The 45,932-nt window shown below is 52.4% G+C and carries 45 protein-coding genes, 1 tRNA gene, 1 rRNA gene, 1 other RNA gene and 2 riboswitches; of the genes, 34 read left to right on the top strand and 14 right to left on the bottom strand.

Annotation, left to right across the window (positions count from 1 at the left end):
• From rrf to J2Z70_RS31665, 10 genes are all read left to right on the top strand, one after another.
• Positions 1–75 (top strand): 5S ribosomal RNA (gene rrf / locus J2Z70_RS34050); the annotation flags it as partial.
• A gap of 358 nt (positions 76–433) precedes the next feature.
• A complete protein-coding gene (gene guaB, locus J2Z70_RS31705) occupies positions 434–1,891 on the top strand; it encodes an IMP dehydrogenase (protein ID WP_209879538.1) in 1,458 nt (485 codons plus the stop codon).
• Positions 1,892–2,016: 125 nt separating this feature from the next.
• Positions 2,017–3,411, top strand: coding sequence for a D-alanyl-D-alanine carboxypeptidase family protein (locus J2Z70_RS31700; RefSeq protein ID WP_245368678.1), 1,395 nt, complete (start codon positions 2,017–2,019; stop codon positions 3,409–3,411).
• 120 nt (positions 3,412–3,531) lie between these two features.
• Complete coding sequence (gene pdxS / locus J2Z70_RS31695) at positions 3,532–4,413, top strand: pyridoxal 5'-phosphate synthase lyase subunit PdxS (protein ID WP_036724406.1); 882 nt, start codon at positions 3,532–3,534, stop codon at positions 4,411–4,413.
• A gap of 18 nt (positions 4,414–4,431) precedes the next feature.
• Positions 4,432–5,016 carry a pyridoxal 5'-phosphate synthase glutaminase subunit PdxT gene (pdxT, locus tag J2Z70_RS31690; protein WP_209879532.1) on the top strand — a complete coding sequence of 195 codons (585 nt, stop codon included), beginning with the start codon at positions 4,432–4,434 and terminating at the stop codon, positions 5,014–5,016.
• Positions 5,017–5,106: 90 nt separating this feature from the next.
• Positions 5,107–6,396, top strand: coding sequence for a serine--tRNA ligase (gene serS, locus J2Z70_RS31685; RefSeq protein ID WP_209879529.1), 1,290 nt, complete (start codon positions 5,107–5,109; stop codon positions 6,394–6,396).
• A 65-nt stretch (positions 6,397–6,461) separates the two neighbouring features.
• A tRNA-Ser gene (locus J2Z70_RS31680) sits at positions 6,462–6,550 on the top strand.
• A gap of 252 nt (positions 6,551–6,802) precedes the next feature.
• Positions 6,803–7,144: a hypothetical protein gene (locus tag J2Z70_RS31675; protein ID WP_036724411.1), complete on the top strand. Its 342-nt coding sequence runs from the start codon at positions 6,803–6,805 to the stop codon at positions 7,142–7,144.
• 12 nt (positions 7,145–7,156) lie between these two features.
• Positions 7,157–7,309: a small acid-soluble spore protein P gene (locus J2Z70_RS31670; protein ID WP_209879526.1), complete on the top strand. Its 153-nt coding sequence runs from the start codon at positions 7,157–7,159 to the stop codon at positions 7,307–7,309.
• 104 nt (positions 7,310–7,413) lie between these two features.
• Positions 7,414–8,508 (top strand): DUF6612 family protein, encoded by a 1,095-nt coding sequence (locus J2Z70_RS31665; RefSeq protein ID WP_036724413.1) that lies wholly within the window; start codon positions 7,414–7,416, stop codon positions 8,506–8,508.
• Between the two features lie 75 nt (positions 8,509–8,583).
• Here J2Z70_RS31665 and J2Z70_RS31660 read toward each other — a convergent pair whose 3' ends face one another.
• Both J2Z70_RS31660 and tadA read right to left on the bottom strand, forming a co-directional pair.
• Positions 8,584–9,159, bottom strand: a complete 576-nt coding sequence (locus tag J2Z70_RS31660; RefSeq protein ID WP_036724414.1) for a GNAT family N-acetyltransferase — start codon at positions 9,157–9,159, stop codon at positions 8,584–8,586.
• Between the two features lie 44 nt (positions 9,160–9,203).
• Positions 9,204–9,707 carry a tRNA adenosine(34) deaminase TadA gene (gene tadA, locus J2Z70_RS31655; RefSeq protein WP_268748444.1) on the bottom strand — a complete coding sequence of 168 codons (504 nt, stop codon included), beginning with the start codon at positions 9,705–9,707 and terminating at the stop codon, positions 9,204–9,206.
• A gap of 363 nt (positions 9,708–10,070) precedes the next feature.
• On the opposite strand from tadA, the gene J2Z70_RS31650 reads away from it, so the two are divergent.
• The gene (locus J2Z70_RS31650; protein ID WP_245368690.1) at positions 10,071–12,344 is read left to right on the top strand and encodes an ATP-binding protein; all 2,274 of its coding nucleotides are present in this window, start codon (positions 10,071–10,073) and stop codon (positions 12,342–12,344) included.
• The gene (locus J2Z70_RS31645) at positions 12,331–13,032 is read left to right on the top strand and encodes a pseudouridine synthase (protein WP_209879523.1); all 702 of its coding nucleotides are present in this window, start codon (positions 12,331–12,333) and stop codon (positions 13,030–13,032) included. The genes J2Z70_RS31650 and J2Z70_RS31645 overlap by 14 nt, the downstream gene beginning before the upstream one ends.
• Positions 13,033–13,119: 87 nt before the next feature.
• On the opposite strand, the gene motB is transcribed toward J2Z70_RS31645, so the two are convergent.
• Both motB and motA read right to left on the bottom strand, forming a co-directional pair.
• Positions 13,120–13,941 (bottom strand): flagellar motor protein MotB, encoded by an 822-nt coding sequence (gene motB, locus J2Z70_RS31640; protein ID WP_036724421.1) that lies wholly within the window; start codon positions 13,939–13,941, stop codon positions 13,120–13,122.
• The gene (motA, locus tag J2Z70_RS31635) at positions 13,925–14,725 is read right to left on the bottom strand and encodes a flagellar motor stator protein MotA (protein ID WP_036724422.1); all 801 of its coding nucleotides are present in this window, start codon (positions 14,723–14,725) and stop codon (positions 13,925–13,927) included. Before motA ends, motB begins: the two co-directional genes overlap by 17 nt.
• 203 nt (positions 14,726–14,928) lie before the next feature.
• Here motA and J2Z70_RS31630 point away from each other — a divergent pair, with 203 nt between their 5' ends.
• Both J2Z70_RS31630 and J2Z70_RS31625 read left to right on the top strand, forming a co-directional pair.
• The gene (locus J2Z70_RS31630) at positions 14,929–15,222 is read left to right on the top strand and encodes a hypothetical protein (RefSeq protein ID WP_036698940.1); all 294 of its coding nucleotides are present in this window, start codon (positions 14,929–14,931) and stop codon (positions 15,220–15,222) included.
• Positions 15,223–15,433: 211 nt separating this feature from the next.
• Entirely contained in the window at positions 15,434–15,709 is a 276-nt protein-coding gene (locus J2Z70_RS31625; RefSeq protein ID WP_036724424.1) for a 4a-hydroxytetrahydrobiopterin dehydratase, read from the top strand.
• A gap of 131 nt (positions 15,710–15,840) precedes the next feature.
• On the opposite strand, the gene J2Z70_RS31620 is transcribed toward J2Z70_RS31625, so the two are convergent.
• The 6 genes from J2Z70_RS31620 to J2Z70_RS31595 form a co-directional block, all read right to left on the bottom strand.
• On the bottom strand, positions 15,841–16,197 hold the full coding sequence (locus tag J2Z70_RS31620; protein WP_209879520.1) for a c-type cytochrome: 357 nt from the start codon (positions 16,195–16,197) through the stop codon (positions 15,841–15,843).
• Between the two features lie 127 nt (positions 16,198–16,324).
• Positions 16,325–16,810: a GNAT family N-acetyltransferase gene (locus J2Z70_RS31615; protein ID WP_209879515.1), complete on the bottom strand. Its 486-nt coding sequence runs from the start codon at positions 16,808–16,810 to the stop codon at positions 16,325–16,327.
• A gap of 246 nt (positions 16,811–17,056) precedes the next feature.
• Positions 17,057–17,548 carry a C40 family peptidase gene (locus tag J2Z70_RS31610; RefSeq protein ID WP_209879512.1) on the bottom strand — a complete coding sequence of 164 codons (492 nt, stop codon included), beginning with the start codon at positions 17,546–17,548 and terminating at the stop codon, positions 17,057–17,059.
• A gap of 4 nt (positions 17,549–17,552) precedes the next feature.
• A riboswitch (cyclic di-AMP (ydaO/yuaA leader) is annotated at positions 17,553–17,695 on the bottom strand.
• Between the two features lie 388 nt (positions 17,696–18,083).
• Positions 18,084–18,512, bottom strand: a complete 429-nt coding sequence (locus tag J2Z70_RS31605; RefSeq protein ID WP_051477954.1) for a C40 family peptidase — start codon at positions 18,510–18,512, stop codon at positions 18,084–18,086.
• Between the two features lie 57 nt (positions 18,513–18,569).
• Positions 18,570–18,708, bottom strand: a riboswitch (cyclic di-AMP (ydaO/yuaA leader).
• A gap of 211 nt (positions 18,709–18,919) precedes the next feature.
• Positions 18,920–19,753, bottom strand: coding sequence for a hypothetical protein (locus J2Z70_RS31600; RefSeq protein ID WP_209879510.1), 834 nt, complete (start codon positions 19,751–19,753; stop codon positions 18,920–18,922).
• Between the two features lie 9 nt (positions 19,754–19,762).
• Positions 19,763–21,778, bottom strand: coding sequence for a M1 family aminopeptidase (locus tag J2Z70_RS31595; protein ID WP_209879507.1), 2,016 nt, complete (start codon positions 21,776–21,778; stop codon positions 19,763–19,765).
• A 104-nt stretch (positions 21,779–21,882) separates the two neighbouring features.
• On the opposite strand from J2Z70_RS31595, the gene J2Z70_RS31590 reads away from it, so the two are divergent.
• Positions 21,883–22,389 carry a YwhD family protein gene (locus J2Z70_RS31590; protein ID WP_036724431.1) on the top strand — a complete coding sequence of 169 codons (507 nt, stop codon included), beginning with the start codon at positions 21,883–21,885 and terminating at the stop codon, positions 22,387–22,389.
• A 94-nt stretch (positions 22,390–22,483) separates the two neighbouring features.
• On the opposite strand, the gene J2Z70_RS31585 is transcribed toward J2Z70_RS31590, so the two are convergent.
• The 3 genes from J2Z70_RS31585 to J2Z70_RS31575 form a co-directional block, all read right to left on the bottom strand.
• Positions 22,484–22,966: an AbrB/MazE/SpoVT family DNA-binding domain-containing protein gene (locus J2Z70_RS31585; RefSeq protein WP_036724433.1), complete on the bottom strand. Its 483-nt coding sequence runs from the start codon at positions 22,964–22,966 to the stop codon at positions 22,484–22,486.
• Between the two features lie 266 nt (positions 22,967–23,232).
• Positions 23,233–23,910 (bottom strand): DNA-3-methyladenine glycosylase, encoded by a 678-nt coding sequence (locus J2Z70_RS31580; RefSeq protein WP_209879504.1) that lies wholly within the window; start codon positions 23,908–23,910, stop codon positions 23,233–23,235.
• Positions 23,911–24,008: 98 nt separating this feature from the next.
• Complete coding sequence (locus J2Z70_RS31575; RefSeq protein WP_209879501.1) at positions 24,009–26,081, bottom strand: transglycosylase domain-containing protein; 2,073 nt, start codon at positions 26,079–26,081, stop codon at positions 24,009–24,011.
• Positions 26,082–26,342: 261 nt separating this feature from the next.
• On the opposite strand from J2Z70_RS31575, the gene J2Z70_RS31570 reads away from it, so the two are divergent.
• From J2Z70_RS31570 to argS, 5 genes are all read left to right on the top strand, one after another.
• Complete coding sequence (locus J2Z70_RS31570; protein ID WP_036724439.1) at positions 26,343–27,200, top strand: carbon-nitrogen hydrolase family protein; 858 nt, start codon at positions 26,343–26,345, stop codon at positions 27,198–27,200.
• Positions 27,201–27,215: 15 nt separating this feature from the next.
• Positions 27,216–27,884: a GNAT family N-acetyltransferase gene (locus J2Z70_RS31565; RefSeq protein WP_209879497.1), complete on the top strand. Its 669-nt coding sequence runs from the start codon at positions 27,216–27,218 to the stop codon at positions 27,882–27,884.
• A gap of 38 nt (positions 27,885–27,922) precedes the next feature.
• Positions 27,923–28,591, top strand: coding sequence for a hypothetical protein (locus J2Z70_RS31560; RefSeq protein ID WP_036724443.1), 669 nt, complete (start codon positions 27,923–27,925; stop codon positions 28,589–28,591).
• Between the two features lie 115 nt (positions 28,592–28,706).
• The gene (locus J2Z70_RS31555; protein WP_036724444.1) at positions 28,707–29,150 is read left to right on the top strand and encodes a YwiB family protein; all 444 of its coding nucleotides are present in this window, start codon (positions 28,707–28,709) and stop codon (positions 29,148–29,150) included.
• Positions 29,147–30,832, top strand: a complete 1,686-nt coding sequence (argS, locus tag J2Z70_RS31550; RefSeq protein ID WP_036724447.1) for an arginine--tRNA ligase — start codon at positions 29,147–29,149, stop codon at positions 30,830–30,832. Before J2Z70_RS31555 ends, argS begins: the two co-directional genes overlap by 4 nt.
• A gap of 69 nt (positions 30,833–30,901) precedes the next feature.
• On the opposite strand, the gene J2Z70_RS31545 is transcribed toward argS, so the two are convergent.
• Entirely contained in the window at positions 30,902–32,146 is a 1,245-nt protein-coding gene (locus J2Z70_RS31545) for a S8 family peptidase (RefSeq protein WP_209879494.1), read from the bottom strand.
• Positions 32,147–32,691: 545 nt separating this feature from the next.
• Here J2Z70_RS31545 and rpoE point away from each other — a divergent pair.
• The 14 genes from rpoE to J2Z70_RS31475 all read left to right on the top strand — a co-directional run bounded on the left by rpoE (position 32,692) and on the right by J2Z70_RS31475 (position 45,584).
• Entirely contained in the window at positions 32,692–33,255 is a 564-nt protein-coding gene (gene rpoE / locus J2Z70_RS31540) for a DNA-directed RNA polymerase subunit delta (protein WP_036724449.1), read from the top strand.
• Positions 33,256–33,597: 342 nt separating this feature from the next.
• Positions 33,598–35,205 (top strand): CTP synthase, encoded by a 1,608-nt coding sequence (locus J2Z70_RS31535; protein WP_209879490.1) that lies wholly within the window; start codon positions 33,598–33,600, stop codon positions 35,203–35,205.
• 293 nt (positions 35,206–35,498) lie between these two features.
• Positions 35,499–35,885 (top strand): response regulator, encoded by a 387-nt coding sequence (locus tag J2Z70_RS31530; RefSeq protein WP_036698896.1) that lies wholly within the window; start codon positions 35,499–35,501, stop codon positions 35,883–35,885.
• Positions 35,886–36,089: 204 nt separating this feature from the next.
• Positions 36,090–36,944, top strand: a complete 855-nt coding sequence (gene fba, locus J2Z70_RS31525; RefSeq protein WP_036724454.1) for a class II fructose-1,6-bisphosphate aldolase — start codon at positions 36,090–36,092, stop codon at positions 36,942–36,944.
• 194 nt (positions 36,945–37,138) lie between these two features.
• On the top strand, positions 37,139–38,392 hold the full coding sequence (locus tag J2Z70_RS31520; RefSeq protein ID WP_036724455.1) for a UDP-N-acetylglucosamine 1-carboxyvinyltransferase: 1,254 nt from the start codon (positions 37,139–37,141) through the stop codon (positions 38,390–38,392).
• Between the two features lie 146 nt (positions 38,393–38,538).
• Positions 38,539–39,897 carry a transcription termination factor Rho gene (gene rho / locus J2Z70_RS31515; protein ID WP_036724456.1) on the top strand — a complete coding sequence of 453 codons (1,359 nt, stop codon included), beginning with the start codon at positions 38,539–38,541 and terminating at the stop codon, positions 39,895–39,897.
• A 25-nt stretch (positions 39,898–39,922) separates the two neighbouring features.
• Complete coding sequence (locus J2Z70_RS31510; protein WP_036724458.1) at positions 39,923–41,200, top strand: radical SAM family protein; 1,278 nt, start codon at positions 39,923–39,925, stop codon at positions 41,198–41,200.
• A gap of 125 nt (positions 41,201–41,325) precedes the next feature.
• Positions 41,326–41,523: a 50S ribosomal protein L31 gene (gene rpmE / locus J2Z70_RS31505; RefSeq protein WP_209879487.1), complete on the top strand. Its 198-nt coding sequence runs from the start codon at positions 41,326–41,328 to the stop codon at positions 41,521–41,523.
• A 47-nt stretch (positions 41,524–41,570) separates the two neighbouring features.
• Positions 41,571–41,839: signal recognition particle sRNA large type (gene ffs / locus J2Z70_RS31500), an RNA gene on the top strand.
• 214 nt (positions 41,840–42,053) lie between these two features.
• Entirely contained in the window at positions 42,054–43,823 is a 1,770-nt protein-coding gene (dnaX, locus tag J2Z70_RS31495) for a DNA polymerase III subunit gamma/tau (RefSeq protein ID WP_209879484.1), read from the top strand.
• A 49-nt stretch (positions 43,824–43,872) separates the two neighbouring features.
• Entirely contained in the window at positions 43,873–44,184 is a 312-nt protein-coding gene (locus J2Z70_RS31490) for a YbaB/EbfC family nucleoid-associated protein (RefSeq protein ID WP_036698884.1), read from the top strand.
• A 36-nt stretch (positions 44,185–44,220) separates the two neighbouring features.
• The gene (gene recR / locus J2Z70_RS31485) at positions 44,221–44,820 is read left to right on the top strand and encodes a recombination mediator RecR (RefSeq protein WP_036698882.1); all 600 of its coding nucleotides are present in this window, start codon (positions 44,221–44,223) and stop codon (positions 44,818–44,820) included.
• Between the two features lie 202 nt (positions 44,821–45,022).
• Positions 45,023–45,289 (top strand): DUF2508 family protein, encoded by a 267-nt coding sequence (locus tag J2Z70_RS31480; protein WP_209879481.1) that lies wholly within the window; start codon positions 45,023–45,025, stop codon positions 45,287–45,289.
• A 28-nt stretch (positions 45,290–45,317) separates the two neighbouring features.
• The gene (locus tag J2Z70_RS31475; RefSeq protein ID WP_209879477.1) at positions 45,318–45,584 is read left to right on the top strand and encodes a pro-sigmaK processing inhibitor BofA family protein; all 267 of its coding nucleotides are present in this window, start codon (positions 45,318–45,320) and stop codon (positions 45,582–45,584) included.
• Positions 45,585–45,932 lie beyond the last annotated feature (348 nt).

The following is a 45,932-nucleotide window of genomic DNA, read 5'->3' as shown; positions in this document are numbered from 1 at the left end:
AACACGACCGTTAAGCCCTCCAGCGCCGATGGTACTTGGACCGAAGGGTCCTGGGAGAGTAGGACGTTGCCAAGCACACAAGACCACTGTTGATTTCTCAACAGTGGTCTTTTTGTATATCCGGTGATGCCGCCGAAATTTGTTCTATTGTCCACTGGAGACGGACTTTAGTCCAAGAATTCGCTTACCGGAGGGCGGATTGCCTAATCCCTTCACAGAGCGGTGTAATATTCTTGACAGGCCAAATGCCCTTTGCTAAGATGGACAATAATATATTTTTGGACAAGCCTCTCAAACCTTAACAGAAGACACAATTATGTATAACTCCCAGGCCTCTACTGCTGTCTATCGGGTATGGACTTGACGCAGGAGTTTCTTTATTCATAAGTTGGCGGGCGGGTAGAGAAAAGAATTTAGAGGAGGAATGACCCAGGTGTGGGAAGATAAGTTTGGTAAAGAGGGATTCACTTTTGATGATGTGCTGCTGGTTCCGCGTAAATCCGAGGTATTGCCTAAGGAAGTGGACTTAACCACTGTACTCAGCAAGAATGTGAAGCTGAATATCCCTTTGATGAGTGCAGGTATGGACACAGTCACAGAAGCCGCTATGGCGATTGCTATCGCCCGTGAGGGCGGGATCGGCATCATTCATAAGAATATGTCCGTGGAGCAGCAGGCAGAAGAGGTGGACCGTGTGAAGCGCTCAGAGAGCGGGGTTATTACCAATCCATTCTCACTTACGCCGGACCACTGGGTATCCGATGCTGAAGTTCTGATGGGCAAATACCGCATTTCGGGTGTGCCTATCGTAAATGAAGAGGGCAAGCTTGTCGGTATTCTGACGAACCGCGACTTGCGTTTCATCCATGATTTCAATATTCAGATCAAAGAAGTGATGACTCATGAGAATCTCGTTACAGCTGCTGTAGGAACCACTCTTCAGGAAGCGAAAGGCATTCTGCAGCGCCACAAGATTGAGAAGCTGCCACTGGTAGACGAGCATAATATTCTCAAAGGTCTCATTACTATTAAAGATATAGAGAAAGCTATCCAGTTCCCCAACGGTGCCAAGGATGCTCACGGACGTCTGCTGGTTGGAGCGGCAATCGGGATTTCCAAGGACACGCTGGAACGGACTGAAGCACTGGTAAAAGCCGGTGTGGACCTGATTACCGTGGATTCCGCACATGGCCATCACATCAATATTATCGATGCAGTGCGTAAGCTGCGCGAGACTTATCCTGACCTAACCATCGTAGCCGGTAATGTGGCTACAGGCGAAGCTACCCGGGAATTGATTGAAGCAGGAGCCTCCGTAATCAAGGTGGGTATTGGTCCAGGCTCTATCTGTACTACCCGCGTAATTGCCGGTATAGGTGTTCCGCAGGTTACCGCGATCTACGATTGTGCGACAGTAGCCCGTGAATACGGCATTCCGGTGATTGCAGACGGAGGAATTAAGTACTCTGGAGAGATTACCAAGGCCATCGCTGCAGGTGCTGCTGCAGTCATGATGGGAAGCCTGTTCGCCGGTACAGAAGAGAGCCCGGGAGAGTCGGAAATCTACCAGGGACGTAAATACAAGGTATACCGCGGCATGGGCAGCATGAGCGCCATGAAGCAGGGCAGTAAAGACCGTTACTTCCAGGATGATGATAAGAAGCTGGTACCGGAAGGCATTGAGGGCCGAGTCGCTTTTAAAGGGCCATTGTCTGACACGGTTCATCAATTGATTGGCGGACTGCGTTCCGGTATGGGCTATTGCGGAACGAAGACATTAGAAGAGCTGCGCAATGATACCTCGTTCATCCGTATCACTGGAGCAGGCCTGCGTGAGAGTCATCCTCATGATGTACAGATCACCAAGGAAGCTCCGAACTATTCTCTATAAGCCGGGAAGAATCGCCTATTTTGTTGACAGGCAGGACTAATTTAGTCCTGCCTGTCTTTTTTTGCAGATACCCCTGTGTTAGAATAGAACAAGCACTGATTTGAGGATTAAAGGAGAGTTAATCATTGAAGGCCAAGCGAAAACTAAGCAGTAAGCAAATTGTGATTAAGACAGCGACAGTAGGTCTGCTTTTAAATATGTTGGCATTTCCTGCGGCTTCTGCGATGGCAGAGGCAGTAACTAAACCGGCTACAACAGAGGCTGGAACCAAGGCGGCGGCTGCCCCTGCCAAAACGGCAGCAGCCAAGATTCCAAGTGTGGAATCGCTGGGACTGAATGTGAAATCTGCAGTGCTGATTGAGCCTACTACAGGGGAGGTTCTGCTCTCATTTAATGCAGACCAGGCGATGCCTCCGGCGAGTATGACGAAGATGATGACAGAATATCTTGTAACTGAAGCTGTAAATAGCGGCAAGATCTCCTGGGACCAGAAAGTTGCTATTCAGGAGAATGCGTCCAAGCAGATCGGGTCTCGGATTTTTCTGGCAGCGGGCGATGAACATACGGTTAAAGAACTCTACATAGCGATGGCGGTAGGCTCTGCCAATGATGCTACAGTTGCTTTGGCTGAACTGGTAGCTGGCTCGGAGCAGCAGTTTGTGACCCAGATGAATGAGACCGCACAGAAGATGGGCATGAAGACGGCTTATTTCATTAATTCCACCGGTCTGGACCGGAAGGACATGCCTGCTAAATACCGGCCTGAAGAGGACCGTGAGACGGTAATGTCTGCGATGGATGCAGCGATTCTGGCCAAATATATTGTCACCGATCATCCGGAGTTTACAGATTTTACGACAATTCAATCGTATAAATTCCGCGAGCGTGATTCGAAGCCGATGATTAACTACAACTGGATGCTGGAAGCCAACAAGAATATCCCCAATTTCAAGGCATACGCTTATCCGGGCCTGGACGGACTGAAGACAGGACATACCACTAACGCCGGTAATTGCTTCACGGGTACTGCGGTGCGTGACGGCATGCGTCTAATCAGCGTAGTTATGGGAGCGGACTCTGAGGCCCACCGTTTCACCGAAACGAAGAAGGTGCTGGATTTTGGCTTCAATAATTTCGAGATTAAGCAGGTAGTTGCGCCTAAGGCTGTGATTGCCGGCACTGAGACTGTGCCTGTGCTGAAGGGCAAGAATAAAGAGGTATCCGTAGTAACGGATGCTGGTGTAACATTCATGGTCCCTAAGGGTACTGTATCGCCGCAGATCAAGACCACTGTGGTCACGAATGATCCGGCTACGCTGGTCGCACCGATTGCCGGAGCCAGCAAGGTAGGTAAGGTCACGTACTCCTATAAGATTGAAGGAATGAATCAGACGCAAGAGAAGACGGTGAACCTGATTACTGCCGAGGAAGCGGAGAAGGCGGGCTGGTTCAAGCTGCTGCTGAGAGCCATAGGTGATTTTTTCGGTGATCTGTTCAAAGGAATTAAAAATCTGTTCTAACCTTAACAGGTGCACAGGTACTAGCTTCACGACAAAATCCCAGTAAATAGGTTGTATATATTACAGCCTTGCGGTAAAATAACATGTTAGATTAGGTTAGATCTAACGGGAGGCGTAGATATGGAAACAGGAACATCGCGAGTCAAAAGAGGCATGGCAGAAATGCAAAAAGGCGGCGTCATTATGGACGTCATGAATGCAGAGCAGGCGAAAATTGCCGAGGCCGCAGGCGCAGTAGCCGTAATGGCCCTGGAGCGTGTACCTTCTGATATCCGCGCTGCGGGTGGTGTCGCACGTATGGCCGATCCTACTATTGTAGAAGAGGTTATTAAGGTAGTGAGTATCCCTGTAATGGCCAAAGCGCGGATCGGTCACTATGTGGAAGCCAAGGTTCTCGAATCTCTGGGTGTAGACTATCTCGATGAGAGTGAAGTGCTAACTCCTGCCGATGAAGTGTTCCATATCAACAAACGCGAATTCACGGTTCCTTTTGTATGCGGAGCCAAGGATCTTGGGGAAGCGCTGCGCCGGATTAGCGAAGGGGCCTCCATGATCCGCACCAAGGGTGAGCCGGGAACCGGCAACATCGTGGAGGCTGTCCGCCATATGCGCCATATCAACAGCCAGATCCGCAAGGTGACCGGCCTCTCGCTTGATGAGCTATATCATGAAGCTAAGACGCTGGGTGTTCCGTATGAGCTGCTGCTGGAGGTTCATGAGCTGGGCAAGCTGCCTGTCGTTAATTTCGCTGCCGGTGGTGTAGCTACGCCTGCCGATGCCGCGCTCATGATGCATCTGGGTGCTGATGGGGTGTTTGTCGGCTCCGGGATTTTCAAATCGGACAATCCTGAGAAGTTCGCCCGTGCCATCGTCGAAGCGACAACCCACTTCACGGACTACAAGCTGATTGCTGAAGTATCCAAGAATCTGGGCGCTCCGATGAAGGGGATTGATATCGCCACGTTGTCCCCGGCTGAACGCATGTCGGAACGCGGCCGATAATAGAGAGAAGGCTTCCGGATGAGAATTGGAGTGTTAGCGCTTCAAGGCGCTGTTACAGAGCATATTGTCAGTATTGAGAAGACCGGCGCGCAGGGCCTGCCTATTAAGCGTGTAGAGGAGTTAGACAGGGTAGATGGTCTGATCATTCCCGGCGGTGAGAGTACGACGATTGGCAAATTGATGCGCAAATATGGCTTTATTGAGGCTGTTCGTGAGTTCGCGGGTCAAGGGAAGCCTATTTTCGGCACATGCGCCGGGATGATCGTTCTGGCGAAGCGGATTGCCGGAGACGAGGCCGGTCATCTGGAGCTGATGGATATTACCGTGGCCAGGAATGCCTTTGGCCGCCAGCGGGAAAGCTTTGAATGTGATCTCGAGGTTAAGGGGATTGCTGAGCCTGTGCGGGCGGTATTTATCCGCGCTCCGCTTATTGAAGAGGTGGGTCCTGATGTTGAGGTGCTTACGCTCTATAAGGATGAGATTGTAACGGCGCGCCAGGGCAATCTGCTGGCCTGCTCGTTTCACCCGGAATTGACTGATGATTACAGGCTGCATCAATATTTTGCCGACATGGTAGAGGACCGTATTGCAGCCAATCTATAGAACCGCATATAAGGACACTTTGACTCTTTCAAAGCTGCAAACAAAACAGCATTTTGAAAGAGTTTGGGCTGTTTTCAGGAGGGAAACTTTGTGTTAGATGTTAAAGTATTGCGCAGCGATTATGCAAGAGTAGAAGAGGCACTGAATAAAAGAGGAAAGTCGCTGGATTTGATTGCCGGCTTCCCGGCTCTGGATCAGCGCCGCCGTGAGCTGCTTCAGGAGACAGAAGGGCTCAAGAACCGCCGGAACACTGTATCCGGAGACGTAGCCAAGAAGAAGAAGAACAAGGAACCGGCTGATGATCTGATCGCAGAAATGCGTACGGTATCTGACCGGATTAAGGAATTAGATGATGAGGTGCGTGAGCTTGAGGTCAAAATTGACGAGCTGACGATGAGCATCCCGAATATTCCGCATGAATCGGTGCCGGTAGGTACCTCCGAGGCAGACAATGTCGAAGTGCGCCGCTGGTCAGAGCCTACAGAGCTTGGTTTCACTCCGAAATCTCACTGGGAGCTGGCGCAGCAGCTGGATATCATTGATTTTGAGGCAGCGGCGAAGGTTACGGGTTCCCGGTTTGTCTTCTATAAAGGACTGGGTGCCAGATTGGAACGTGCCCTGATCAATTTCATGATGGACCTGCACAGCGGGGAACATAACTATGAAGAGATGCTGCCGCCTTATATTGTTAATAAGGACAGCCTCTATGGAACGGGACAGCTGCCGAAATTCGAAGAGGATCTGTTCAAGCTGCGGGATACAGAGTATTATCTGATTCCTACGGCGGAAGTGCCTGTGACGAACTATTACCGTGAAGAGATTATGACAGCTGGCGATCTGCCGAAGTATCATGTGGCCTATAGCTCTTGCTTCCGCTCGGAAGCCGGTTCTGCCGGACGCGATACCCGTGGTCTAATCCGCCAGCATCAGTTCAACAAGGTGGAACTGGTGAAGCTGGCCAGCCCGGAGAGCTCCTATGAGGAGCTGGAGAAGATGACAGCCGATGCTGAGCGTGTCCTGCAGCTTCTGGGACTGCCCTACCGCGTCCTGCTGCTCTGTACGGCAGATATGGGCTTCACCTCTGCCAAGACGTATGACCTTGAGGTGTGGCTGCCTGAGAGCGGCATGTACCGCGAGATCTCCTCATGCTCTAATACCGAGGACTTCCAGGCGCGCCGGGCCAATATCCGTTACCGCAAGGAGCCGAAGGCGAAGCCTGAATTCGTGCATACGCTGAATGGCTCTGCCCTGGCTGTAGGGCGTACGGTAGCAGCTATTCTGGAGAATTACCAGCAGGAGGACGGAAGTGTGCTGATTCCGGAATGCCTGCAGCCGTATATGCGTAATGTGAAATCCATTTCTGCAAAAACAGCTCAATAATAATAGTTGCATATTATTTGCGGGGCGTGGTATAATTCCTAATGCATGTGAAATTTCAGTGCATTGGAGAGGTACCGAAGCGGTCATAACGGGGCGGTCTTGAAAACCGTTAGGGTGCAAGCCCACATGGGTTCGAATCCCATCCTCTCCGCCATTCCTTTACATCTAAATAAGTGCAGATAGAAGCCGTTCTCTCAGGAGGACGGTTTTTTTGTCTGAAATATAAGAATTTATATTTTTCACGCTATAAATTATCCTTCTATTTCTCGCCAAAACGGTACCGTCCTTTAAAAGGACGGCAATGCCGTTTCCACTTGCCAAGGCCTCTTTTTCACAGAAGCGGTTCCAACGGGAATAAAAAGCCGTCTTTCTCCGCAATGTATTAGAGAGGAGGCTGATAATAAAGATGGACCGACAATTGCAAGTAGATCAGCAGAGTCTGGTGTCTGCCTGGCAGGAGCGGCTGCCGGAACTGATGGAGAGTGGGGACAGCTTCAGTGTGCAGGGGGATGCGGCGAACCAGAACAGTCTGCTCATCCATTTCAATGCAGCGGGACGGCAGGGGTATTCTCTGGATTTCCGCTGCACCTATGTGGATAGCCGCGAGGTTGCTGTAGATTTGCTTGACGCCGAACAGGCCGGGGTACACGCGGATGAGCAGCTGGATGCTGTTCAGCTTTTGGCGCAGCAGTATACGAGACAGATTCATGAGTGCGCACAGGCCCTTCAGGGCTTAACTAATCCATAGGAGGTAATCGAAGTGAGCAAACCCAAGAGCATGCCTCTACCCGGCGTACAGCAGGACAACCAGGGGCCCCGCAAGGAGCACCATTCTTCAGGTCCGGCGCCGTTATCCGGGTCTAAAAAGGTGAAGCAGGCCAACCATGTGGACCATAATAATCCGCAGGGTTAAACACATTTAACAATGAAAATGAAGAGAAATGTTTCTCATAATTGCCAAATGGTTTATCATTAGGGAGGGGAAAGAAACTTTTTACATGGGAGAGGAGAAAAATAATGAACAAAAAGTGGGGGTTATCCGCTGCCGCGTTACTGTTAACTGCTGCAGTAATTCTGCCGGGTTGTGCAAAGAAAGAGGAGCCGAAGGAGGCTCTGACTTCAGCTGCAGCCAAAGCTACAGCTATGACATCTTACGAAATGAAGAGTAAGGTGGTCATTAACGATCTGACGATAGACACCGGTACTAATGAGGCTGACGCTTCGACGGGTCAGATTCTAAGCATGCTTAAGAATGCAGAGCTTACGATTGATGGAGTCTATCAGGCTGAGCCGATGCAGACAGAGCTTACAACGGTTCTGAATCTGAAGGGGGATATGGCTATGTCCTTCACGGTTCCGATGGTTATGTCCGGACAGAAGCTGTACGTCAAAGTGCCTTCGATTCCGTTCCTGCCGATTCCTGAGACGATTGTCAATAAATTCGTAGAGGTGGATCTGAAGAAGCTGGCCGAAGAGCAGGGAACAGAATTCAATCCTGCGCAGATGGATGCACAGAAAGTGCAGAAGCTGTCGAATGAAGTGATGAATACGCTGCTGGGCGAGTACGATGAAGCGAAATACTTCAACAATATCAAACCTAAGGATGCCGGCCTGCCTGAAGGCGTAGATGCCAAGCAGGTGGTTCAGTTCCAGGTAACCAATGATAATGTCAAAGAGGCGCTTACGATCCTCGTGAACAACGCATTGCCTAAGATCATGGATATTTTGAGTAAGGATGAATATAAAGATCTGCTGCAGGTTGACTCCGCTGATCTGGCCAAAGCCAAGGAAGAGCTGCAATCCAGCGAAGCACGTGCCGAGTTTGATAAGAGCCTGGCTGATCTGAATAAATATCTTACCATTAACCAGTTCCACCTGAACACTGCGGTTAATAAAGATGACTATCCGGTATACCAGGATATGCTCATGGACATCAAGGTTAATGATCCTGACAAGGGTGAGAACGTTACCTTATCTATGAATGCAAGCAACCAATACAGTAAGATCAATGAGAAGCAGACCTTCAAGATTGGCATTCCGCAAGGCGATGATGTCATTACTCTGGAAGAGCTGCAGCAGCAATTCGGAGGCATGGGTACGGGTACTTATTAATACCATAGTTCCGCACGCCAAAAACCCGTATGAGCATATTGCGCTCATACGGGTTTTTGTGTGGACATATGAAGGTTAAGGGGATTCCTGTCCCTCTGGCAGGAATTCCTCAGCCAGAATGGCGTAGGTGCGGTGATCCTGCCATTCGCCGTTGATCCGGATGAAGCGGCGCGCGAGTCCTTCGGCCTGGAAGCCGTTCTTCTCCAGCACTCTGCGTGAACCGGTATTATGGGGCAGGATGGCAGCCTGTACCCGGTGAAGCCCCAGAGAGCGGAAGGCATACCCGAGGATCAGGTGTACGGCGGCACTGGTATAGCCTTGCCCCTGCTGCTCATGATCGATCAGATAGCCGATATCGCAGAATTGACCGACTCCCCGCACTACATTGGAGATCGTAATCTGGCCGATCAGCTCGCCGCTGAGCAGATAAATCCCGAACATATACGCGCTGTCCTGCTGCGCATCCAGGATACGCTGGTTAATCAGCTGCCGCTGGCTCTCCAGGGTGAAGTAGTCTTCACTGCGCAGGGGCTCAAATTGCTGGTGTGCGGTTCGGTTACGCAGACGGAGGCTAAGCAGCTCTTCGGCATCCGTAAGCTCCAGCAGCGAGAGATAGATCCCCTGTGCATTGTTATACAGCTTGTACGACATCTGGCATTCTCCTTATGAGCATAATATAAGTGTTAATGGGCGTTCTAGAGCTTCGCAGGCCGCTTCCGCAGCTTGCGGAAGAAGGAGGTCAGCAGCTCCGCGCATTCCTCCTGCAGCACGCCCTGGATGACCTCTGTACGGTGATTAAAGCGAGATTCCTCCAGCAGGTTCATCAAGGTCCCTGCACAGCCGGCTTTGGGGTCTGGAGTGCCATACACGGTGAGTGGCACCCTGGACTGCACCATCGCTCCTGCACACATAGGACAAGGCTCCAGGGTAACATAGAGCTGGCAATCGAGCAAACGCCAGGAGCCCAGGGCTGTACTGGCTTCCCGGATCGCTACCATCTCCGCATGGGCAGTGGAGTCAAGAGTCGTCTCACGCAGATTATATCCGCGGCCTATAATTTGGCCTTCGTGGACGACCACGGCACCAATCGGCACTTCGCCCAAGGCCTCGGCCTTGCGGGCTTCTCCTATCGCTTCTGTCATCCAATGTTCATGAATGGCCCGCTCCTCCGCCGGCAGTTCTTCAAGCCTGGTATTCAAATGCATCTTCCCTTCTTCTATGCCCATTGTACAACGAACAAATATTCGTTCTTAACAAATTGTGGACAACTCTGTGGATAACGGCCGACTTATACACAAAATTGTGCACATCGCGATTTGGCAAAATGTTTATATGTGCATAACCTGTGGATGGTTTCTTACCTATTGTAGTGAAACTGCCCCGATAATTCAATATCTGCCAGCACCCGGCTGTGGGGAAAGGCCTTTTCAAATGGGAGGGCAAAAGGTATGATTATGTTGAATGCCCGCTAGGATTTACCAGCGGATAAGAGGTGAACAATACGCTTGTCCATAAAAACGAAATTATCAGCGATTATATTTGGCTCGGTGCTCTTAATCTTGATGCTTAATCTTTCGCTCAATCTTTATGCTGCCCGGAATAATCTGCGTAATGAGAGTGTAAGCAACATGAAGATCACTGCGAAGCAGGTTGCAGTATCGGTGGAGCAGAGCGGCTACAGCTCGAATTACGTGCAGGATAAAATTGCCCAGAACCTGCGCTTGACCGCCATTCTGGCGTCCTATGAGCTGGACCCGGATATCAGGAATATTACCAATCAACAATTGAAGGCGCTATCCACCAAGCTGGGGGTGTCGAATATCTCTCTGCTGGTGAAGACTGCGGATGATATTATCGTAGCCAAATCTTCAGATCCTGCAGAGATTGGACTTTCGACCAGAGGCATGGGTTTTTGGTATGTGGCTTTTCTGGAGCTGTTTGCAGGCCAGCGGGTATCTGTCGATCAGGGGCAATCCCTGGAGAATTTCTGGTCCGGGCCGTTTGAATATTCAACCTCCAATCCGGAGTATATTGATAAATGGGGTTATTATTATGACGGGGCACGCAATTATATCATAGATCCGTTCGTCCGGAGCACAGCGGTAAGCGATTATGTCAAAATTATGAGTCCCGATGAGATCATCCAGGAATCCAAAGCTGTAAATCCCGGAATTCTGGAGATTACGGGAATCAATCCGAAGACCTTCGGGGCCTCAAGCATGCTGCCTGATGGTACAGATCCCAAGAACACGAAGCTGCGGAACCGCCCTATTCAGTACGGAACCTATTCCTACGGCAATATTGCAGAGGACAAGGCGGCAATCCGTGAAGCATTGAACAAGGGCGAGCCGGTAACGCTGGATACGAAGGCATTGGGTAAAAGAGTACTCAAAAGCTTCATTCCGATTGAGCGGCCGGGAGCGGCGGATTATGTGATCAGTGTAGTCATGGACTACCAGGCGATCTCCTCAGTCATCCGCGAGCAGCTGTTCAATAATATCACCACCTCGGTCCTGCTGCTTATTATCTTTCTCTTGGCGAGTTATGTCCTGGCGGGTGTTGTTACACGCCCGATTCAGGATATACTGGCTAAGGTCAATGATGTGGCCAAGGGCAAGTTCGAGCCCCCGCTTAATGTATCCAGCCGCGATGAGCTTGGACAGCTGGCCCAGCGCATTAATGCGATGACCTCACATCTGCTGCAGCACACGAACCGGCTGGGGCAGACACTGGAGGAGAACCGTGCGGTTAAGGAGCATCTGGAGTCGGTCATTAACGGCACTTCGGATGCCATCCACACGGTGGATATGGAAGGGCGGATCATTAGTACGAACAGAGCGTTCGAGGATCTCTATGGATGGGGCGCTGCGGATGCTCTGGTCAAGCCGCCTTATCTGGTTCCGGCCACTGTGCAGCAGCAGGAGAGTATACGATTGCAGCAGCTTAAGGACGGGGCATCTCTGCCGCCTGTGGAGACCGTCAGGCTGAAGCGTGACGGTTCCCTGGTAGAGGTCAGCGTCAGCAGCTCGGTTATCCGGGATGAAGAGGGCCAGCCGCAGTCGGTTGTCCATGTATCCCGTGACATGACCGAGCGCAATCGGATCGAGGAGCTGCTCAGACGCTCGGAGAAGCTGACTACAGTCGGCCAGCTTGCCGCAGGCGTTGCCCATGAGATCCGTAATCCCTTGACCACCCTGCGGGGCTTCCTGCAGCTTCAGCAGGAGAAGAAGGTTCTCGTTCCGCTGCATATAGATCTGATGCTCTCGGAGCTGGACCGGATCAATATGATTGTCAGTGAGTTCCTGATTCTAGCGAAGCCGCAGGCTGTTCATTTCCAGCAAAGGGATCTGCGGCATATTGTCGGCGATGTCATCTCCCTGCTGGACAGTCAGGCCCACCTGTTCGGCATTGAATTTACCACACATTTCTCGGGAGTACCCGCCATGGTGCACTGTGAGGAGAATCAGCTGAAGCAGGTATTTATCAATGTAATCAAAAATGCGATCGAAGCGATGCCGGACGGGGGAACGATTACGGTGGAGCAGCAGGAGCAGGATGATTCTGTGGTTGTTGTGATCACGGATGAGGGCGGAGGCGTCCCTGAGGATATGCTGCCCAAGCTGGGAGAACCGTTCTTTACGAACAAAGAGTCCGGAACCGGTCTCGGCTTGATGGTCAGCCAGCGGATCATTCAGGCCCATAAGGGCAGCCTGGAGATTAGAAGCGAGTATGGCCGGGGGGCACAGGTAATTATCAAGCTGCCTGAAGCGAAGGAGCCAGTACCTCCGGCCGTTATGAATATAGAACGGAGTGAAGACGAACATGAGAATCAATAAATTCATCAGTGAGACAGGCTATTGTTCACGCCGTGAAGCAGACAAGCTGGTCGAGGGAGGGCGGGTCACCATCAACGGGGAGCCCGCTATGCTGGGCAGCCAAGCCGAGGCCGGGGATATTGTCCTGATTGACGGACAGCCGCTTCAGACGGGCAGCAGGATCGTGTATATCGCCCTTCATAAGCCGGTTGGCATTACCTCTACTACAGAAGCACATATTCAAGGCAATATTGTCGATTTCATAGGGCATGAGGAGCGGATTTTCCCGATCGGGCGGCTCGACAAGGATTCAGAGGGATTGATTCTGCTGACCAATGACGGTGACATTGTTAACAAAATTTTACGCGCAGAAGGCAAGCATGAGAAGGAATATGTGGTCACTGTAGATCGACCCGTCACGCCTTCTTTTCTGACCGGGATGTCCACCGGCGTGAAAATTCTGGGCAGTAAGACACTTCCCTGTGAAATTACGCGTATTAGTGAGCGGGTATTCCGTATCGTGCTGACTGAGGGCAAGAACCGGCAAATCCGCCGCATGTGCAGTGCCTTCGGTTATGAAGTCCGGCGGCTGCAGCGCATCCGGGTAATGAATATCCGCCTTGGCGCACTGAAGACCGGAGAATGGCGGGAGCTGTCCCAGGAAGAGAAGCAAGAGCTGGGGGCTATGCTGAACTATCAGCTGCAATAAGATTATAATGCCCATACCTATAATAAGAGCTGCTCCGATAGACCCTGGTAGGGCCGTTCGAAGCAGCTCTTATTTGTTTCCTTACTATCAGGGAGCTGTTACATTAGAGACATCCGTTGTCTCCGCAGCAGCGTCCTTATATTTACGCAGGATGGATACTTCTACCCGGCGGTTTTTGGCCCGCCCGGCAGCCGTAGCATTGCTAGCGATGGGATGATATTCGCCAGAGCCGGTCGGACTGAACTTCGTCGGGTCCAGGTTGGGATTCAGCAGCAGAATCTTCATGAACTCAAGGGCACGATCTACACTAAGATCCCAGTTCGAGGAGTACGTGCTGTTGGAGATCGGAACATTATCGGTATGCCCCTGCACCAATACTTCATAATCAGGGAATTGCTGCAGCATCGTTGAGATCGACTTAGCCAACTGGCGGGATTCATCTTTCACTACAGCCTGTCCCGAAGCGAAGAGGGCATTGTCGCTAATCGTGATCATCAGCTGGGACTGATTCAGCTTGGTGCTAAGCAAATCGGTCATTCCGTTGTTCTTGATGTACTGGTCGAACTGCTTCTTCAGCTTCTCCAGATCCTCCTGCTCCTTGGCACGGAGCTTGGACAGATCGGAGGTGCCGGTGTTCTTGGCAATCACATTGTTCATTTTATCCTGCTTGCCCTGGTCCAGCTGGGTGCTGGTCGGAGAATCCGACCGGTACTCCAGGACGCCGCCGCCGCCGCTGAGCGCTGAATTGAAGGCTTCAGCCATTTGCTGGAACTTCACGGCGTCCGTAGCGCTCATGGCGTACATAACAAGGAACAGAGCAACCAGCAAGGTCATCAGATCGGAATAGGGAAGCAGCCAGGATTCATCGGCATGCTCTTCATGTTCCTCATGCCTAGTCTTTTTGCTCACTGGAAGCCCCCTCCTTCTCGCTCAGCTTGGCACGCTCGGACGGAGTCAGGAAGACGGACAGCTTCTGGTTGATAGCTATGGTAGACACCCCGGACTGGATAGAGAGCAGACCCTCCACCATCATCAGGCGGACTTCAATCTCGCGTTTGGATATCCGCTTCAGCTTGTTGGCCATAGGGTGCCACATGACATAACCGGTGAATATCCCGAGCAGGGTTGCAATGAAGGCACCGGCAATCGCATGGGCCAGGACGTCCATATTACTCATATCACCCAAGGCGGCAATCAGCCCGATAACAGCCCCGAGTACCCCTAGTGTAGGGGCATACATCCCGGCCTGGGAGAAGATCAAGGCTCCGGCTTTATGTCTGTCTTCAGTGGCATGAATATCTTCCATTAATACATCACGGACGAACTCCTGATCATTGCCGTCAATAATCATCCGCATGCCGTTTCGGAGGAAGTTATCTTCAATTTCATCGACATTGGACTCCAGAGCCAGCAGCCCTTCGCGGCGGGTAATGGATGCCCATTCCATGAACATGGTAATCAGTTCGGGCTTACCGACCATCTTTTTCTTCGTAAACAGGATCTTCAACAGCTTAGGGAAATTCTTGACTTCCGACATCGGAAAGGCCATGAAGATGGAGGCAGCCGTGCCAAGAAAAATAATGACATAGGCAGCGGGGTTATTCAAGCTTGCAAGTGGAGCATGCTTGAGTATCATCCCCCAGATTACTGCGATCAGACCAAACACCAGGCCTAGAATTGTTGAGATTTCCATTTATGCACCTCGTCCATGAGAATTAAGAAGTGATCGACTAACCGCGTAATTCGTCCTTGAACCGCGGGAGAACACTCTGTTCGTAACCAAATCACGTATATTCTTCTTTATCGACATCATTCCCTTTTTTGTGAAGTGATTTTTTCGGCTATAATAGATAAGGTAGGTTATTATTCATCAGCGAAGAAAACGGAGTGATTGATGTGGGAGTTAAGCATGGCAGGGATTACGGTGAAATTCTGGTTGAACTGACAGGAGCCGTTGGACGGATTGCAGACGGGTACATTTTTTTTGAAATGGAGCCTGAAGAGTGGACGAATCTGCCGGAGGAATCGAGGCAGGAGGTCTGGGAGGCGCTTGCGGAAGATCTGTTCTACGCGCTGGGCAACGAGCCGGTCATTCAGGTGGGCAGCGGAGTTGTGATGTACGATAAAGAAACACACCGCATTAATATTCTGCTGGGCGATGAGGATCTGGCTTCGGTCGTTCTTGTATAAAGCAGGGGAAAAATGCGGCAGCGGGTTTGTCCCGGGCATCCGGCCATGTTAAAATTGGAAGTGGAGTACTAATTGCCGGGATGTCAGAATACATTTAATCAAAAATCTTTGGCCTGGCACATCCCTTGGACTTTCAGAAGCTGAGGGATGTTTTATTTGAAGGAGAAGAGCAGGCTGAAGGAACCGTTAACTTAGCAAGGGAGGAAACGAATTGCAATTAACTGAGGAACAACTGCAGGAGCAGATCGGCAAGCTTGAGGGCTGGAAGCTGGAGAGGGATAGGCTGGTGCGCAAATATATGTTCAGTGAATATATGAAGGGAATTGCCTTTGTGGATGAGGTAGCGACAATTTCGGAGGCCTTTGACCATCACCCGCATATCACCATTGATTACAAGACGGTTGTTCTGCGGCTGGCTGCAGATGTGGAGAAGCTTGATCTCCGCCAGGCGCATGAATTTAATGAGGCATTCGAGAAGACCCGCTAGAGGACAAGGCCCCTATGGAGACAACAGGAATATCTAATTAATAGAAATGCCCGTGCAAGGATTGTTCGTTATCCTCGTCACGGGCATTATACATTTAGAATGAGGAGCATGGTGTGAGTACAGGTTGCGGATTATTTCTTCTCGGCCAGCCATAGGGCTACATTCGCAATCTCTTCAGGGGCCAGCCTGTCTTTGAAGGAAGGCATCTGTCCGCGGCCCTTGGTGACTATGCTGTAGATCTGAGCTGCGTCATGCGAAGCCCCTTCCTGCTGCAGGCTGGGTCCCGCCCCGCCCTGAAGCTGGTCTCCGTGGCAGGAGATACAATTGGCCTTCACTGTGGCTTCTGCGCCCGCAGCGTCCAGCACAACCTCCGGCATGGTCGGCTTGTTCTGCTCCGCCACCTCGGATTTACCGGGTAGGGTAAACATTAAGATTACTGCAAAGGCACAGGCGGCAAAAAACAAACCGCTCATGATCCATTTCTGCATCTGCATCCGTCCCTCCATGTAAGCTGCTGTCTCCATTATAGCGGATGGTGAAGCGTTATCATAGTATGTGTGTCAAAAAAATGAACACAAATGATCCATTTTTTGCAAAACTCTCTTGTCTCCGGTGCTATTCCTCATAGACCATGCAATAAAAAGGCTTATTACCGGTCGGAGTGCGGCGTTCATAGGTATCCGTTATGGTGAACCCGCATTTCTGGTAGGCGCGGATGGCGCGCTGGTTCCAGGTCAGCACCTCCAGGTCGATCTCACATTCCGGGTAACGCGACCGTGCTGCCTGCACAATAGCCTTCATGAACAGATGCCCCATTCCATGGCCGCACAGCTCGGGCCGCATTCCGACACCAAGCCGGACTACCCCCTCCATCGGAAAGAGCTGGGCGAAGCCGCACAGATCCCCCTCTCCATTCACAACCGATACATATTGCTCAATGCGCAGCTGCGGGTCTCCGAACTCCACGCCCAGCGCCTGCATCTGCTCCCAGGACATCCAGCCGTAAATATTATACGGCGGCTTGTAGCTCCACTCACAGATCTCAGCGGCATGCTGCGGCTCCATAGGCACCACATAAAAGGTTAGCGGGGAGCTAATCATTAAGGGAGGCCTCCTTCCAAGGGACATAAATTCATTTCTTCTATTAATTATATACAAAAACAGCGAGTTTCGACGCAATTTCCTTACGGAAATGCAGAAACTTGACAAACGCCAAAATATATTTTCCGAAAGCGCAGAATCAGTGTTTTACAAATATAGAGAGGGGTAAGTAATTTTATAGACAAAAAAAGCCCTTCTCCAAGATTTCGGCAAAAATCTCGGAAAAGAGCGTTAGGTTACAAAGGATTATTGTACATCATCGTTGTCTTGGGAATCCGAAGCTACAGTCTTGTAGGCATCTGTACTCATGATTCGCTTGGCGCCAACGTAGCGGTTGACGTAATAGCTGTCACTCAGCGAACTGATGGTTACACCACGTGAGGAAGAGGCATGGGCGAATTCGCCGTCACCAACATAAATACCTACATGGGATATGCCCTTACCGCTTGTATTGAAGAATACAAGATCGCCCGGTCTCATCTCGTCACGGGACACGGCAGAGCCCATCTGATACTGGGAGCCGGATTGATGGGGCAGGTTAATGCCGATCTTATCAAAAACATACATTGTAAATCCGGAGCAATCAAACCCGTTAGTTGATGTACCGCCGGACACGTATTTGGTTCCGATGGCTTTGTCGATCACTTTATCCATTTTGGAATCCGCGAAAGCGCTTCCTGCTCCGATGGTGAAGATAATGGACAAGCTTAGTACTGCGGCTGCTAGCTTCTTCTTCAAAAGTAAATACCCCTTCCAATGCCTACGAGGTTAGCTTAAGGGTTCGGTTGAAGGTCCCCTATGACCCCTCTTAGAATAGGAGGTCAATTCACCCAAAGTGGTTCCCCCGTTTCCCTAATTCATTAGGGAACTCGGCACGACTGTTGATTAGGATTAGCGGTTCATTCAATACATGACAAAACCTTTGTTAAAATCGATTCAATAATTACAAAAATGTTACTAAAAACTCACTGCGATAATTGTAACAAAGACTTCGGCGCTTGGCAATCACTTATAACATATTAATGCAGATTTTTTGCTGTTTTTTAGAGTTATAGCCCTTTCCAAAGACTCATATCTATGCGCAGGGGTTAATTTATATGATTATTTCTTTGTTTTTGCAAAAAAATGCTGTTTCAAGGCTGCGAATTCGGTGTAAAAGGTAGAATAAGGAAAAGGAAAAACCCGGAAATGATTACGGCAATAATCATCCCGGGCTCGTATAAGTTACATTTAGTTGTTAGAGGCTGAAATATTCGGGGTATGCTTCAAGGGGTCAATCGTAAGCGACAGCTTGGTAGGCTGTTGTGCTCATTACTCGTTTGGCGCCAACGTAGCGGTTGGCCCAGTAGGACTGGCTCATCGAACTGATGGTTACACCACGTGAACTTGAGGACTGTGCGAACTTCCCGTTTCCAACATAAATACCGACATGGGACACTCCGTTACCCAGGGTATTGAAGAACACGAGATCACCGGAACGCAGATTGCTCTTGGATACACTTGTTCCAACTTTGAACTGTGCTTTGGAGGTACGGGGCAAGGTAAGCCCGACATTCTTGAACACATACTTGGTAAATCCGGAACAGTCGAAGCCGCTGGTGGTTGTGCCCCCGGTTTTATACGATGTTCCAATGGTTTTTGAAATCACAGTATCCATCTTGGAATCTGCGAAGGCACTGCCTGCTCCGAGTGTGAATACCATCACAAGACCCAGCGCTGCTGCGGTGCATTTTTTCTTGAAATTCTGACTAATCAAAAGATGTACTCCTTCCAGGGCCTGCGAGGTTAGCTTAAGGATTCGGTAGAAGGTTCCCCTATGACCCCTCTAAAGCGAGATCAATTCACCCAAAATATGGTTCCCCCACTTCCCGGTGCAGGGAATTCGGCGTTTTATGCACCAGAACAGTGACTTATCGGCATTGATTAAATTGCAATAGTTACGGAAGATTTTGCTTGAAAGATTACAAGTTTGTTACTACTAGTACAGCCATCATTGTATCAGAGGATTTATCCTTTTGCAAATGCTTTTGTCCTCCGTTCAAGCAAAAAAGAGTCCTGCTCCCTGATAAGGGGCTATGACTCTCTTTAGTATGCCGCTTCAGCAGCTTATTATTGTGGAAATGATTTACTGGACCAGAGGTGGTACTGGGCAGCGATTCCCCACATATCGAACAGCGTGGAGGGCAGCGGAGCTGCCTGGCGGAGCATAAGGGCCGGCAATCCGGGATAGAACAGAGCAGAGGCGCTGCAGAGCAGAATTACGGCCAGGCTTCCCGCCCCCAGAACGATGGATATACCGATCGAAGGCATCAGCATCTTCAGGCAGATCAGCAGTGAGGAGAACATGCCGGTACCGGCGGTATAGCCGAATTGCATATAGAGCAGAAGCTTGCGGACAAGGAAGAGATAGAGCAGCCAGCCCAGCACATAAGGCACCAGCTTCAGCAGAAGCTGGACATCGAGAACGCCGCTGAGCAGATGACGGTACATACGCGGAAGCAGCCAATAGAGCGGCAGGAGGGTTAGCGCCCATTCGATGAGGCTGAACACCAGCACCGGCAGCCCATATTTTCTCATTCCGGGAAAAAAGAACAGTCCCCGCGCTCCGTCGCGCTCCTGGTGAAGCTCGTGCAGCAGCCCTGCACGGATAAAGGGAGTCACCAGCAGCCTTAGCACTGTCAGCGCAAGCAGCAGCCACAGCCAGTGCTGGACGGCGGGGTCGGTGCGCAGCGCGGTCTGCCCCTCGATATAATACAGCAGCCTGCCTATTCCGCTGCCGCCGGCATTCGCATCCGGGTAGCGGAGCAGGACGGGGACAACCGCGCTTTTAATGAATTTGTACAGGAAATATCCCCAGAACAGCCGGTAGATAAATAGCAGGATCAATATATAGAATTGCTCTTTCATGCTGATCCAACCGCGGGCAATTGAACTTTTCACCATTCCTTCACCTCACCAGACAAGAGTTCCGAGCAGGGTTTCAAGCAGAGTTGATGCACTAAGCGTCCAGCGGGAGAGTGTACGCGGCTCAAGCTCCGCCATTCTGAAATTATTAAGATGCCTGCTCTCCAGCAGAATGGAATGCCCCGGATCGATCTCTGCGGAGACCAGCGGCGCTTTATACGCTAACTCAAAGGAAGTAGCCTTACCCTCGCCATTCCAGTATTGCTGCACCGTGTACCCGTCTGCGAAGGTGAATTTCACGGGAACATCGGGGTACAGGCTGCCCTTATTACTTACATCAACCACAGCGCTGTAGCGGCTCCCCCCGCCGTCACTGTTGTCCTGTCTGACGGTGAGCCTGATATCGTCGACTGCGAAGTCGGGTGCACCCCCGCTATAGACATACCGCTCAAAATAAGTCTGCCAGGATTGCTTGGTCACTTTCTCCACAACCTTCTGGAAGTCGGCGGTGGACGGATGCTGGAAGCGGTATTTGCGGGCATAGGCGGCGAGGATGGCATCCATATTCTTGGTCCCGGCGATGCGTTCGATATCCTTCAGCACCAGCTTGCCCCGGATGTATACATTGCGCGTGTAGGCGTCATCACCGGTGTATTTCCAGGTCTCCAGCTTAAGCGGCTGTGAAGAGGAGACCAGGCTGGACTGCAGCGGGAGGCTGGAGACCACACCGTATTCCTGTTCCATCAGCCGGTCTTCGGCATAAGAGGTGAAGCTCTCATCCAGCCAGGCTTCTTCGAATTCATTGCTGGCCACCAGGCCGTAGAAATATTGGTGCCCGATCTCGTGGATGATCGTGCGCTCCAGGGAGGTGCCCGGTGAAGTGTCCGTGGCGCCGAAGGCGGTAATCAGGGTCGGATACTCCATTCCTCCGGCCCCGTTGCCGGACTCCGGCGGGACAACAATTGATAAGGTGGAGTAGGGATAAGGGCCGTACCACTTGCTGAATGCCATCAGTGCAGCCTCAGCCGCCTGGAAGTAACGCTCCTGGAGATGCTTATGCAGCGGGTCCAGATAGAGCTTAATCTTCACCCCGGGCACCTGCGGCGCGGAGAAGGCCTTCTCGGCAACCACGAAATCAGGCGATGCCGCCCAGGCGAAGTCGTGGACGTCATCTGCATAGAACTGATAGATCTTGCGCCCCTTCACCACCTTGGCGTCTCTCACCGGAAACCCGGTTGCGGCGACCTTATACTCGGGCGGGACAGAAATCGATACATTGTAAATTCCAAAATCACTGTAGAACTCGGAGTTGCCGTGGTATTGATGCAGGTTCCAGCCTTCTTCCTTGAGTCCTCTTCTGCCGGCAGGCTCATAGACGCTAAGCTTCGGAAACCACTGGCCGGCCATCACGAAGTCGTCAGCGGTTCCCATCCGGGCAAAAATTTTCGGCAGCTTGACCTCGAATTTAAGCCTTACTGTAACGCTCTCACCGCCGTTCACCGGCTGCGGCAGATGGACCTTGAGCAGTGTTCTGTCATTGACATTGCCGTCATCCGGCTGCACATATTGGGTGCGCTGCATCAGCGAAATGCCCTCGGAGGTCCGCAAATCTGTCAGGGTAATGCTCCCGTAACCCCCTGCAGGCATGCTGTCACCGCGAAGCGTGCCCCCGGACTCCTTCATGAAGGTGGTGCCGGCAGATGAGAATGCATTGGGATACAGATGAAAGTAGAGCTCCTGGACCGGCTTTGCGCCCGGATGGGTCCAGGTCAGCGTCTCGGAGGCGACCAGGGTCTCCGCACCCGGCAGGAGCTCCACATCCATGTGATATTCAACCACGCGCTGGCTTAAAGCCTCTGTCTCCGATGTGTAGATCGTATCTGAGAGATCGGACTGCACGGGCTGCTGCCGGGGGATAATGGCGGGGGACTTGGCCTCTTTTGGAACAGAGGCAGTCCATACGGCAGGGCTATGCCCTGACAGAAACCATATTCCGCCTCCAAGCAAGGTGAGGACAGCCAGGACTGCGAAGATGAGGGTATACCTTAATGAATGTGGCTTCATACTATGATTCCTCCCGTGACAAGCATCTACGGGATGTATATGTTTGCAATCGCCGCATTATTAGCTAAAATTAAATAATTAGTGAATGGAAAGGATGTGCACATGTGGATAACGTACAACCGGAGGGCAAAAAACAAATTGCCTTGAATATTGTGAACGCCAGAGCCAAGCATAAAGGCTTCGGTGCAGGCTCGATTGATCTGAACAATGTATCGCCTGTCATTATTGATCAGGGCATCGCCGTTATTGATATAGGTGCCATGCATGCCAAGAGCAAAGTGGAGAAGGGAATTAAATTCTCTATGAACCGTGAGGATGTTCCGGCGGGAAGACAGGTATGGGTCGTATGGGTCGCCGTTGACCGTACCCCGGAGGGACAGTTCTACGGCGGAATTACCGCCTGTGAGATGTGGATTGACACCGAAGCGCGCCGCGGCTGGAAGATTCTTGCGGATCATGTCAATAAGCTGGATGCGGCCTTGAAGCGCAAGCTTATTCTGGATGGACTTGGAAGTGCTGAGCGGGCAGCGCTGAAATCCCTGCTGATGGCCCATAATGAAGAGTGGTGGGCCGCTTCGCCTGAGGAGCTGAAAGCTGCGCTATCGGAATAGAAGATCAGGTTATATGCTTCGCCCAAAAATTAAGGCTTGGCCCCAACGGGGCCAAGCCTTATCTGATGTCTAAGCAGGGATGAATGGATAACGGTTACTGCGGATCTGTTCTGCCGGGAGTGTTCAGCTTGCGCTTGAGCTGGCTGACTCTGGCTTGGCTGATGCCGAGAACCTCGGCAAGCTCCTTCTGGTTGGCATAGGGATGATCTTCGATCGCTTTCATAAGACGCAGACTCATTTCTTCGGTCTTGCTTCTCCGTCCCCCGCGGGCTGGCTCGGGATGCTCTTCTGCTGAACTAGGGGAGGCATGGATGGGTTCTGATCCGCGGTCGGGGTCACTAAGCTCCTTCAGACAGGTGTTGCAAATGAACTGATCCTTATAGTAGGTTACATGATCAAGACTTCTGCAAAAGGTGCATTCTGTGGAGGTGTACTTTCGGAGGACGATGATATCCTCATCCAGTATAAAAAATTCGATAGGATCCCCAATGTCAATATTACGTGTCATGCGGATTTCTACGGGAACCACAATTCTTCCGAGACTGTCTAAGCTTCGGATCATGCCTGTATCTTTCATCCCATGTCCCTCATTTACATCTTTATATTTTTTGTAGATATATATGATTATAACAGTAATTGTAAGCTAAGAGAACGGGGGAAGCGTATACAAATTGGGCTATTTATTGTCATTTTATGGGAAGTTTTATCATTTTATGGCGTTTTAAATGTAGAGGACAAGATCACACTAAAAACCTCTCCGCCTGGAAAGTTCCAAGGGAGAGGCTGATTAGGGTTCTCTTATTAATACCCAATATACCACAGCCGAAACAGCAGTATAGGCCTTTAGACCAGCCTGTGGGGCTGCGCCTGCGGATCGCTGACCGACACATAAGGATTGCCCCGGAGATAGAAGCGCCAGGGGCGCCCGGCATACTCTCCCGCATAAGGAATATTGATACGCGGGGCCTGGACAATATCCAGGGACTCCGGGTCTTCCCCCTGCTCGATGCTTAGCGGGCCTTCCGGAAGATCGAATCTGGAATGGTTAAGGCTCTTGTCAATCCGCAGCGCCCGGCACAGCTTGCCCGGCCCGCCGGAGAGATCCGAGGGCTTCCTCACGGCAACTCCCCTGTATGCCTTCATAAGCTCGGCATCTCTCTCCGTAAGTGGTTCTACTGCCCGGATCAGAACGGCATGAGGCTCGTCCTGTGCAGCAGTTACGACATTCAGGCAATGGTACATGCCGTAGATCAGGTATACATACACTGCGCCTCCGGCGCTGAACATGACCTCTGTACGGGCGGTCCGGCGGCTGCCATACGCATGGCTGCCTTTATCCTCAGCGCCTCCATAGCTCTCTGTCTCCACAATACGGCAGCGGATGTCCCCGTCTTCTGTGCGGCGGACGAGATGCTGGCCAAGAAGGCGCGGTGCTGCTTCAACTGCCGGGAGCTTGTAGAGCTCAGGCTGGAGCAGCTGTGGCGCGTCCGGATCAACGCCGTCGGAGTGATTCGGCTTCATGAATGGATGACACACCTTCCTGCGGCGGAGTTAGGCGGGCGTACGCCTCTGCCAGTCTCCCCATCGTAACGCAGACAGCGGGGAGCGGCAATCCCCGGTTAGTTCATCCACCAGCGCTTGATATTATTCCATAGGGAATGCTCTTCCTTGACCGGATCGGCAGGGCCGGAAGGATCGGAGCTTCCGGAAGCTCCGGGTTCACCGGAGCTATGCTGGTCACAATATGCGGTAGGCTCTGTGCCGCTGATGAAGGTCTCCAGCTTTTTCTCCGGACAGTCTGCTGTAGCCAGCATGCCGGACAGCGGATCGACATATACGCTGACCACGCCATCGGGAATGGGAAAAATCTTCGGCGGCACATTCTCCAGTGCTTTTTCCGTGAATCCGGCAAAGATCGGTGCTGCCCGCCTGCCGTCGGTGGTCGCAATATCGCGGCCCTTATCGTATCCGACCCAGACGGCGGTTGAGAGCTCAGGCGTGAAGCCTACCATCCATCCGTCGGTATCTGTAGTGCCGGTCTTGCCGGCAACCGGACGCTTGATCATCGAGGCCACCCGGTTCCCGGTGCCTCCGCTCTCGAAGACCCCCTCCATCAGCCGGGTTAACACGTAAGCCGCTGCCGGCTCAACCACGGGCTGACCCTCTGGCTGCGGAGCTTCATATAGAAGATGTCCGCCCGCATCCGTGATCTTCAGGACCGCAGTGACCGGCTGCTTCACTCCGCCATTCGCAATCACTGCGAAGGCTGCGGCCATCTCCAGCGGGCTGACAGGCGAGGTTCCAAGCGCCAGAGAAGGAACGCTCTGTAGCGGGCTGTTAATCCCCATGGCGGCCGCCATAGCGGCGACCTTATCTGCCCCGATCTTCATAATAGTATTCACTGCATAGATATTGTCGGACGCGGCAATGGCCTGCCGCATATTAATCTCTCCCAGATATTTATCCCCGAAATTCCGGGGCTGGTACGTCTTGCGGTTGTTATCATAATGGAACAGCGTCGGCTGGCTGTTGAAGACGGACAAGCCGGTCATTTCTTTGGTCGACAGCGCCGCCAAATACATAATCGGCTTAAAGGAAGAGCCGGGCTGGCGCGTCTTCGCCAGCGCATGGTTGAAGGAGCTGGTCCGGTAATTTGTGCCCCCGACCATAGCCTTCACATAGCCGGTACGGGGATCAACGGAGACCAGGGCTGTCTCCAGCTCGCTGCTGTGGTCCATCCCTTGATCCACCGCCGCTTCCGCAGCCTGCTGCATATCCGGGTCAAGCGTTGTATAGACATTCAGCCCGCCCCGGTCCAGCTCGTCACTGCTGATATGCAGGCTGTCGATCACCTGACTGCGCACATAATCGCGGAAATAGGGTGCAGCCACCGTGGTATCCTTTTGACCCTGCGGGCTCAGCTTGAGCTGCTCCTTAGCGGCCTCCTGTGCCTGCGACTCCGTAATATCCCCCGTCTCGACCATGGCAGCCAGGATAATGCCTTGACGCTTCAAGGCGCTGTCCAGATGATTATAAGGAGAATAATAGGTGGGTCCCTTGGGCACTCCGGCCAGCAGGGCGCTCTCCGCCAGATCCAGATCTGCGGCAGCTTTACCGAAATACATCCGGGCCGCAGCCTCGATTCCGTAAGCGCCGTGTCCGTAGTAGATTTCATTTAAATACATATTCAGGATTTCATCCTTAGAGTATTTCATTTCCAGCTGCAGAGTGTATAGCGCTTCCTTGGCCTTGCGGGTCCAGGTCTTCTCATGGGTCAGGTACAGATTGCGCGCGAGCTGCTGGGTTAAGGTGCTGGCCCCTTGCGTGCGTCTGCCCGCCTCCAGATTGGCGAGCACCGCTCTCCCCATGCCTTTCAGATCAAAGCCGATATGATTATAGAATTTCCGGTCCTCCACAGCCAGCGTGGCCTTGATGAGCAGCGGGGAGATCCGGTTAAGCTCAACAGGCTCGCGGCTGCGGCCGTCTGTAGTGAAGGTGGTCATCACATTGCCCCGTGCGTCAAGCAGTCTGGAGCGGACATCATCCCCGAGCGGGGGGAGCGGCTTCTGATATAGGTATCCAAGCAGAGCGCCGGCTGCCAGGAGGAAGAGCAGGGCGGAGACGGCCAGCAGCCGAAAGAGCAGGCGGAAGCGGCGTTTGCGGACTTTGGGTGTGGCAGAATCGCGCGTCATGGTATCAGGCTCCTTCGAATTCAAGCAGTGACACAGGCTGGCCCCGTGAGGGCTGCTGCGGCTTGTATTCCTCATTATGGGAAAGGATGAGAGGAGATATTCACCATTGGCAGAGAAAGCGGAACTTGCCCGACCCGGTGGGGAACTAGGGAGTGTCCTTTAAAAGGACGGCAAAGCCGTTTCTACTTGTGAACGGTTATGGTAAAATTTTAGATACTTATGAAAATGCATGTAACTATCATGCACGGGAGGACTGCCGCCATGGCTTTTCGCGTATCTGCTGTACAATATCATCTGCACACCATCTCCTCCTTCGGGGAGTTTGCTGCCGAGTGTGAGCACTATATCAAGACGGCCGGGGAGTACGGGGCCGAATTTATTCTCTTCCCTGAATTTCTTACGACACAGCTGATGTCGATCGGAGGCGAGGACGGGGAGGCGCTGGGGATTGAGGATCTGCCGCAGTTCACGGACCGTTACCTGGAGATGTTCTCCGGGTACGCGAGGAAGTATGCGGTACACATTATTGGGGGGACCCATGTGCTGCGGCGCAGCGGCAAGCTGTATAATGTAGCCCATCTTTTTTACCCGGACGGAAGAATTGCCGAGCAGGCCAAGCTGCATATTACCCCTGCTGAGGTAGAGGGCTGGAATATGGGGGCGGGTGAGGAGCTTCAGGTATTCCAGACAGATCATGGGACCATTGCCATGCTGACCTGCTATGACATTGAATTCCCGGAGATTGTGCGCATGGCCCGGGCCAAGGGCGCAGATGTGATCTTCTGCCCGTCCTGCACGGATGACCGCCACGGCTTCCACCGGGTACGGTATACAAGCCACGCGCGGGCTATCGAGAATCAAGTCTACGTGGTGCTGACCGGGACCGTAGGCTCCTTGCCTACCGTGGATCTGATGCGGGCCAACTTCGGCCAGGCGGCGATTATCACACCCAATGACATTCCGTTCCCTCCGCAGGGTCTGCTGGCCGAAGGAGAGATCAACAACGATATGATCATCACCGCCGATCTGGATCTGGAGCTGCTGTATCGCGTCCGGGAACACGGGTCTGTAACCACGTGGCGTGACCGCCGCACCGATCTGTACACCGACTGGACGTAAGGGGGAGACTAACGGATGTATTATAAGAAGTTCTACGCTCTGGACGGCAAGACGCCGGTGCCTGCGGTGATCCGTTCCTATACGGAAGCTGACTTCACCGAGCTGATCACGATTCAGTCCGAGGCGTTCCCGCCGCCTTATCCTGCGGAGCTGTGGTGGAACCGGGAGCAGCTGCTGAATCACGTGACACTTTTTCCGGAAGGGGCCTTATGTGTAGAGGTGGCCGGGGAGCTGGCCGGATCGGTTACCGGATTCCTGATGAATTTTTACCCGGAGGCGCCGGTGCATCATCATACGTGGTCAGAGGTTACGGCCGACGGTTATCTCACTACGCATCAGCCGGGGGGGAACACGCTTTATATCGCGGATTTGTGTGTCCGTCCCGGGTACCGCAAGCTGGGTCTGGGCAAGGAGCTGGTCCAGTCGTTATACCATGTGGTCGTGCAGCAGAAGCTGGAGCGGCTGCTGGGAGCGGGCCGGATGCCGGGCTATCACCGGGTGGCCGGGCAGATGACAGCGGAAGAGTATCTGGCCGGGGTTATCGCCGGAAGCTGGTCTGATCCGGTGATTACTTTTCTGCTGCGGTGCGGCCGGTCTCCCGTTCGTGTGGTCGCAGGTTATCTGGAGGACGAGGAATCAGGGAATTACGCAGCGCTGATGGAATGGCGGAATCCTTTTCAATAAATGAATACAGCCTATCACTTGGAGGAGATCCCTTGACTATGGATTATAGAAGAATTACAGATATTGCCGACCCGTTGTTCAGAGAGGTGCATCAGCTGCTGTCGGATGTATTTCCGCCCGAGGAAGTGCTGGAGTACAGCTTGTGGAAGGAGCCGCTTGCCGATCCGGGAATACGCGTGTTCGCTGCGGTGCATGAAGGGAAGGTTGTAGGCACTACGGAATACCGTTACTATGCCGACTGGAATGTAGCGATGACCGATTTCACCATCATTGGCCGGGAAGGGCTAGGCATTGGCCGTTTTCTGGCGCGTCAACGCTTGAAGGACCTGGAGAAGCTGGCGGCTGAGAATCACACGGAGCTGCTGGGGATGTTCGCTGAGATCTATGATCCGTACCGTGTGGGATATGATTTTGGCGGAATTAAGCCGATGGACCCGTACGTCCGCCGTGAGGTTCTGTCGCATTTGGGCTATAAAAGAATAGATATTCCCTATGTCCACCCTTCCTGGCAGGGAGATGGCGAGGCCGTGTCCGGTCTGGACCTCTGCTTCATGCCCGGAGATGAGGAGCTGGAGAGCCTCGCGGCGCCGCTGGTGGCCGATTTCCTGACCCGTTATTACGCCGTGCTGGAGGACAAGCCGGAAGCCTGGACATCGATGATCAGCCAGCTTCGCGGCAGGGAGAGTGTGGCATTATTGCCGCTGTGAGGGCCAGGGCAGATGAAAAAGCGATTGAAATGCCCTCCTGATCTGGATATAGTGTACAATGGGAAAGCGAATATGACCTCTATGATTACAAGTACGAATAAGCGGGGAACATGTGATGACTGAAGGACCGCAAGGCAAATACGGCGTTTCGGTAACGCTGGAGAGTGTGCAGGGCACAGAGCGTAGTGTGGTACATGCTGCAGGAGAGGCTATTGCCAAGGGGCAGGCGCTGTACATCATTTATGAAGAGCAGCAGACCGCGCCCGAAGGCGCAGCAGTTGTGGTACGCAACACACTGAAGATTTCAGAGGGCAGAATCAAGCTTATCCGCCATGGCGCTGTCCAGTCGGAGCAGTCCTTTGAGCTGGGGCAACCGCTGCCCGGATTCTACCGCTCGCCTTATACACAGTTCAATCTCACCACAGACACGAAGACACTGGACATCAAGCGCGAAGGAAGATCGCTTGCCGTTTCATGGGAATATGATCTCTACGTATACGGGGAAATATCAGGACAGTTCGCTATAAGTTTGAATATACAGGAGGAACCACAATCATGACACAATCTTTAAATCCGCTCCAGCTTGCCCATGAACGGGTAAAGGAGGCCATCGCCGATGCGGTAGTAGCCGCAGGTCTGGTGTCCCGCGAAGAGCTGCCGGCCATTGTGCTGGAAGTACCGAAGGACAAGGCCCATGGAGATATGGCTACGAATGCTGCGATGCAGCTGACCAAGATTGCTAAGCGTAACCCCCGGCAGATCGCCGAGGCGATTATAGAGCATCTGGATACGGGCCGCGCTTCTATTGAGAAGGCGGAGATTGCCGGACCGGGCTTCATTAACTTCACTTTGTCCAAAAGCTATCTCTACCCCGTGATCGCACTTGTGGCCGAGCAGGGTGACGGTTATGGCCGTGTGAACATAGGCCAGGGCAAGCGTGTAGAAATGGAGTTCGTCAGCGCGAACCCTACCGGCAGCCTTCATCTGGGACATGCCCGCGGGGCTGCGGTCGGCGATGCCCTGTGCAACGTGCTGGATTATGCCGGTTACAACGTGACCCGGGAATACTACATTAATGATGCCGGCAACCAGGTCGCCAATCTGTGCAAATCCATCGAGACCCGGTACCTGCAGGAGCTGGGCCAGCCGGCCGAGATGCCGGAGGACGGTTATCATGGAGAGGACATCAAGGGCTTCGCCAAGGAGCTGGTGGCGGAGAAGGGCGATTCTCTGCTGGCTATGACACCGGGCGACCGGGCGGCATTCTTCCGTACCTACGGGCTTGCCAAGGAGCTGGACAAAATCAAACGCGACCTCAGCCGGTTCCGGGTTAACTTCGATATCTGGTTCAGTGAAACCTCCCTCTATGAGAACGGAGAAGTGCTGCGTTCACTGGATGAGCTCCGCGAGCGCGGAGAAGTCTATGAGAAGGAAGGCGCCACCTGGCTTGCGACCACCAAATACGGCGATGATAAAGACCGCGTGCTGATCAAGAACGATGGCACGTATACGTACCTCACACCGGATATCGCCTATCACAGCGACAAATACGGCCGCGGCTACGACACGATGATCAACATCTGGGGAGCCGACCACCACGGCTACATTCCACGGATGAAGGCGGCCATGGCGGCGCTCGGCAATGATCCCGAGAAGCTCGTAGTGCTGATCGCCCAGATGGTCAGCCTGTTCCAGGACGGCGAGAAGGTCAAGATGTCCAAGCGTACCGGCAAAGCCGTCACGATGGAAGACCTGATGGAGGAAGTCGGAATCGACGCAATCCGTTACTTCTTCACCATGCGCAGCATGGATTCGCATCTGGACTTTGACATGGATCTGGCGATTTCGACATCCAATGAGAACCCTGTATTCTATGTACAATACGCACATGCGCGGATTTGCAGCATATTCCGCCAAGCGGAGGAGCAAGGGATTGTAGTGCCGGATGCAGCCCAGATTGATTACAGCAAGCTGACTGCCGTACATGAATATGATCTGCTCCGCAAAATCGGTGAACTGCCTGCGGAGATTACCATTGCCGCCGAGGGCTATGCACCGCACCGCCTGGTCCGCTATGTATACGACCTGGCTTCGCTGTTCCACAGCTACTACAAGGCAGAGCGCGTAATCACTGAGGATGCCGCTCAGACAGTAGCCCGCCTTGCCCTGCTGGGCGCTGCACGGACGGCCATTGCCAATGTCCTGCGGCTGGTTGGTGTTACCGCACCGGACCGGATGTAACTATACTTGGAAAGCGCCGCCCCTATTTTCTGGGGGCGGCGCTTTTTGATCTCATTATGCCACTGTACCTTACGCCTTTGCCGCCGCAGCGGCCTTCGCCCCGCTGCTGCTTCCGCCGCTGCCACCGGCTCCGCTGCCTGCGGCGCTAGCGGCGCTGCCGTTGCCGCGCCGGGCCCGGATGCCTACGCGCAGCAGCCGCAGCGCATCGGCCGCGCCGCCGCCCAGCGATGCGCGGCGCTGGCCCTTACGCAGCCGCACCGGCGAGGCGGTGCGGCGCAAGAGCAGCTTCAGCTCGCGGGGCGACAGCCCCGGCCGCAGCGCGAGCAGCAGGGCCGCGGCACCGGTGACATGCGAGGTCGCCATGGAGGTGCCGCTCATTTCCTTGTACCCCTCCCGCAGCCAGCAGGAGGGGATGCCCTCGCCCGGACCGTACACATCGATGTACGGTCCGCGGTTGCTGAAGGCTGCGACGCGCTGCCTTCTGTCAAGGGCGCCTACGGCAATCGTCTCCGGATAGCGCGCGGGGTAATCCCCGCCGCGCTTGCCGTCGTTGCCGGCGGAAGCGATGATGGCAATCCCGGCCCGGTAGGCCTTGATCACCACATCATGCAGAGCCTTGCTCCGGTTCCTCATCCCGAAGCTCATGTTAATGATATCGATTTTGTTCTGTACGCACCAATCGATGCCAAGGACAATATCCGACACATAAGCGGAGCCGTTGTGGTCGAAGGCCTTGACCGGATAGAGCAGCGCCCGGGGGGCTACGCCCATCATGTTGCGCGCGCCCCCGGCCGCCGCCAGGGTGCCGGCAATATGCGTGCCGTGGCCGTTGTCATCCAGCGGCATCATGCCGCGGTTCAGCAGGTTGACCCCGGAGGCCAGAGAATGCCGGAGATCGGGGTGGCGGAAATCGACGCCCGTATCGATGACGCCGATCTTCACATGGACGCCGGTCGATCTGGACCAGGCCTGCGGAGCACGGATGGCCCTGATCCCCCAGGGCATCAGGGCGGAACCGCTTTTGTCCGCCAGGGGCGAGTGAACCTTAATCCGGTGGTCTTCTTCTATACTGAGGGAATCTGCATAACGGTCCATCAGCCGCTCTGCTCCGGCGGCGGGCACGAAAAAAGCCCGGATCAGCGTAGAGACCTGAACCTGCCGCAGGCCAGGCTTTTTACTCTTCAGAGATTTCCACTGCGACAAGGCGCCGGCATACATGCGGGGGTCGTTGAAGGTCACAATGTGCCGTGGTGCACTTTTGGAGGCAGCCTTCATTTCTTCAAGCAGCATCTGCCAAAATCCGTAATAATCCATAGGTTACGCCGTCCCCTCCTCGGTGCCGTGCTGCCATATTGTATGAAAGGGGGATGGCGTCCGAATGGGAACTTGCCCTTTTTTAACGAAATAGGCTGCCCATCGTGTCAAAAGGCTGGAGTTTACATAAAATAAACAGAGGGAACCGCGAGGCGCCCTGCAACATCCCGTAAGGAGCCGATCCTTGGCGTGGATACAGTCATGCGCGGAGGGGTAACCCCTCCGCCTTTATGGGAAAAATATAAGAAATTATAGGTTTCACACGATAATTTATCTTTCTATTTCCAGTTGAAACGGTACCGTCCTTTAATTAGGACAGTAAAGCCGTTTCCACTTGTATAAGTCTCAACATGCTCATCCCATTTATTGCCCTGTCCAGGCGGACAAGCTTTCTTCCAGCGGCAGGACCGCAGAATCTGTTTCCCTGATCTTGCTGCAATAGACTTGCAATTTACCCGCAAATAGGTTTTACTTAGTTTTGTTAATGGATATCATGAATGAAGCATGATTGAATGTGAACAATGCGTGAGAGGAAGTGTCCTTTAGTGAGTACGCCACTCAATTTAAAGCTGGACCCTGAGAAAGTAAAAGAAATGCCGATGGTAGACCTGGCCTTCCTGGTGCTTAAGGCAGCCAATACGCCTTACTACTACCGTGATCTGATGGTGGAGGTTGCCAAGCTGCGCGGGTTGACCGATCAAGAGAGCCAAGATACGATCGCCCAGCTATATACCGAGATTAATATTGACGGACGTTTTGCCTGTGTCGGAACCAACCTGTGGGGGTTGAAGCGCTGGTACCCGCTCGAACGCTCCGATGACCCTGTCGGCAACACCAAGCGTGTGCGGATTATCAACGACGAAGACGACGATCTGGAAGATGACGACTTCACTGATGAAGAAGAGAATTATGCTGCCGAGGAAGAGGATTTCGATGCGATTGACGAAGATCGCGACGACCTCTATTCCGACGACGACAGCGAAGAGGAAGTTGACGAAGATGTGGTCATCGATGAAGACGACATTGACGAAGACGAATCGGATGATGAAGATTCCGAAGACGGCGAAGAAGACGATGCCGACGATGAGGACGAGGAAGATAAATTTTAGAACAGTCTTTGCAGCGCGCAATTCCTCCCTTGACAGGGGCGGGACGCTCAGAGTAAACTATTGCATGGGCTTATAATGAAAGTTAATATTGTTTTCTAAAATAAAAAGTGCCCCGGGTCTACGGGTGTCACTTTTTTGTTTTTTTACAAGATAAGAAGGAATAGGCTTCGCTTAATTTGTATGCCAAGAAGCTGCGGTTTTCCGCGATTTCCAGGCTGCCGGCCTTGAATTTTGGCGGGTGGAAGCAACTTTCGGGTTCCCCGGTTGGATGATGGAAAAAAGGGATACGATAAGGGGCAAGCGTCCCCTGAATTTCTGGACTTTATTTAGGAGGGTTTTACAGTGACAAAGTATATTTTCGTAACGGGTGGCGTTGTGTCTTCCCTTGGCAAAGGCATTACCGCTGCTTCGCTGGGCAGACTGCTCAAGAACAGAGGGCTCAAGGTAACGATCCAGAAATTCGATCCTTACATTAACGTGGACCCGGGAACAATGAGTCCTTATCAGCACGGGGAAGTATTCGTGACCGATGACGGCGCGGAGACCGACCTCGACCTTGGGCATTACGAGCGGTTTATTGACATTAACCTGTCCAAGAACAGCAACGTAACCACAGGCAAAATCTATTCCTCGGTCATCAGCAAAGAACGCCGCGGGGAATACTTAGGGGGAACCGTACAGGTTATCCCGCATATTACGAACGAAATCAAGGAACGCGTCTTCCGTGCAGGCCGTGAGACCGGCTCCGATGTAGTCATTACCGAAATCGGCGGCACCGTGGGCGACATCGAGAGTCTGCCGTTCATGGAAGCCATCCGTCAGATCAAGAGCGACATCGGCCGGGAGAATGTCATGTACATTCACGTAACCCTGATTCCTTATATCAAAGCAGCCGGAGAAGTGAAAACAAAGCCGACCCAGCACAGTGTCAAGGAGCTGCGCAGCATCGGGATTCAGCCCAATGTGATCGTATGCCGTACGGAATATCCGCTCACCGACGATATGAAAGCCAAGCTGGCTCTGTTCTGTGATATTGATGCGAACGCCGTTGTGGAATGCCGCGATGCCTCGACGCTCTATGAAGTGCCGCTGAATCTGCGCGACGAAGGTCTGGATGAGATTGTTGTCAATCATTTGAAGCTGACCACTCCTGCACCGGATATGCGCGAATGGGAGAGCATGCTGGAGCGGATTCAGAAGCTGGAGCGTACTGTTGAGATTGCCATCGTCGGCAAGTATGTGGCGCTGCACGATGCTTACCTGAGCGTGGTTGAATCCTTGTCCCATGCCGGATTTGCCTCCAATGCCGAAGTGAAGCTCCGGTGGGTTGATGCAGAGCTGGTGACGAATGAGAATGTGGACGAGCTGCTGGGCGGCATCGGGGGGATTCTGGTTCCAGGCGGCTTCGGTGACCGGGGAATCGAAGGTAAGATTTCGGCCATCCGCTATGCGCGGGAGCAGTCCATTCCGTTCTTCGGCATTTGCCTGGGAATGCAGGTGTCTGTCATCGAGTACGGCCGTTCCATGCTGGGACTGGCAGGAGCGAACAGCTCCGAGATCGATCCTGCGACTCCGCATCCGCTGATTGACCTTCTGCCAGAGCAGAAGGATATCGAAGATATGGGCGGCACGATGCGCCTCGGCCTGTATCCTTGCAAGCTTTTGCCGGATTCCCTGGCTATGTCCTGCTATGACGATGAGCTGGTCTACGAACGTCACCGTCACCGGTATGAATTCAATAATGCGTACCGTGATGAGATGGAGAAGGCAGGTCTGGTTATTTCGGGAACCTCGCCTGACGGACGTCTGGTGGAGATTGTGGAGCTGCCGGGTCATCCGTGGTTCCTGTCCGTGCAGTTCCATCCGGAATTCACTTCCCGTCCGAATCGTCCGCAGCCGCTGTTCCGTGAATTTGTCAAAGCCTCGCTTACACATTCCGAGCAAATGTAACTATAGAATGAATAGGCCAGACAGGCCTGTGAGGAGCTCCCGGTACGGGGGCTTTCTTTTTGACAAAACACCCTTTGCACAATAACTCCCGGAATGCAAGGGGACTGTATTCCCGCTTTTTCGCCGGAATTCCTCCTTTATATGGCATAGATTTACGCATTTTAGCCAATTAGCAGGATTTTGGCTGCAAAGCACGAATAATAGGTTTCGTATAGACTAAGTTGAAGCGGGGCCGTTAGCTGTTGAGAGGGCGCGGTATGGACAATCTGCCTTAAACTCTGGGAGGGTAACGTATGGAAAAGAAAAAAGTGTTAATCGTCGACGATCAGAATGGAATCCGGATTCTTCTCATGGAAGTATTCAATAGTGAAGGTTATGCCACCTTTCAGGCAGCTAACGGGAAATTGGCGCTGGACATTGTCAGGAACGAATCGCCGGATATGGTTTTGCTGGATATGAAAATTCCGGGGATGGACGGACTCGAGATTCTCAAGCATCTGAAGGAGCTTAATCCGGCGATCAAGGTCATTATGATGACGGCCTACGGAGAGCTGGACATGATTAAGGAAGCGACCAAACTGGGAGCCCTGATGCATTTTACCAAGCCGTTTGATATCGATGAGATGCGTGTTGCCGTCAATATGCACCTGCACAACAAATCAGTAGATCAATGCAGCTAGCTTAGAAATTATAGTTTGGGGACATCCTGTTATGGATACGCTAAAATGAGCAAATGGTCCGCCGGCAAAGGGTTGGCTGAATATCGTCCCACCGGGACATTTTTTTTGTATCCTATTTAGTATTTAACACAGGATGTGCTATAATAGGCCTGTATGTGATGTCGGCTTATATAAGCAACCCAATATTTTAGGAGGATTGAAACCATGCCATTAGTATCTATGACAGACATGTTGACCAAAGCACTTGAAGGAAAATATGCAGTTGGCCAGTTCAACATCAATAACCTGGAGTGGACGCAAGCGATTCTTGGTGCAGCAGAAGAAGAGAAGTCACCGGTAATCCTTGGCGTATCCGAAGGCGCAGCTCGTCACATGGGCGGCTTTTACACAGTAGTTAAGATGGTTGAAGGTCTTATTCATGACATGAAAATCACCGTTCCTGTAGCCATCCACTTGGACCACGGTTCAAGCTTTGACAAATGTAAAGAAGCTATCGATGCCGGATTTACTTCCGTAATGATCGACGGCTCCCACCACCCGATTGATCATAACATTGAGATGACCAAGAAGGTTGTTGACTATGCTCACGCTAAAGGTGTTTCTGTAGAAGCAGAAGTTGGTACTGTAGGCGGACAGGAAGATGACGTTATCGGCGGCATCCAATACGCTGACCTTAACGAATGCGTACGCATTGTTAAAGAAACAGGCATCGACACTCTGGCTCCTGCATTGGGTTCCGTACACGGTCCTTACCTGGGCGAACCAAACCTTGGATTCAAGGAAATGGAAGAAATCCGCGATGCAGTTAACCTTCCGCTTGTACTTCACGGCGGTACTGGAATCCCGGTACATGACATTCAGAAATCCATCTCCCTGGGTACTTCCAAGATCAACGTTAACACTGAGAACCAAATCGCGTTCGCTAAGGTTGTCCGCGAAGTTCTTGCTGCTAAGCCGGATGCTTACGATCCGCGTACATTCATCGCACCGGGCCGCGATGCTATCAAGCAGACTGTTATCGGCAAAATCCGCGAATTCGGATCCAGCAACAAAGCCTAATCACCCTGCCGCATAACGTTTTTCCGCACAAGCTATTTCGTTTTCCTCAGAAACGGGTGCCGTCCTTCAGGTAAGGGCGGCGCAGCCGTTTCTTCTTCTAATCACCAATCACAAGCAGTCCTTATGTCACCTTAAGCCACAACTGGTATTGCCACAACAAGCTGCAATACACGTAGGGGGAACCAGATAAATTTATGGAAAAATTAATGATTGGCGGCGGACGTCCGCTAGAGGGCGTTGTTACCATCAGCGGAGCAAAGAATAGCGCCATTGCGCTTATTCCTGCAGCCATTTTGGCGGAGTCTGAAGTTGTGCTGGATAATTTGCCTGCGCTTAGTGATGTTGCCGTTTACTCCGAGATTCTGGAGGAGCTTGGCGCGAGCGTGTCATGGACAGGCAGCCAAATGAGAATTAATCCCTCCCGTATCGTATCCATTCCCATGCCTAACGGACCGGTGAAGAAGCTCCGGGCCTCTTATTATATGATGGGCGCACTTTTGGGCCGGTTTAAGGAAGCGACCATTGGATTACCCGGCGGCTGTAATTTTGAGCCCCGTCCGATTGACCAGCATATCAAAGGCTTTGAGGCGCTTGGTGCGACTGTTACCAATGACCATGGCTCGATTCACCTGTATGCCAAAGAACTTCGCGGTGCCAAGATCTATCTGGATGTATCCAGTGTCGGCGCCACTATTAACATTATGCTCGCGGCCTCCCGTGCCAAAGGCTCTACAATTATTGAAAATGCGGCTAAAGAGCCTGAGATTATAGATGTAGCTACCCTGCTCAACTCCATGGGCGCTGTTATTAAGGGCGCCGGTACCGAAACAATCCGGATTGAAGGCGTAGACGAAATGCACGGTTGCCGTCATTCGATTATTCCTGACCGTATTCAGGCTGGAACTTACATGATTGCCGCAGCGGCTACGCGGGGCAATGTCTTAATTGATAACGTGATTCCCAAGCATCTGGAGGCGCTCACTGCCAAGCTGCTGGAAATGGGAGTTGACATAGAAGAACTGGATGAGAGTATCCGGGTGATCGGCAAGGCCAAGTACCAGCACGCGGATGTCAAGGCGCTGATCTATCCCGGTTTCGCGACCGACCTGCAATCTCCAATGACGAGCATGCTGACTCAGGCTGAAGGCGTTAGCGTCCTGAGCGATTTCGTCTACAGCAACCGGTTCAAGCATGTTCCTGAATTGGTCCGCATGGGCGCTAAGATTCGTGTAGAGGGACGTTCCGCTATCATTGAAGGCGGCCGGCTCAATGCAGCCAAGGTGAAGGCTGCCGACCTCCGTGCAGGCGCAGCGCTGGTGATTGCCGGTCTTACTGTTGAAGAAGGTATCACCGAAGTGACAGGTGTAGAGTATATTGACCGCGGTTATGACAACCTCGTAAGTAATCTTCGCAGTCTGGGAGCCGATGTCTGGCGCGAGAACGAATAATGACAATACCCGGATTGGCAAGGGCAGAAATCGGCTGCTTAAATGCATATCTCCTTCCAATTCGGGTAATCCTATCCTAATAAGCATTTTCATAGACTCATAGTTTAGAACTCATCATACACAAATTGAATAGGTGGTTATAGCACATGGATCTTCAAATTTCCGATCTGGAAGAAATGAAGCTTACCGATCTGTATAAGCTCGCCAAGAAATACCAGATTCCTTATTACGGAACACTTAAGAAGCGGGAGTTAATCTTCGCTATTCTTAGAGCACAGGCAGAGCAGAGCGGTCTAATGTTTATGGAAGGCGTGCTTGAGATTCTGCCGGAAGGCTATGGCTTCCTTCGGCCGATTAACTACTTGCCGAGTGCGGAGGATATCTATATCTCTGCATCGCAGATCCGCAAGTTCGACCTTAGAAGCGGTGACCTGGTCTCCGGGAAATGCCGGACGCCGAAGGAGAACGAACGCTATTTCGGACTCTTGCAGGTGAATGCCGTCAACGGCGAGAACCCGGCAACTGCAGCTGAACGGTTACATTTTCCGGCGCTTACGCCGCTTTATCCGCAAGATAAGCTGCCGCTCGAAACATCCCCAACTCATTTATCGACCCGTATCATGGATTTGCTTGCTCCTGTAGGTCTGGGGCAGCGCGGTTTGATTGTAGCACCTCCCAAAGCAGGGAAGACGCTCCTCCTCAAAGAAATTGCCAACAGTATCTCTACGAATAATCCCGAGATTGCACTGTTTGTTCTGCTGATCGATGAACGTCCCGAGGAAGTAACGGATATGCAGCGTTCGGTAAAAGGTGAGGTAGTGGCTTCGACATTTGACGAGCTGCCGGAGAATCATATTAAAGTGGCAGAGCTTGTACTTCAGCGCGCGCTGCGTCTGGTAGAGCACAAGAAGGATGTCGTTATTCTGCTGGACAGCATTACCCGTCTTGCCCGTGCCTACAATCTCGTAGTTCCGCCATCCGGCCGGACACTTAGCGGAGGGATTGATCCTGCCGCGTTCCATCGGCCTAAGCGTTTCTTCGGTTCCGCACGTAACGTGGAGGAGGGCGGCAGCTTAACTATTCTTGCCACCGCACTGATTGATACCGGCTCACGGATGGATGATATTATTTATGAGGAATTCAAGGGTACAGGGAACATGGAGCTCCATCTGGACCGCAAGCTGGCTGAACGCCGGATCTTCCCGGCTATTGATATCCGCCGTTCGGGTACGCGCCGTGAAGAAGTATTGCTTAGCAAGGAAGAGCTGGATACCATCTGGTCGATCCGTAAAAATATGAATGAATCCTATGACTTCGTAGAAGGATTCCTGAAGAAGCTGCGTGACAGCAAGACGAATGCGGAGTTCCTGGCCTCCTTCGATGTGGCTGGAGGCAAGGATTCCTCGTCAGCAAGCGGTACGGCCAGCAAAGGTGGTACCTCGAACAGCGGCTCGTCTGCCCGCCGCACCACGCGTCCCAAGGCGCCTACTGTGCCGACTACCTGAGAATAGATAACAAGAGGAGAATAACATGTATTTGGTATATGCCGACGAACAAGGAAACGTATATGATCATCCCGAGCTGTATGCCCTGGCCCGTAGTGGCGATATGATCGTTGAGATACTGGAGGAAGAGCTGGTTCCGCTGCCTGAGGGGGCCACGCTGGTCGGGCTCCCGAGCACCCGGGCGATTGGGATGAATCCGGAGACCGGCGAGATGCTGCCCCTGCCGGCAGGTTCGCAGGCTGTCGGAGCCTTGCTGCCGCAGGGATACACCCGCCTGTGCCTTCCCGGTTACGTCAAGACAGACAAGACCTACAAGCTTCCGCTCTTCGGATATTCCGCTGTAGTATGGAAGGACGGCGGATTCTATGTGGCGGCTGATCTTACGGATGATCCGGAGCAGTGGAACCCGCTTAACTGCGACCGGGACGATGTGAAGAACGGTGTGGGCGAACTGACTGCCAAATACCCGGAGAACCGTCTGTATAATCACTTGTCCAACTGCGCGCTGGAATATGAATGCTTAACCTCGTCCAATACCTTCCTCGGCCGCTGGGAAGGCGCTGTTCCGGTCTCATACTCCTGCAACGCCGGCTGCTTCGGTTGTATCTCTGAACAGCCCGATGACAGCGGGTTTGTGTCCCCGCAGACACGGATGAGCTTCCGTCCGGCAGTGAACGAAGTATCGCAAGTGATGCTGGAGCACCTGAAGACGCCGGAATCCATTGTCAGCTTTGGACAGGGCTGTGAAGGTGAGCCTTCTACGCAGGCGAAGCTGATTATTGAATCTATCCGTGAAGTCCGGTCCATTACGGATATGGGCTATATCAATATTAACACCAATGCCGGCTTAAGCGATCATATCCGCGGCATTGTCGATGCCGGTCTTGATCTGATGCGGGTTAGTACCATCAGTGCGCTGGATGACCATTATAACGCCTATTACAAGCCTCGCGGGTATACGCTGGCTAACGTGGAGAAGTCGCTGAAGTACGCTGCCTCACAAGGCGTATACACCTCCATTAACTATTTGATTTTCCCGGGGGTTACAGACCGTGAGGAAGAGATTGAAGCGATGGTGGAGTTCGTCAGACGTACAGATCTTAAGCTCATTCAGATGCGTAATCTCAATATTGACCCGGAGAGCTATCTGGAGCTTATTCCCCCTGCACGGGGTGAGATCCTTGGCATGAAGACCATGCTGGAGATCTTCCGTGAGGAGCTCCCGGAGGTTGTGATTGGTTCCTTTACCCATGTCCCCCCTGCTGAGCTGGCCCGTGCCAAGCAGCGCAGAGTGCAGCTTTAGGCCTTATTATTTTAAGAATGGCAGGCCTATTGCAGAGCCTGGGCCTTGCATGCTAGAATGTAGCTTGCGTAATCATATAACTCTAGGCCCGCATGAGGCTTAGGGCGTGAGAGGTGAGATTTCATATGCAAACAACCATTCAACCCAAGTACAATGTAACGAAGGTAACCTGCGCTTGCGGCAACACGTTTGAAGCCGGCTCGACAGTACAGGAGCTTCGCGTCGAAATTTGCTCAAGCTGTCACCCGTTCTTCACCGGCAAGCAGAAGTTCATGGATGCCGGCGGCCGTGTGGACAGATTCAAGAAGAAATACGGTGTCTGATATTGCATAGTTGATTTTTGCCTGTCCGTAAGCTATACTTATCTTCGCCGTGCTAGACGGGGAGGTAGCGGTGCCCTGTAACTCGCAATCCGCTGTAGCGAGGTTGAATTCCTGTTAGAGGTGCTGTCGATGTGAGGCCTTGGTTCCTATGGGCTGTGTTGACGGTTGGGTCCTCCGCAATGAGTGCTTGTGAACCTGGTCAGGTCCGGAAGGAAGCAGCCATAAGCGAGTTTGCTCTTGTGCCGGAGGGTGGCCTAGCCCGAGCAGTTTTGTAGGGTTACCGCTTGGATCGCAGCCATCAATAACAGGTGCACGGTTTAAATAAGGATGATGATAGCGTCTTTGCTACAAGCAAAGATGCTTTTTGTTTTTCTAGGTATCCTAGGTTATGAGATATTATTCCCGCTCTGGCTAATATCCTTACCTTTCGGACGGTGAGCCGCTTCTGCTTGGTCAAAGACTTGGGAATATAGTATAATAAATTAGCGACAAATGCCGGAAAGCGGCAGCCTGAGAGAGGGTAATGCATAGTGGAACATATCGCGCTGTACCGTGCCTGGCGGCCGCAGTCGTTTCAAGATATGGTAGGGCAGCAGCATATTATCCAGACGCTGCAGAATGCGATCCGTGAACAACGGGTTTCGCATGCCTATCTGTTCAGCGGACCGCGGGGAACCGGTAAGACGAGTGCGGCCAAGGTATTGGCCAAGGCAGTCAATTGCGAGCGGGGCCCGGGTCCTGAGCCCTGCAATGAATGTCCGTCCTGCCTGCGGATTACGGCAGGCAACATCATGGACGTTCAGGAGATTGATGCGGCATCCAACCGGGGCGTTGAAGAGATTCGCGATCTGCGGGATAAGGTGAAATATGCACCTACCGAAGTACGCCGTAAAGTGTATATTATTGATGAAGTGCATATGCTGACAACAGAGGCATTCAATGCTCTGCTGAAGACGCTCGAAGAGCCTCCGCAGCATGTGATGTTTATACTGGCGACTACCGAGCCGCACAAGCTTCCGGCTACGATTATCTCGCGTTGCCAGCGGTTTGACTTCCGCCGGGTCTCACTGGAGGAACAGACGGGCCGCCTGACCGAGATTTGCCAGAAGGAAGGCATTACAGCAGATGCAGATGCGCTCCAGTATATCGCCCGCCTGTCTGACGGGGGAATGCGGGATGCGCTCAGCATCCTGGATCAGATCTCATCCTTTACAGATGGGAATGTGACCTATCAGCAGGTGCTGGGAATGACCGGGGGCATCCCCTCCGAGCAGTTCGCGCGTCTGGCGAATGCTATTCTTGAGAGTGACATGGGGCAGCTGCTTGAGCTTGTGGAGCAGATGATGCATGAGGGTAAGAGCGCAGATAAGTGCCTGGAGAATCTTCTGTATTATTTCCGCGATTTACTGATGATCAAGATGGTGCCTGGAGCGGATCAGCTAACGGACCGCGTGCTGAATCCGGCAGATTTCCGCGATATGGCTAAGGCCTTTACCCGTGACCGCTTATTCCTGATTGTGGAGACGCTGAGCCGTTATCTGGGAGAGATGAAGTATGCTACACATCCGCAGACCATATTCGAGGTAGCGCTGATGAAGCTGTGCAGCGGTCCGCAGGATGCTGCTGCTCCCTCTGTAGGCGATCCGGCAGTGAATGCAGCCGCACCTGCAGCTGCGAATGGTTCTCCGCAGGTACAGTCCGTTGAGCTGGATCAGCTCAGAGCGCAGATTGCCGCGCTGGAGAAGAAGCTGGAGCAGGCTATTCAAGCCGGCGGAGTTGCCGGCGGCGGGCGTGAGCAGGCAGCGCAGCGCACTGCCCCGCCAAGCGCTCCGCGCGTATCCTCGGCCTCTAAGCTTCCCCCGCAGCTGGATAAGTTTATTGCGGGTAAGGACAGTCCTGATTTTAGCGCGGTCTATAAGCAGTGGAGTCTTGTTCTTCAGGGTGTGAAGGAAGAGAAGGTCACGGTACATGCGTGGTTTGTGGACGGTGAGCCGGTGGCGGTGATGGAAGATGCCGTGCTGGTTGCTTTTAAGAATACCATTCACCGGGATACTACCGAGAAGCCTGCGAACCGGCAGGTCATCGAGAACGTAATGAATGCCAAGCTGGGTAAGCCATTCCGGCTGGTAACTATGATGATGCGTGACTGGAATGAAGCTGCGACGAAATCCGCGGCTTCGGCCGGAACAGAGGAGCTGCGTCTGGAGCATGAGCACGAGAGCGGCGAAGGCAAGTCCGAACCATGGATTGATGAGGCGATCCAGCTCTTTGGAGAAGACCTTGTTGTCATAAAAGAATAAGGATTCAGCTATCAGCGCGAAGATGCGCATCCCAAAGGAGAGATGATCTATGAATAATATGAACCAAATGATGAAGCAGGTTAAAAAAATGCAGGAGCAGATGCTCAAAGCCCAGGAAGAGCTGGGCAGTAAGACGATTGAAGGTTCTTCCGGCGGCGGCGTGGTTACCGTTCAGGTGAACGGACACAAGAAATTGCTGTCCATTCAGATCAAACCGGAGGTTGTAGATCCGGAGGATATCGAAATGCTGCAGGATCTGGTGATCACTGCTGTTAATGATGCTCTTACCCAGGCAGAAGAGTTGGCGAACAACGATATGGGTAAATTCACAGGCGGAATGAAGATTCCTGGCTTGTTCTAGGCTTACTCCACTCCCTGCCAAAGGAGAACCGATACTTTGTATTATCCAGAACCGCTAGCCAAGCTAATAGAAGCTTTTACACGTTTGCCCGGGATTGGCCCGAAGACAGCTGCCCGGCTGGCCTTTCATGTGTTGAACATGAAGGAGGACGAGGTGATTGATTTCGCCAAAGCCCTGGTCAGCGTCAAGCGTAATCTTCATTATTGCTCGGTCTGCTGCAACATAACGGATACCGACCCGTGCCGGATCTGCCAGGACAAAACCCGCGATGCTTCGGTAATCTGTGTGGTTCAGGACTCGAAGGATCTGGTGGCTATCGAACGAACCAAGGAATTTGACGGCTATTATCATGTGCTCCAGGGTGCAATTTCGCCGATGGAAGGCATAGGGCCGGATGATATAAGGCTGAAGGAGCTGCTGACCAGACTCAGCGATGAGCGGGTGAAGGAGCTGATTATGGCTACCAACCCCAACATTGAAGGGGAAGCCACTGCCATGTATATCTCGCGTCTTGTCCGTCCCTTTGAGATCAAGATCACCAGGATAGCCCATGGCTTGCCTGTAGGCGGCGATCTTGAGTATGCGGACGAGGTAACCCTGTCGAAGGCGCTGGAAGGCCGTCGTGAGCTGTTCTGAGTGCTTTGCAGTTGTATTATAAGTGTAGGGAGCCCTCGGGCTCCTTTTTTATTTCCCGGAGAGCCGCTGATATTCTGCTAAAAGTTCTGCTAAGCCCCTTCTCCCGGTTCTAAGTTTGTCCCTATTCCGATATGTATGAGATTAACGGGTGTGAATCACCGGTTGCATCTGCAGTTATTCATATATCTTAGGAGGGATTGCAATGGGTTGGTGGAGTACCAAGTGGTTGAGCGGGAATACGGATAAGGAAAAGGCAGTGCAGACGGAAGAGGAATGGGGGACAGTATACCAGGAGGTGCGTAAAGCGCAGTCTGAATGGGAGCGGGCTTACCTGATGTTTGATGAGGCTCTGGGCCAGGATCAGATTGACTATGCAATCTATATCCTGGAGGCGGCTGAGCGTAAATATCAGATACACCTTAAGGATGCCAAGCGGCTGGGGCTTAACCGGAGCCGGCTGCAAGTATGAACAGACTGAGTCAGCGAGGAGGAGAACGATGCTAAGAACTGTTGCAATAAGTGTGCTGATTATATCTTCAGCGCTGCTGGTCCTGATTGTATTCAGGAAAAGACTGGGGTTGGCTTGGCTGAGTGTATTTGGAACCCATCTTATACTGGCGGCGCTCGGGATTTATATCGTTAATTTCTCAGGAGTAGTAAGCGATCTGCACATTCCGCTTAACTCTACAACCATAGGTGCTGTAACCATTCTTGGGCTGCCGGGAGTGGCGCTGTTATTGGGATTAAAATTAACTTTGTTTTAGAGGTTGACGAAGGCTCCTGATTCATGATACATTAAGTCTCGGCCCTTTGGACAGGAGATCTTCGGATCACCTGCTGGAAGCTAAAGCGAAAAAAGAAATTAAAAAAACGCTTGACTGAAACAAGGGTGCTGTGATATATTATAAAGGTCGCTGCTGAGACAAACATCAACGACAAAAGATGAGACATTGATCTTTGAAAACTGAACAACGAGTGAGTGGGAAATCACTTCGGTGAGATCCAAATTAGAGAATATAACCATTCTCGTCAGATGTTTCAAAATGAGCAATCGCTCTTTCTAAATACCAATTTGGAGAGTTTGATCCTGGCTCAGGACGAACGCTGGCGGC

The sequence above is a fragment of the Paenibacillus silagei genome, assembly GCF_017874735.1.
Classification (GTDB): domain Bacteria; phylum Bacillota; class Bacilli; order Paenibacillales; family Paenibacillaceae; genus Paenibacillus_AQ; species Paenibacillus_AQ silagei.
The sequence above is the reverse complement of the archived record's forward strand: the minus strand, read 5'-3'. Positions and strand labels throughout refer to the sequence as shown.

Bases quoted from the DNA above. Each gene is read 5' to 3' on its own strand.
- J2Z70_RS31615 (WP_209879515.1), bottom strand. From the start codon at position 16,810: ATGATTAGCTCCCCGCTAACCTTTTATGTGGTGCCTATGGAGCCGCAG.
- J2Z70_RS31575 (WP_209879501.1), bottom strand. From the start codon at position 26,081: ATGACGCGCGATTCTGCCACACCCAAAGTCCGCAAACGCCGCTTCCGC.
- J2Z70_RS31545 (WP_209879494.1), bottom strand. From the start codon at position 32,146: ATGGATTATTACGGATTTTGGCAGATGCTGCTTGAAGAAATGAAGGCT.
- rho (WP_036724456.1), top strand. From the start codon at position 38,539: ATGGATCTTCAAATTTCCGATCTGGAAGAAATGAAGCTTACCGATCTG.
- J2Z70_RS31585 (WP_036724433.1), bottom strand. From the start codon at position 22,966: ATGAAAGATACAGGCATGATCCGAAGCTTAGACAGTCTCGGAAGAATT.
- J2Z70_RS31510 (WP_036724458.1), top strand. From the start codon at position 39,923: ATGTATTTGGTATATGCCGACGAACAAGGAAACGTATATGATCATCCC.
- J2Z70_RS31595 (WP_209879507.1), bottom strand. From the start codon at position 21,778: ATGAAGCCACATTCATTAAGGTATACCCTCATCTTCGCAGTCCTGGCT.
- J2Z70_RS31675 (WP_036724411.1), top strand. From the start codon at position 6,803: ATGGACCGACAATTGCAAGTAGATCAGCAGAGTCTGGTGTCTGCCTGG.
- J2Z70_RS31660 (WP_036724414.1), bottom strand. From the start codon at position 9,159: ATGTCGTACAAGCTGTATAACAATGCACAGGGGATCTATCTCTCGCTG.
- J2Z70_RS31565 (WP_209879497.1), top strand. From the start codon at position 27,216: ATGTATTATAAGAAGTTCTACGCTCTGGACGGCAAGACGCCGGTGCCT.
- argS (WP_036724447.1), top strand. From the start codon at position 29,147: ATGACACAATCTTTAAATCCGCTCCAGCTTGCCCATGAACGGGTAAAG.
- J2Z70_RS31560 (WP_036724443.1), top strand. From the start codon at position 27,923: ATGGATTATAGAAGAATTACAGATATTGCCGACCCGTTGTTCAGAGAG.
- J2Z70_RS31570 (WP_036724439.1), top strand. From the start codon at position 26,343: ATGGCTTTTCGCGTATCTGCTGTACAATATCATCTGCACACCATCTCC.
- motA (WP_036724422.1), bottom strand. From the start codon at position 14,725: ATGGAAATCTCAACAATTCTAGGCCTGGTGTTTGGTCTGATCGCAGTA.
- J2Z70_RS31530 (WP_036698896.1), top strand. From the start codon at position 35,499: ATGGAAAAGAAAAAAGTGTTAATCGTCGACGATCAGAATGGAATCCGG.
- J2Z70_RS31555 (WP_036724444.1), top strand. From the start codon at position 28,707: ATGACTGAAGGACCGCAAGGCAAATACGGCGTTTCGGTAACGCTGGAG.
- J2Z70_RS31490 (WP_036698884.1), top strand. From the start codon at position 43,873: ATGAATAATATGAACCAAATGATGAAGCAGGTTAAAAAAATGCAGGAG.
- J2Z70_RS31520 (WP_036724455.1), top strand. From the start codon at position 37,139: ATGGAAAAATTAATGATTGGCGGCGGACGTCCGCTAGAGGGCGTTGTT.
- J2Z70_RS31580 (WP_209879504.1), bottom strand. From the start codon at position 23,910: ATGAAGCCGAATCACTCCGACGGCGTTGATCCGGACGCGCCACAGCTG.
- J2Z70_RS31480 (WP_209879481.1), top strand. From the start codon at position 45,023: ATGGGTTGGTGGAGTACCAAGTGGTTGAGCGGGAATACGGATAAGGAA.
- J2Z70_RS31665 (WP_036724413.1), top strand. From the start codon at position 7,414: ATGAACAAAAAGTGGGGGTTATCCGCTGCCGCGTTACTGTTAACTGCT.
- J2Z70_RS31620 (WP_209879520.1), bottom strand. From the start codon at position 16,197: ATGCAGAAATGGATCATGAGCGGTTTGTTTTTTGCCGCCTGTGCCTTT.
- J2Z70_RS31600 (WP_209879510.1), bottom strand. From the start codon at position 19,753: ATGGTGAAAAGTTCAATTGCCCGCGGTTGGATCAGCATGAAAGAGCAA.
- J2Z70_RS31645 (WP_209879523.1), top strand. From the start codon at position 12,331: ATGAGAATCAATAAATTCATCAGTGAGACAGGCTATTGTTCACGCCGT.
- pdxT (WP_209879532.1), top strand. From the start codon at position 4,432: ATGAGAATTGGAGTGTTAGCGCTTCAAGGCGCTGTTACAGAGCATATT.
- J2Z70_RS31475 (WP_209879477.1), top strand. From the start codon at position 45,318: ATGCTAAGAACTGTTGCAATAAGTGTGCTGATTATATCTTCAGCGCTG.
- fba (WP_036724454.1), top strand. From the start codon at position 36,090: ATGCCATTAGTATCTATGACAGACATGTTGACCAAAGCACTTGAAGGA.
- J2Z70_RS31650 (WP_245368690.1), top strand. From the start codon at position 10,071: ATGCTTAATCTTTCGCTCAATCTTTATGCTGCCCGGAATAATCTGCGT.
- rpmE (WP_209879487.1), top strand. From the start codon at position 41,326: ATGCAAACAACCATTCAACCCAAGTACAATGTAACGAAGGTAACCTGC.
- pdxS (WP_036724406.1), top strand. From the start codon at position 3,532: ATGGAAACAGGAACATCGCGAGTCAAAAGAGGCATGGCAGAAATGCAA.
- J2Z70_RS31605 (WP_051477954.1), bottom strand. From the start codon at position 18,512: ATGGTATTCACACTCGGAGCAGGCAGTGCCTTCGCAGATTCCAAGATG.